Here is a 55850-nt window from a genome sequence, read left to right as displayed (position 1 = left end):
TTGCGAGGCTCGCGGCCGAGGGCATTGGCGTGATCGTCATCTCTTCCGATCTTCTCGAAGTACTTGCCGTGAGCGACCGGATTCTGACGGTGCGTGAAGGCCGCATCAGCGGCGAATTGAGCAGGGCGGAAGCATCGCAGGAAAAGGTGATGGCACTCGCCACCGCCTGAAAATCATTCAACGAAGTAACGGACACGAACATGACCACGATCGTCGTTATACATACCGGCCCAGTCACGGTCGACCCGCTCAAGGCGCAATTCGCCGCGCAACTCGCCGATGCGCGGGTCGTCAATATCGTCGACGACAGCCTGCTCGCCGATGTGCGTTCGGCGGGACACCTGACGCCCGAAGTAACGCGCCGCCTTTATAGCTACATGGCGAACGCGGAAGCGCTCGGCGCGGACATCATTCTTAACGCGTGCTCGTCGGTGGGCGAGGCGACCGATTTGCTGCGCGGCATGATCCGCACGCCAATCGTCAAGGTGGACGAAGCGATGGCTGACGAGGCCTGCGCGCTCGGACCGCGAATCGGCGTGGTCGCTACCGTGTCCACGACGCTGGAGCCCACGGTGCGCCTCATTCGCAGGAAGGCTGTCGAGCGCGGCGTTGAGATCGAGGTGACGGAATGCATCGCGCAAGGCGCATTCGAAGCGCTGCTTGCCGGCGACGCCGCGAAGCACGACGACATCCTCAAACGCGCGATTATCGAGCTTGCCGGACAGGTGGATGTGATCGTGCTCGCGCAAGTCTCGATGGCGCGCCTCGTGCCGTCGCTCGGCTCGCTCCCGGTGCCGGTGCTGTCGAGTCCGCAGAGCGGCGTGGCGTCGGTCAAGCGCGCATTAGCGGCGCTCTGAACTCGCGCGGCGCCTGGCTTGCGCTTGCCGGCACGGCCGTAAAGCTGGGCGCCCTGGTGATGTAGCGCGTGACGAACGCAGGCGTCAGCACGATCTTGCGCTCGTGCATGTCGACGAAGCCTTCCGCCTTCAGGTCGCTGAAGTGCCGGTTGACGGATTCGCGCGACGTGCCGATGAATTCCGCGAGCTTGTCCTGTGCGATCGGCAAGTCGATCAGGATGGTATCGCCGTGCTCCGGGTGCTCGTGGGCCGCACCGACCTGGCCGGCGAACATGACGAGGATGTTGACGAGCCGCTTTCTGACATCGTGCAGCGAGAGATTCTCGATCAACTGCTGTGCTTCCTGCCAGCGCAGATAGTGATTGCGCAGCACGAACTGATTGATGACGTCGTAACGCGCGAGCAGTTCCTTGAAATCGGCCTTGCGGATATAGCAGACCATGCTCGGCGTCAGCGCCTGCGCGTGATGGGAATAGTTCTCTTCGTTGAGCACGTCGCCGTCGCCGAAAATCATGCCGGCCTTCACGAACGCAAGCGTGATTTCCTGGCCGTCCTCGGTCAGACGGTAGAGCCTTACGCTGCCGCTCTTGAGCAGGTACACGTGCTCGCTCGATTCGTCCGGCCGATAGATGACGGCGTTCTTACGCAGCGTGCGATGGTCGCTAAAGGCAGGCATGACCTCGTCGAGGCAATGACATTCGATCAAAGAGAGCAGTTCGCTCTTGCCGACAAACCACATTGTCGTCTCCTTAAATTTGCCTTGCGAATGCAGCGCCCATTCAGGCGTTTGTAATAGCGCGGCGTTGTGCGATTCATTCTACACACCGACCATAAAAACGCGCTCGGCACAGCGCGTTCAGCACTTTGCAAGGCATCGCCGCGCAAGCCCGATTTTGCGCAACGCAGCGCGGCGAGAAGCGTGCATCGACAAGGATGAGCGTCTGGACGTGCTGCGCGTGCGACGCAATTCGCGGCTCGTGAAGGGCGGCAGACGCGAGAAAAAACCAAGGGAAACTCCCTACAAAAACATCAGATGTCTGATGTATATTGGGCGCAGTGACGAGCGAGAGACAACATGCGCCTGAGCGTAGAGCGATCGATGAGCGACAAGATTCAGGAGTCGCTGCTGACCATGATTCGTGAGCGCAAGCTCAAGCCGGGTGACCAGATTCCTACTGAACTGGAGCTCTGCGAACTGCTTGGCGTCGGCCGTTCGAGTTTGCGCGAAGCAGTGGCGCAAATGATCTCGCATGGACTGCTGTCACGGATTCAGGGGCGCGGCACCTTCATCAGACAAATTTCGTTGAAGCTGAAAGGCGGCCTGGATGATCTGATGTCTGTAACTGACATGATCAGGAGCGTGGGCGCCGTACCTTCCACGAGCCGTATTCAGATGGACAGCATTGCCGCATCGGAGAGTCTTGCCGAGAAGCTTGGAATCGCGCCGGGCGACAGTTGCATCCGCATCGAACGGGTGCGCCGCGCCGACGATGCAATTGCCGCTTATTGCATCGACACGATTCCGAAGACGCTTTTCGACGAGGCGCAGGGTGAATTGGGCGAATCGCTATTCGGCATGTTCGCGCGGACTGGCCGGCGTTTGTCGCATACGCACACGTCGATACAGCCCACTATTCTCACGCCGCGCGATCTGCCCGAGTTGGGCGATGGTTTCGGCATGTTTCTGCTGCTGGACGAAGTGGATTTCGATCAGAGCGGCGAGCCGCTTTGCTATAGCAACGACTACTACAACACGAGCATCTTCAAGTTCGACCTGGTGCGCAAGCGTCGCTAAAGACGTCTTTGGTCGATGAGCGCCGGAAGCAACATCGGAGGAGGCACCGATGGAGTTTGAAGCCTTTACCGCAAGCGAGCTCGCAGCGTATCTCGGCGCCATTCCCAAGGTGCGCGCGCTGCTCGGCGAGCCGGACGATCTGGACGTCGCCGAAGTCGGCGACGGCAATCTGAATTATGTGTACTTCGTGACGAATGCGAAGGCGCCGCAGCGCAGCGTCGTGGTCAAGCAGGCTCCGCCCTTTTTGCGGCTGGTCGGCAAGACGTGGCCGCTGTCGTGTCAGCGCATGGAGCACGAAGTTGCGGCCCTGCGCCGCTTCGGCGCGCTTTGCCCGCAGCATGTGCCCAAGGTGTATCACGCCGACAGCCAGCGTTTTCTGATGGTCATGCAACGGCTCGCGTCGCATTGCATTTTGCGGCAAGGGCTGATGAGCGGCATGACCTATCCGAAGCTCGCGGCGCATCTGTCCACCTATCTCGCGCAGACGCTCTTTCATGGCTCGGATCTGTTCCTTGCGCCCGACATCAAAAAGCAGGCGGTGAGCGCAGCCGTCAATGTCGAACTGTGCAGGATCACTGAAGATCTGGTGTTCACGTTTCCTTTCGAAGATCATCCGTCGAATATTTATAGCCCGGCCTTGCCGCTATCCGCGCTTGAACGTTTGAGAACGAACGAAGCGTTGCGCATTGCCGCGGGCGACATGAAGTGGGCATTCATGAACCGCGCGGAGACCTTGCTGCACGGCGATCTGCATACCGGCTCGATCATGGTCAACGAGGACGAGACGTTCGTGATCGACCCGGAGTTCGCTTTCTACGGGCCGATGGGTTTCGACATCGGCGCGGTGCTGGCCAATCTCCTTCTGGCCTATTTCTCGCGCGACTGGCATGGCCGTGCTGACGGAGGCGACCCGGCGGCTTACGAGGAATGGCTGCTGGCTCAGGTGATCGGCATATGGAACGGCTTTAGCGAGCAGTTCGTTGCGCTGTGGCGCGATCACGAAAGCCGCAGCGAGCGCCGCTTCATCGGCGGGCAGGGGCAGACACGCGCGCTCGAAGGCTATTGCGCGCATTTCATGCGCCGCCTGCTTGCCGATACGCTCGGTTTTGCCGGCTGCAAGATGATCCGCCGCATCGTCGGCATGGCGAAGGTCGCCGACATCACACGCATACCGGATGCGCAGGCGCGGGCGCGGATCGAAGTGCGTTGTCTGCGCTGCGCCGAAGCCTTGCTCGTCGAACGCGAGACGCTCACCGACATCGAGCAGGTCGCCATGCTCGCGCGCGAGATTCGCCGCGAGACGCCTGTACACGTTTAACGCACACGGAGCTTTCATGGTTGCGCAGTCCCTGTTCCCCGCGCTGGCCCCTACGATCGAATGGCGCGACGGCGATCTTCTTCTGCTCGATCAGACTCGCCTGCCGCATGAGATCGTCGTGGAGCATGTCGCCGATGCAGCCGCGGTATGGCGAGCCATTCACGAATTGCGGGTGCGCGGCGCGCCGGCCATCGGCGTCGCGGCGGCGTATGGACTGTGCGTCGCCGTTCAGGATGCACGCGCATTGCCTCTCGCGCAGTTTCGGGCGGAACTCGAACGGCGCGCACGCTGGCTCGACACCGCGCGTCCCACTGCCGTCAATCTGAGCTGGAGCCTCAGACGCATGCTGCAACGTGCGCTCACGTGCGGCGCAAGCGATACCGCTGCGCTTTACGATGCGCTCGTCGACGAGGCGCAGCAGATCCACGCGGAGGACCAGGCGCTGTGCGAAGGCATCGGCCGTCATGGCATGCCGCTCATCGGACAGGGCAGCGGCGTGCTCACACATTGCAACGCGGGGGCGCTTGCCACGACTGGCCTCGGCACTGCAACCGCGCCGATTTACGCAGCGCATCGCGAAGGCGTGACCTTCAAGGTATTCGCGGACGAAACGCGGCCGCTGCTGCAAGGCGCGCGTCTCACCGCGTTCGAATTGCAGCAGGCGGGCGTCGACGTGACGCTGATCATGGACAGCGCAGCCGCTTCGATCATGTCGCAGGGACTCGTGGATCTGGTGATCGTCGGCACCGACCGCGTGGCGGCCAACGGCGACTTTGCCAACAAGATCGGCACGCTCGGGGTGGCCATTGCAGCGAAGCATTACGGCATACCGTTCTACGTGGCGTGCCCGTCGTCGACGCTGGACTTTCGCACGCCGAGCGGCGCGCAGATCGAAATCGAGGAGCGTTGCGACGAAGAAGTCACGCATATCGCGGGACAACGCACGGCGGCGCCGGGCATCAAGGTCCGCAATCCCGCATTCGATGTCACGCCGCAAGAACTCGTCACGGGTTTCATTACTGAACGCGGCATCGTGAGGGCGCCGTTCGAACGATCGCTCGGCAGTCTCTTTCCTGCGGCAGGGAACGCGGCATGAGTGCGGCAACGGAGCGCGCGTTGCGCCGGGACATCGTCGAGACCTCGCTCGAGATGGAACGGCTCGGCATCAACCAGGGCACCTCGGGAAACGTGAGCGCGCGCCTCGGCGATGGTTTTCTGATCACACCGAGCGGCGTGCCGGCGCGCGAGCTGCGCGAAGACGGCATCGTGTGGCTATCGCTCGACGTGGCCGACGACGCCGACGTGCTGCGCGAAAAGCGTCCGTCGTCCGAATGGCGCATTCATCGCGACATTCTTCGCGCGCGGCAGGAGATGCATGCGGTCGTGCATACGCATTCGATCGCGGCCACGGCGATGGCAATTCATGGACGCGACATTCCGGCGCTGCATTACATGGTGGCGGCAGCAGGCGGCGATTCGATTCGCTGCGCGCCGTACGCGCTGTTCGGCACACAGTTGCTTTCGGACCATGCGCTCACGGCGTTGCAGAACCGCCGCGCGTGTCTGCTTGCGCATCATGGCGTGGTCGCGCTGGGTGTCGATCTGGCGCGCGCCGTCTGGCTCGCGCACGAAGTGGAAGTGCTGGCAAGGCAGTATCTGCTCGCCTGTCAACTGGGAGCGCCGCCGCTTCTGTCGGGTGAGCAGATGGACGAGGTGCTGGAAAAGTTCAAGACGTATGGCAGGCGCAAGGAAGCCGAGCGTTAGCACGCTTGCTTGAAGGAAGTGGTCGTTCGCATCGCAGTGAAGAAATCCTACAACGGAGACAGCTATGGCCTGGAGTTCAGCAAGATTCGACGGATGGGACGTATTGGGTAAATCGACCTGCGCGGTGTTGCTGTGTGCGGCAGCCGCGCTTGCCGGGTGTTCGAAAAGCGACAACAGTTCGACCAGCAGCAGCTCGACCGGCAGCGCGAGTGAAGCCGCGAGCGCGCCGGCGAGCGCGCCCGTGGCGAACGCAGCGGGCGGCAAGACGAAGATCGGCTTCTCGGTCTCTACGCTCAACAATGCGTTCTTTGTCGGCCTCAAGGCGGGCGTGGAGAAGGGCGCCAAGGAGCAAGGCTTCGATCTCGTGCAGACGAATGCGAACGGCGACGCGCAGCAGCAGGTCAACGACGCCATCAATCTTCTGAGCCAGGGCGTGACAGCACTGGTACTCAATCCGATCGATTCGAAGGCCATCATTCCCGCTGTCGAAAAAGCCAATGCGATGAACATTCCGGTGTTCACGCTGGATCGTGGTTCGGATGGCGGCAAGGTCACGTCTTTTGTTGCATCCGATAACGTTGCGCTAGGGCAGACGGCCGCCAAATGGATCGCCGACCAGTTGACGAAGCGTTACGGCTCGGCGAAAGGCAACGTGGTCGACCTGATCGGGCTCGTCGGCACGACGGCCGCCACCGATCGCGAGAAGGGCTTTAGCGACGAGATCGCGAAGTATCCCGACATCAAGGTGGTCGCGCGTCAGGAAGGCGCATTCGATCAGGAGAAGTCGCTCAACGCGATGACCAATATCCTGCAGAAGTATCCTCAGATCGACGCGGTGTTCGGCGCTAACGACGACAACACGGTCGGCGCGGAAAAGGCCATCGACAATGCGGGCCGCTACAAGCCGCTCGACGACAAGCAGCACATTCTCGTGATCGGCGCGGACGGCACGGCGCAGGCACTGTCGGCGATTCGCGCGGGCAAGCAGGACGCGACCATTTCGCAGAACCCGATTCAGATGGCCGCCAAGTCGCTGCAATTCGTCGAGGATTACACCGCGAAAAAGGACGTGCCGGCGAACTATGCATGGCCGACCCTGCTGATCGACAAGTCCAATATCGATTCGGATGCGACGAAGAAATATGGGCTGTGGTCCGAGGAAGTCAAACAGTAAGACGGGTCGCGGGCTGCGTTGCAGCGGACGGTGCGCGCAGCCCGCAAACGGAATGAGGCGACATGACAGTGCAAGCCGAAGAACGGGAGCGCGTGCCCGTCGAGACACCTGTGCCGCTGCTGCGCATGCAGGGCATCGTCAAAAGTTTTCCGGGCGTGAAGGCGTTACGCGGCGTGAGTCTCGAATTGCAGGCCGGGCATGTGATGGCGATCGTCGGCGAAAACGGCGCGGGCAAGTCGTCACTCGTCAAAACACTGTCGGGCGCGTATGAGCCCGACGAAGGCACGATCGAAATAGACGGCGTGCCGCTGGCGCGCGGCACTCATGCGGCCATCGACGCAGGCGTCGCCGTGATCTATCAGGAACTCTCGCTGATCAACGACATGACGGTGGCGGAAAACCTGTTTCTCGGCCGCATGCCTGCGCGCAAAGGTTTCCTCATGCAGCGCGAAGCCAATCGGCTCGCGCGGGCGGCGCTCGCGCGCGTGGGCCTCGACGATGTGCCGCCGTGGATGCGCCTCGGCGATTTGCCGCTCAACAAGCGCCAACTGGTCGAAGTCGCGAAGGCCATTACGCGCGATGCGCGCATTCTCGTGATGGACGAACCGACCGCCGCGCTGCAAAGTCAGGACATCGTCAATCTGTACGCTGTGGTGCGCAGGCTGCGAGCGGCGGGCATGGGCATCATCTTCATTTCGCATCATCTGGAAGAGGTGTTCGAGCTGGCCGATTCGGCGGTCGTGATGCGCGACGGCGCGACTGTCGGCGCGCGTCCCATGTCGCAATGGACCGAAGCCGAACTCGTGCAGGCGATGGTCGCGCGCAATCTCGAGTCGTTCTATCCGTGGGAGCCGCGCGATTACGGCGATGTCGTGCTCGAGGTGCGTGATCTCGCCAGTGCGCCGCTGCTGCGCAATGCGAGCTTCAAGGTGCGCGCGGGCGAGATTGTCGGCATTGCGGGAATCGCGGGCGCGGGGCGCACCGAACTGCTGAAAACCATCTTCGGCGCGCTGCCTGCGACGGCCGGCGAGATACGCGTCAAGGGCAGGAAGATCTCGAATCATTCGCCGACCGAAGGCGTGCGTCATGGCCTCGTCTATACGTCCGAGGATCGCAAGCTGGAGGGGCTCGTGCTCGATGCCAGCATCGAGGAAAACATCGCACTGTCCAGTCTGAAGGCGCTCGCCACGGGCGGATTCGTCAGCCGCGCCAGAAAGCGGAAACTGGCACGCGACGCCAGCACGCGCTTTAACGTGCGTTCGTCGTCGGTCCTGCAGGTCACGGGCACGCTGTCCGGGGGCAACCAGCAGAAGGTGATTCTCGGGCGCGCTACCGCCACGGAACCCGCCGTGATCATGCTCGACGAGCCGACGCGGGGCATCGACGTAGGGGCGAAGACGGAAATCTACGCGCATATGGTGTCGATGGCGCGCGCGGGCGCTGCGGTCGTCATGGTGAGTTCCGAATTGCCGGAACTGCTCGGCATGTCGGATCGCGTGCTCGTGATGTATCGCGGCAGCATCGTGACGGAAATTGCGCGCGACAACGCGCATTCCGAAGCTGTCATTCAATGGGCTACAACAGGAGCAGGCGCATGACCTCCACGGCAGCCAACCGCGCGGATACGGAGGCGCTGTCGCGCCGCGTGATTCGCCAACTGAGGAGCGGAATCGGGCCACTGTTCGCGGCGCTCGTGCTGATCTGCATCGCGTTGTCGATTGCATCGCCCGAGTTTCTGACGACCAGCACGCTGACCAACATCATGGTGCAGGTGTCGGTGGTCGGCATAGCGGCGGTGGGCGGGACCTTCGTGATCATCACGTCGGGGATCGATCTTTCGGTCGGCTCGCTCGTCGCGTTGACCGGCATGGTCGCCGCGACCGTGATGGCGGGGTCCACGCCGGGCGCGGTCGGCCTCGGCATTGCGGGGCTATGCGTGGCGCTCGCGGTCGGCGCAGCCGCGGGAGCGTTGAACGGCCTCGCGGTGGCGTGGCTGCGGCTCGTGCCTTTCATCGTCACGCTGGCGATGATGGCGATGGCGCGCGGCCTCACGCTCGCCATTTCGGACGGCCGCACCAAGTTCGATTTCCCGAATGCCTTCACCGCGTTCGGCGCGAAGACGGTCGCGGGCCTGCCTATGCCGATGATCGTCATGCTGGTGATCTTCGCCATCGGCCATGTGTTGTTGCGCAAGACGGCATTCGGCCATCAGGTGTTCGCAGTGGGTGGCAATCAGGAAGCCGCGCGTCTTGCGGGCATCCCCGTGCATCGCGTCGTGTTCCTCACTTACATGCTGGCCGGCGTGACGGCCGCGATTGCCGGGATCGTGCTGGCGGGGCGGCTCAATTCCGCGCTGCCTTCCGCGGCCAACGGGCTGGAGTTGCAGGTCATCGCGGCGGTCGTGATCGGCGGGACGTCGCTTGCCGGCGGGCGCGGGTCGATTGTCGGAACGTTTATCGGCGTCGTGCTGATCGGCGTGATCAATGTGGGATTGTCGCTGCTCGGCGTCAATCCGTTCTGGACGCAGTTCATACAGGGCGGCGTCATCTTCGCGGCGGTCCTGCTGGATGCGCTCAGTCAGCGGCGCAAGCAGTAAGCGCCTTATTGCATCTGTGAAAGCACCCCAAAACCGGAGGAGCAGCACGTGAAGAAAATCATCAATGAACCCGATGTCTTCGTCGACGAGATTATCGAAGGGCTGCTTGCCGCCCATCCGGCGTGGATCAAAAGCGCAACGGCCGACAAGCGGGCGCTGGTCCGCAAGGACGCGCCGAAAGAGGGGCGCGTGGGCATCGTGACGGGCGGCGGTTCGGGTCATCTGCCCGGCTTTCTCGGCTACGTGGGCGAGGGTTTGTGCAGCGGCGTCGCGGTGGGCAACGTGTTTTCGTCGCCGTCCGCCGAGCAGATTCTGGAGGCGACCAAGGCCGTGAACGGCGGCGCCGGCGTGCTCTACGTCTATGGAAACTACGGCGGCGACGTGCTGAATTTCGATCTCGCCGCCGATCTCGCCGAGCCGGAGGGCATCGAAATTCAGACAGTGGTGCTGACCGACGACGTCGCTTCCGCACCGAAACAGCGCGCCGCGGACCGCCGCGGCGTGGCGGGCATGCTGTTCGCGTTCAAATGCGCGGGAGCGGCAGCGGAGCGCGGCGATTCGCTCGACGACGTGGCGCGCATCTGCGGCAAGGCGAACGCCAGTTGCCGCACCATGGGCGTCGGCCTGTCGCCGACGATCCTGCCCGCCGCCGGCAAGCCGACCTTCACGCTGCCTGAAGGCGAGATGGAGATCGGTATCGGTATTCATGGCGAGCCCGGCACGCACCGCGGCAAGCTCGAATCCGCGGATGCCATTGCGGAGCGCATCACGCGCGAAATTCTCGACGACCTCGACGCGGAGAAAGGCTCACGCGTGGCATTGCTCGTCAACGGCCTCGGCGCGACGCCACTAGAAGAGCTGTATCTGCTCTATCGGCGTTCGGCGCGCCTGATCGCGGATCGCGGCCTGAAGGTGGCGCGCTCCTATGTCGGCGAATACGTGACGAGTCTCGAGATGGCGGGCGCATCCATTACGGTGATGCTGCTCGACGACGAGCTTCAGGCGCTGCTCGAAGCGCCGGCGAATTCGCCGTTCTTCCGCGACGGCACGGCATCCTGAAGAGGTCCGGCAATGACTGTATCCAGCAAGGAAATGCGTGAGGTTTTGACGCGCGCACTGAATGCGCTGCCGGCCCACGCCGACGAACTGCGCGAACTCGACGCGGCATTGGGCGACGGCGATCTCGGCATCACGGTACGCGCAGGATCGGCAGCGGTGGTGAAGGCGCTTTCCGCACTGCCCGACGAAGCATCGGTTTCGGAACTGCTGCTGGCTGCCGGCAAGGCGTTCTCGACCGCCAACCCGTCAACGTTCGCGGCGCTCGTGGGCGGCGGTCTGCTTGCTGCTGCCAAGGCGACGGCCGGGGTACAGAGCGCCGGGCGCGCCGACGCGCTGACGATCGGGCGCGCGGTGGCGGCTCGCATCGTCGAGCGCGGCAAGAGTCAGGTCGGCGACAAGACCGTGCTCGATGCGCTTGTTCCGAGCCTCGACACTCTGGAGGCATCGGAAGGCAGCGCCGTCGAACTGCTCGACGCGATGATCGCGACGGCGCAGGCGCAAGTCGCCGCCACGGCCTCGATGCAGTCGCGAAAAGGCCGTGCCGCCTGGGTGCAGGAACGGAGCATCGGCCATGCGGACCCCGGTGCGACCGCTTACGTGCGCTTTCTGGAGGCGCTGCGCACGGCGTTTGCCGCGTAGGGCGACAGAGAGCACGTTCATTGACGGTGCGGGCGGGTTCGCAGTCGCGCTGCCCGCGCCGGAAAAAGCATTCGCGGACGCGGCATAAGTGTCGCCTGTCGCCGCGTCCGCAGGTTATCGCCCTCCCTGGTAACCGAAGCTCATGCCCCCGCACGTCCATAGCTAGTCCACGCTGCCTCCCGCGTGTCGACGCTACGCGGAGCATGCGCGCCTGCGCTTTGCTGGCGGCTTGCTCGCGCTCGAACGCGTGCCGCGCATGATTAGCGACACGCCGCCGCCCAGACTCCCTAATTCCCACTCTGCCGTTTTGATCACTTCGATCATAAAAATGAGCGATTTGCGCAAGTCTGCCGACCGCAGTACACTTGGACATGATCGTTTCAATCAAAAAAGTGACCGATCCGATCAAAACCCAATCAGAGCGGAGACTGGCATGGCCCAAATAAACATCAAGCGCGGCATCGAACGCGTACCCGGCGGCATGATGATCGTCCCCCTGCTGTTAGGCGCACTCGTCGCGACCTTTCTGCCGGGCATGCCGAAGTTTTTCGGCTCGTTCACGAATGCGCTTTTCACTGGCGCGCTGCCGATTCTCGCGGTGTTCTACGTCTGCATGGGCGCGAGCATCGATGTGAAGGCGACACCCTATCTGCTCAAAAAGGGCGGGGCGCTGTTCGTCACCAAGGTTGGCGCGGCAATCGTCGTGGGCGTCGTGATGGGCCATTTCCTCGGTGAACAGCCGATTTCGTCCGGGCTGTTCGCCGGCCTGTCGACTCTTGCCGTGGTCGCGGCGATGAACGACACCAATGGCGGCCTCTACATGGCGTTGATGGGCCAGTACGGCCGTTCCGAGGACGTTGGCGCGTACACCATCATGTCGCTCGAATCGGGACCGTTCCTGACGATGGTCACGCTGGGCGTCGCCGGCCTGTCCGCGTTTCCGTGGCCCACGCTCGTCGGCAGCATATTGCCGCTTGTTTTCGGCATGCTGCTCGGCAATCTGGACCGCGAAATGCGGGCGTTTCTCGGCAAAGCTGTCCCGGTCATGATTCCTTTTTTCGCGCTGGCGCTCGGGGCCAGTCTGGACCTGCACAAGGTTTGGCAGGCCGGCGTCCTCGGCATTGGTCTGGGCATCGCCGTCGTGATCGTTACCGGCATTCCCCTCTATCTCGCCGACCGTCTGACGGGCGGCACCGGAGTCGCGGGCACCGCCGCGGCGAATACGGCAGGCAACGCGGCCGCCGTGCCCGCGCTGATCGCCGCGGCGAACCCGGTCTACGCGGAAGCAGCGAAAAGCGCGACGCTGCTGGTGGCCGCCTGTGTGGTGGTGACCGCGATCCTGTCGCCGATCCTGACCGCCGCGGTCGCAAAACGCGTGCAGGTACGGCGCGAATCGAGGGAGCTGGCGCGATGAGCATGCTGATCATCGCCGACGATCTGTCCGGCGCGGCGGATTGCGCGATCGGTTTCGCGAGCGCGGGCTATCGCACGGTCGTCGCGCTCGAGGCGTCGGCGCAAGCGCTCGACGCCCATGCGGCCGACGTGATCGCCGCCGATACCGACACGCGCCGGCTGACGGCCGCCGAGGCCGCGCGGCGCACTGCGGCGGCCTGGCAGGCGTTGCGCGTACCGGGCCGGCGTCTGTACAAGAAGATCGACTCGACGCTGCGCGGCAATTGGGCCGCGGAAGTCGCCGCGCTGCAATCGTTCGCGGGTCTGGCGATCGTTGCGCCGGCATTCCCGGCGACCGGCCGGACATTGCGCAGCGGTCGTGTGTTGGTGCACGGCAAGCCGCTGGAAGGCACCGATACCTGGAAGCTTGAAAACGCCGGCCGCGCCGCTGATCTGCATGCGATGCTGGCGGAGGTCGGTCTGTCGACGGCGCAACTGAACGTGGATGCGTTGCGCGAAGGCGGTCAGGCGCTCAGGGCGCGGATCGCGGCGGTGGCGGCGAGCGGCACGCAGGCGCTGATCGTCGACGCAGAGACCAGCGAAGACCTGCTGACGCTCGCGCAGGCCACCACCCAAATGGATCAGGCGTTGTTCTGGGTCGGCTCGGGTGGCCTTGCTCGCGAGATCGCGAGCCTTGAAGGCTTGTTCGACGCGCGAGCGGCAGAAGAGACCACAAGCGCTTCCGAACGGCAGCGAGAGGAACAGCAGAAACAGCAGAAGCAGCAAGACCATTCGCCGGTGCTGGTGCTGGTAGGCAGCCTGTCGGCGGTATCGGAGCGGCAGTGCGCGATGCTGCGCGATCGCGCCGGCATGGCGGAACTGACGGTGCCGCCAGGCGTGCTGCGTGACGGCGAACGTCACGCGGACTGGGCGGCATGGCAGACGCGCATTGGCGAGGCGCTCGGTACGCGCGCCGATCTCCTGCTGCGCATAGGCCGCGACGATGCGTTCGATCCTGCGGAAGGCGCGTTGCTGTCCGCGGCCCTTGCTGCGCTCGTCAAGCCGTACTTTGCGGCGCTCGGCGGCCTGATCGCCACGGGCGGCGAGACGGCGCGAGCGATGCTGAGCGCAGCCGGCATCGGCAGTATCGAACTGATCGCGGAGATCGAAGCGGGTGTGGCAGTCGGCAAGCCCGTCGCAACGTGCGCTTTGCGGCCGCATTTGCGTATCGTCACGAAGGCGGGCGCCTTCGGCACCGATCATGCGCTGTTCGCCGCCTGGCGCTATCTGCACGAAGCGCCGGCAGCACCGGTAGCGCCCGCAGCACCGGCAGCACCGGCAGCCGCCGGAACCGGATTACACGACTCGGCCTGATCGCCGCGTTGGCGTAATCAGGCAGGCAGGACTGGCAGGACAGCACAGACATCAAGGACCAGGCAAAACACCATGAGCAACTACCTTCCCGTAATCGGCATCACGATGGGCGACGCAGCGGGCGTCGGCCCGGAGATCGTCGTCAAGAGCCTTGCGCACGACATCGTTTACAAGCAGTGCCGTCCGCTCGTGATCGGCGATGCGCGCCGGCTCGAACGCGCGACTCAGATCGTTGGCGGCACGGCGAAAATCCGCCGTATCAAGGAAGCGGCCGAAGCGCGCTATGAGCCGGGCACGATCGACTGCATCGACCTCGATCTGATTCCCGACGATCTGCCGTTCGGCCAGTTGTCGGCAGTCGCGGGCGACGCCGCGTACCGGTTCATCGCGCGCGCGGTCGAGTTCGCGGAGGCGAAGCAGATCGACGCGATCTGCACGGCGCCGTTAAACAAGGAAGCGCTGCACGCGGGCGGGCACAAGTTTCCCGGCCACACTGAAATGCTTGCGTACCTGACGGGCGTCGATGAAGTGTCGATGATGCTGGTAGCGCCGCAACTGCGCGTGATCCACGTGACGACGCACATCGGCATCATCGACGCGATCCGCAAGATCGAGCCGGGCCTCGTGCAACGCACGATCGAGCGCGGCAACGCGACACTGGTCAAGGCCGGCATTGCGAAGCCGCGTATCGGCGTGTGCGGCATCAATCCACACGCGGGCGAGAACGGTCTGTTCGGTTACGGCGAGGAAGAAGAGAAGATCGTTCCGGCAGTGAAAGTGTTGCAGGAGCGCGGCCTGGACGTGACCGGCCCGCTACCCGCGGATACGCTGTTCTTCCGCGCGGGCCGGGGCGACTTCGATCTCGTCGTCGCGATGTATCACGACCAGGGACATGGCCCGGTGAAGGTGCTGGGTCTCGAAGCCGGCGTGAACGTGACGGTGGGTCTCGAAGTCATCCGTACCTCGGTCGATCATGGCACCGCATTTGACATCGCGGGCAAGGGCATCGCCGACGAGCGCAGCCTGCTGGAAGCACTGCGCCAGGGCGCGGAACTCGCGACGCGGCGCGGCTGAACCCGCGCAATTAACGCGGAAGATGGCGTGCGAACCGTGGTGTAACATCGGCAGCCTTGTTACAGCAGAATCACACCCATGAAAGCGTCCGAGCGCCATCGCGCGATTCTCGAACTCGTCCTGACCGGCGACGCCAACGTAGAGCAACTGAGCGCCGCGCTCGGCGTGTCCGAGGCAACCGTCCGGCGTGACCTGACGACGCTCGCCAATCAGCGGCGGCTAGTACGCACCTATGGCGGCGCGACCGCGCTTATCGGCTCGCATGAACCGGAGGCGTCGCTCGAGGAGCGCAAGGCGACGCAGCGCGATCAGAAGGAAGCGATTGCGCGTGCGGCTGCCGCGCACGTGCACGACGGCGATACGGTATTGCTTGACGGCGGCACCACCTGTGCAGCGCTCGCGCGGCATCTTGGCTCGCGTGCTGATCTTCATGTGGTTACCAACAACCTGCTTGCCGTCATGACGCTTGCCAATGCACCGGGCGTGCATCTGACGCTGATCGGCGGCGATCTGCGCAACACGAGCATGAGCACGCTCGGGCCGCTCGCCGAACTTTCGCTGAGCCGTTTGAGCGTGGACAAGGCGTTTCTGGGCGCCGACGGCGTGGTTGCCGGCTTCGGGCTTTGCGAGGCCAGCGCGCAGCAAGCGTATCTGAAGGACTGCATCATCCGGCGCGCGGCGCAGGTCATCGTGCTCGCGGACGCCGACAAGCTTGGCCGCTCGCGGCAGCAGCATTGGACTCCCCTCGAGCGCGACTGGCGGCTTATTACGTCGAGTGTCGCGGACGAGGCGTGTCTTGCGCCGTTCAGGGCGCTTCAGCGCGTCGTGGTGGAGACGGCCGATCTCGAGAACGCGCCGCTTGCTGCCACGCCCCGCGAAGCGGCGGTTCGAGGTACTGGAGTCGCTCGGGATTGAGCAGCGAGGGTTGATTGTCTGTATGGGCCAAGCCGCACAGCAACAAACCCAGCAGGGAACCGGAAGTCGCCGTTGTTTTGCTCAACGATGGCGTGACTCCATACGTCGTGGCCGCGTTACTTCTGCGATTGCATTAGCGCACGACGTGAGCGGATGCCGCGTGGCCTCTCACGCGAAGCACGTTGCCTTCCGGCGTGGTTTGCCGCGGAATCTCGGACATGTCCGGTTCTTCGTTGCGCAAGGTCTTTTGCGCAATACCTTGCTTCGCCACGAGCCGTGGAGCAGTTGCCAGCGCGCGCGGCGAACGCAGCTTTTTCGCGTGCAAGGCCACATGGCGTCGTACTGCGAGCCTGTGTGCGGTGCCGGCCCGGTGCGGGGCAGTCGCGCGCGCCTCAGGCGGATTCCACACCTCCGAATAGGTGCCGGCCCCGAAAGCCATCGGCGCGAACGCCGCGGTCAGTAACGCAAGTCCCAGTTTTCTCACGATTCCCCCTGCCTGCCTGTCATTGCTGCCACTTTTTGCAAGCCATCGGCTGATGCATGCATCAGCCGTGGCAGCCTGCGCAATAGCGGCGGTTCCGTGTGGGATACTGTACATCCATACAGGTTTTATCGCAATGGGATCTGCTTGGGCTGGTCATGTCGGCAGCGCGAGCAGCAATGGCCCTGCGGGCGATATGGCCCGTGACGAAGTCCTCGCACAGTTTCCGCTCCGTGTATGATTCCGGCGGCGAAGCTGTCACAGGCTGATTTGGTGCCTTGCGAGCAGGAACGGGGGCGTCGCCAGCGTCGTGGCGCGTGCGAATGTCTTGCCACTCTCCCAGCTTTTGCCGACGCGTCCGGCCGTCGTTCTAGCTGTTTCGCGGCCTTGGCATCGAACCTCATGGTCGGCGCAGGTTTTCGGCTGGCGAGTGAAAAAAGCTACGCTAACGTCTTGAACTCAGCAACTTGCAGACGACCGACTACTGATACGAAAAGCCCTTATTTCAAGGGCATTTGACAAAGAAGCACCCCGCGCGATACGCCTCTCGCGGGAAGACGAAGGAACCGTCCTGAATGCTGGCAGAACAACGTCATCAATACATCCTGGCGCAAGTCGCCAAAACCGGCGCGCTTTCGGTCGCCGAACTGGTGCGCGAATTGAACGTGTCGCGCGAGACGATCCGCCGCGACCTTAACGCGCTGGCCGGGCGCGGCCTGCTCGTCACCACGCATGGCGGCGCGCTATCGAGCGACCGGCGCGAGCCCGACCTCGACACCCGTGAAGCCGCGAATGCGGGCGCGAAGCGTGCGATCGGCGAGCGCGCCGCGCAGTTCGTTCCTGACGGCGCATCGCTGATCGTCGACTCCGGCAGCACCACGCAGGCCGTCGCGCGAGCCTTGCTCGACCGCCACCGCCTGTCGGTCTATACCAACGACTGGCGCATCGCGCTCTTGCTCGGCCGGCGCAATGACAATCGCGTCACGCTGCTCGGCGGCGAGCTCTCCGACATCGAAGACGCGACCTTCGGGCTCGACACCGTTCACCAGCTCACGCAATATCACGCGGACTTCGCCTTCATCGGCGCGGGCGGCATCTCGCCCGACGGCTATCTGACCGACTACAGCCGCATGGCCGCCGAGGTGCGCAGCCGCATGATCGCCGCCGCCGACACCGTGGTCGTCGTCGCCGATCATTCGAAGTTCGGCCGCGTGACGCCTGTGCGCATCAACGGTATCGAATCGGCGCGCTATCTCGTGACCGAGCTGGCGCCCGAGCGCTCGCTCGGCAAGGCCATCACCGATCATGGTCCGGAAATCGTGATTGCCTGAGCGACGCGCGCAAGCAGGCAGATGCCCAGGCCGCCGCGCCGTACGACGCGCGGCGGTTGCAAAAAGGCGCATGCAACACGCCCACACAACCGCCCGGTCACGCGTCCGCGCAATTCGTTCGCTGATACCCGCCACGCATCCGGCGGCAACGTCGGAATTCCCCAGCATGTTCTCCTGGCACTTCGTTGCAGCTTGGCTATTATTGGCGAATTGTGTCGTTTTTTGGAATTCGACAGAATGGTCATGGCGTTGTCATCGAAACCTGTGATCCTTGCCGTGCCCATGCAGGCGTGGCAGGCAGCGCGAAGGTCGTAAGAAGCTGTATGCCGGGGCAAACATCACGCGTTCGGGTTGTCGGCAATCTGCAATCCACACGGGACAGCGGCGCCGCCGCCGGGCAACATGCAGGCAAACAAGCAGTCAACACGCACGCAACGGTTACGCAAACAGCAAGCAAGCAGCACGCAGGCAACAGATAAAAGCGCAAACGGCGCGGCCCACGCGCCGTTCAATCACAACAGGTATCGGGTTTTCCCGGCCGTCTGGTTTTAAGCCTTTCGGAGAAGCGACATGACAAAGACCAATTCCTCTCAAGCCACGGGCCTCGCACGCAAGCTGTTGCCGGCGCTGCTGGCCGCCACGTTGTTCGGCGGCGCGGCGATACAGGCGCACGCGGCCGACGCCGTCGTGCTCTACACCGCCGACGGCCTCGAAAATCTCTACAAGGACGTGTTGCCGGCCTTCGAAAAGAAGGAAGGCGTGAAGGTGAACATCGTCACCGCGGGCAGCGGGGAAGTGGTGAACCGCGCGACCATCGAGAAAGATCAGCCGAAGGCCGACGTGCTCGTGACCTTGCCGCCGTTCATCCAGCAAGCGGACCAGAACGGTCTGCTGCAGGCTTATCAGAGCGCGAACTACAAGAACGTCCCGGCGATCGCCAAGGCATCCAATGGCGCGTGGGCGACCTTCGTGAACAACTACTTCTCGTTCGCGATCAATCCTGAAGTCACGAAAAACGCGCCGAAGACTTTCGCCGATCTGCTGCATCCCGACTACAGCGGCAAGATCGCGTACTCGAATCCGGCGACGGCCGGCGACGGCATGGCCGTGATCATCCTGACGTCGTCGCTGATGGGCGAGGACAAGGCGTTCGAGTATCTGAAGAAGCTCGAGCAAAGCGCCAAGTTCCACACCAAGGGCACGGGTTATCTGGACGTGCTGCTCTCGCGTAACGAAATCGCGTTCGCGAACGGCGATCTGCAAATGGATCTCGACGACGCGGCCAACGGCGGCTTGTCGCTCAAGCCGGTGTTTCTCGCGGCGGCGCCGGGCGGCCAGCCGACCACGTTCCAGTTGCCTTACGCGATCGGTCTGATCAAGAACGGTCCGAACCAGGCGCAAGGCAAGAAGCTGATCGACTATCTGATGTCGACGGAAGTGCAAGCGAAAGTGCCGGACATCTTCGGCATTCCTGGCCGCACCGACGTGCCGCTCGCCGGCAAGAACGGCGAAACGGTCAAGCAGGCCATCGCGGGCGTGAAGCTGATTCCGGTGGACTGGAATCAGGTCATGGCGAAGAAAGCCGATTGGACCGCGCGCTGGAAGAACGACGTGGTCGGTTCGTCGGGCAAGCAGATCGAAGTCGTCAAGCCGAAGTAAGTTTGCATACGAAGTAAGTCTGGAACATGCAGCGCCTGCGCGATCTTTTTGAGCCGCCACGGCGCTGCACGCGCATCAATCTTGTTGGAGGATGAACTCGGTGAATACCGCCAGTCTTGCTGATCCAGGCGCGCTCGGCGCCTCGCCGGACGCCCTCGGCGCGGCGCGTTCGGACGCGCCCGGCGGCGTGCAGATCGACCATCTGACGGTGCGCTTCGGCTCGCGCACCGTGCTCGACGATCTGTCGCTGACGATCCAGCGCGGCGAGTTGCTGACCGTGCTCGGCCGCAGCGGCTGCGGCAAGACCACGCTGCTGCGCTTCATCGCCGGTTTCATCGAGGCGGACGGGTTGTCGGGCACGCTGACCGTTGCCGGTCACGATCTCACGCACGTATCGCCGCATAAGCGCAATCTCGGGCTGCTGTTCCAGAGCTACGCGCTGTTTCCGCATCTGTCGGTGTTCGAGAACGTCGCGTTCGGCTTGCGCGCGCGGCGCGTATCGGCGAAAGACATCACGCGTCGCGTCGCCGATGCGTTGAAGCTCGTGCAACTCGGCGACGCCGGGCATGTGATGCCCGCGCAGCTTTCTGGCGGCATGCAGCAGCGCGTGGCACTCGCCCGCGCGCTGGTGATCGAGCCGGACGTGCTGCTGCTCGACGAGCCGCTGTCCGCACTCGACGCCAATCTGCGCGCGTCGGTGCGCTCCGAACTCAAGGCACTGCACGAGCGCCTGCCGCATCTGACGATTGTCTGCGTGACGCACGATCAGGACGACGCGCTGGTGCTCTCGGACCGCACGCTGCTGATGCGCGACGGACGCATCGCGCAGCTCGGCACGCCGCAACAGTTATACGACGCGCCGGCCGACGCGTTCGTCGCGCGCTATCTCGGCGCGGCCAATCTGCTGCCGCCGCAAGTCGCTTTCAGCATGGACGACTCGCGCTATAACGAGCGTGAGCGCGTCGCTTGTCTGCGGCCCGAGGCGCTGCGCATCGTGCCGCTCGGCGAAGGGCACTTGCATGGCGCGATTGCGTCGGTGGAATGGTATGGCGCGGTGTTGTCGGTTTCCGTCATGCTCGACGCAATGCCGAACGAACCGGTGCTCGTCACGATGCAGCGCGGCCACGGCATGATGCCGGAGAAAGGCGCGCGTGTTTCCCTGCGTTATGAGGCTGACGATGTCGTCCTTATCAAGCCCTGAGGCGCCGGCTTCGCTGACCGCATCGGCGTCGGCTTCCGCAGCCGCCGACGCTCGCCGCAGCGCGAGCGCCGCTTCGCATCGCGCCGCGGTGAAGCGCCGCCAGCGCGCGGCGCAATGGCATCTGCTGTTCATCGCGGTGGTCGTGCTCGGACCGCTCGTCATCTATCCGCTCGTGCGGCTGGTGGCGCTGAGTTTGAGCGGGCCGCATGGCTTCGGTCTGCAAGCGTATGCGGCGTTCTTCGGCAATCCGGAAACGCGCGGCGTGATCGGCACGACGCTATGGATTCTGTTCGCGAGCGCAGGACTCGCGTCGCTGCTTGGCGTGGCGCTTGCCTCACTGCTGTTCTTCAAGCCGTTTCCCGGCGCGCGCCTCGTCACGCGCTTTCTCGAACTGTTCGTCGCGTTCCCGTCGTTCCTCGTCGCCTTCACGCTGATCTTTTTGTACGGCTCGCAGGGCTCGGTGAGCATCGGCTTGCAGCGGCTCTTTCATCTTCAGGCGCCGCCGCTCGATTTTCTGTTCGGCGTGGGCGGCGTGATTCTCGCCGAAGTCGTGTTCTACGCGCCGTTCGTCGTTCGCCCGACGCTGGCCTCGTTCGCCACGCTCGACATGCGCCTGATCGAAGCCGCCCGCAGCCTCGGCGCGAGCGGCTGGATGGTCGCGTTCAAGGTGATCGTGCCGCTCGCGTGGCCGGGCATCGCGGCGGGCACGATCCTGTGCTTTCTGCTCACGCTCAACGAGTTCGGCATTCTGCTCGTGCTCGGCAGCGCGCATCTGATTACGTTGCCGGTCGCGATCTACAGTTCGGCCACCGTCGATCTCGATCTGCCGACGGCTGCCGCCGGCGCGGTCGTGATGCTCGTCATGTCTTTGTCGCTGTACGCGTTGTACCGCCAGGTCAATCGCCGCAAAGTGAAAGGAGCGGGTCATGGCCGATGAACTCGATCCGACCGTGCTGCCGGTCATGCACATGAAGGCGCGGCCGGTGCGCCGCAGTCTCGTCGTCAGAATGCTCGGCGGATTGTTCCTCGGCTTTGCGGCGCTGTTGTGCTTCTGGCTTTTCGTGTTGCCGGTGATCGTGGTCGCGCTATCGAGCGTGGCGGCTCACTGGTCAGGCACGATCCTGCCCGACGGCTTCAGCACGCGCTGGTTCGAGCGGCTCTCGTCGAGCGATTTCGACGCGCTGACGACGAGCCTCGAAATCGGCATGGGCGTCGCCGTGCTCGGCACGATTCTCGGGCTCTGGCTCGCGCTTGCGCTCGAAGGACGCGACCGGCGCGGCCTCGGCGCTTTCGTCGACACCATCGCGATGATGCCCAACGGCGTGCCGAGCGTCGTGCTCGGGCTCGCGGTGCTGATCGCGTATCACAAGCGGCCGGTGGATTTGTCGAGTTCGGCGGCGATCGTCGTGTTCGTGCAACTCGCGCTGGTCCTGCCGTTCTGCTACCGATGCGCGGCCGCCGCGCTGCGCCCCGAGTTGACCGTTCTGCGCGAAGCGGCCGCGAGCCTCGGCGCGCCTCCGTCGATGGTGCTGCGCCGCGTCGTGCTGCCGCAACTCGTGCCGGCGATCCGCGCGAGTCTCGCGCTCGGCTTCGCGTTGTCGCTCGGCGAACTGGGCGCGACGCTCACGGTTTATCCGCCGGGCTTCGCGACGGTGCCGATCGTGGTCGTCGGTCAGGTGGAGCGTGGTTATTACTTGCCGGCGTCGGCGCTGTCGCTGATCTTGCTGCTCGTTTCGCTTGCCGCGCTGCTCGTCATTGCCGCGCGCGTGCCGCGTCGCCGGATCGACTGAGCCCGTATCCACGATTTCCCTGCTTGCGTTGCGCGTCTGGCTCACGAGACGCCGTCGCGCAAATGTCCTTTTTGATGTGGCGAAATTTGTCAAAATGACCGAATATATGCAAACTGCTTCTGTCGATCCGATTGAGGTTGTGCGCCGGCATTCGCTGACGGCGCTGGTCCGCGACGAAATCGAAAGGCACATCGTCGAGGGCGAGCTTGCGCCGGGCGACAAGCTCAACGAAGCGGAGTGGGCCGCGCGTCTGCGCGTGTCGCGCGGGCCGGTTCGCGAGGCGTTTCGGGCGCTCGAGCAGGCGGGGCTCGTGCGCACTGAGAAGAACCGCGGCGTGTTCGTGCGGACGGTGTCGCTCGCCGAGGCGGACGAAATTTACGCGGTGCGCGCCGTGCTCGAGGAGGCAGCGTGCCGCATGCTGGCCGCGAGCATCGACGCGCAACAACTCGCGGTGCTGCGCGACTGGCTCGACGCGATGCGCGCCGCGCTCGACACGCAGGACGCCGACGCGTATGCGCGCGCCAACGTCGCGTTTCACGATGCGATCGTCGCGGCGGCCGGCAATGTGAAGCTGTATGAGACGTATCGAAGGCTGGTGAGCGAGCTGAGTCTTTTTCGCCGCGCGGCGCTGGTCGTGCATGCCGACGCGATGGAGCGCTCGCTGGCCGAGCATCGCGCGATTCTGACCGCGCTGGCTTCACGCGACGCCGCGCGTGCCGCGGCGCTGATGCAGGCTCATGTGCACGGCGGCTTGCAGCGCGCGCATGCGGCGTGCGAGGAAAGCGGCGCGGCGGCAGGCCAGTTGGATGCGGCGCGATTTACGCCGGCGTCGGACGAGTGAAGCGATGAAGTGGTCATAACCGATTGGCTCGAGCATGCGTGCGCGGCACGCAGGGACGGGAACAATGGCAAGCACGAACGAAGAAACGGTTGGGCGGATGATTGAAGTCAACGGCCGCCGCTACAGGCTGCCGTCGCGACCGACGGTCGTGGTGTGCGTCGACGGCTGTGAGTTCGATTATCTCGAGGCGGCGGTCGCGGCCGGCGTTGCGCCGTTCGTCGGCAAGATGCTGAAGGGTGGCGCGGCCTTCAAGGGCGATTGCGTGATCCCGTCGTTCACCAACCCGAACAATCTGTCGATCGTGTGCGGCGTGCCGCCTTCGGTGCACGGCATCTGCGGCAATTACTTCTGGGACCCGGACGCGAACGATGGTGCGGGCGCCGAAGTGATGATGAACGATCCGGCCTATCTGCGCGCCGGCACGTTGCTGGCTGCCGCGAGCGAAGCCGGCGCGGCGGTCGCCGTCGTCACCGCGAAAGACAAGTTGCGCCGCTTGCTGGGCTGGCAGTTGAACGGCATCTGCTTTTCGGCGGAAAAAGCGGACACGGTGACGCGCGAGGAAAACGGCATCGACGAAGTGCTCGATCTGGTCGGCTTGCCGCTGCCCGACGTGTACAGCGCGGCGCTGTCGGAGTTCGTGTTCGCGGCGGGCGTGCGGCTCGCGCAAACGCGCACGCTCGACCTGATGTATCTGTCCACGACCGATTACATCCAGCACAAATTCGCGCCGGGCACCGAAGGCGCGAACGCGTTCTACGCGATGATGGACGGCTATCTCGCGCAACTCGACGCGCTCGGCTGGGTGATCGGACTGACCGCCGATCACGGCATGAACGCGAAGCACGATCCGCAAACCGGCGAGCCGAACGTGATCTATCTGCAGGACGTGCTGGACGAATGGCTCGGCGCTCGCAGGGCGCGCGTGATTCTGCCGATCACGGACCCGTACGTGGTGCATCACGGCGCGCTCGGTTCGTTCGCGACAATCTATTTGCCACGCGATGTGAGCGCCGCGCAGGTGATCGAGCGTATTCGCGGCCTTGCGGGAGTCGAACTCGCGCTCGATAACCGCGCCGCGTGCGAACGCTTCGAGTTGCCCAACGACCGCGTCGGCGACATCGTTGTGATCGGCACGAAGCATGTCGTGCTCGGCACACGCTGCGACGAGCACGATCTTTCCGGATTGACCGTGCCGTTGCGCTCGCATGGCGGCTTGTCGGAACAGGAAGTGCCGCTGCTTTTCAATCGGCGCGTAGAAGGATCGCCTACCGCGGACAGTGGCCGGCGGCTGCGCAACTTCGATATCTTCGACGTCGCATTGAACCGCGTGTCGGCATCATGAACACGACGCTGCGGGACCATCCGGCCTTCCGGGCGGAAACGCTGCGGCTCGAAGGCGAACGCCCGGCGCGTCCTCGCTCGTTCGACGTGTTCGATCCATACACGGGTACGCGCGTGGGCACGGCCGCGCTTGCAAGCGTCGACGATGTGCGCGCCGCGTTCAACTACGCCGCGGCTTATCAGCCGAAGCTCACGCGCTATGAACGCTCGCAGATTCTCGAGCGCGCGGCCGCTTTGTTGCGCGAGAGAACCGAAGAGGCGTCGGATCTGATCTCGCTGGAATCGGGTCTGTCGAAGCAGGACTCGCGCTATGAAATTGGCCGCGTCGCCGACGTGTTCAAGTTCGCCGCGATGGAAGCATTGCGCGACGACGGGCAGAGTTTTGCCTGCGATCTGACGCCACACGGCAAGCGGCGGCGCGTGTTTTCGCAACGCGAGCCGCTCGCCGGCGTGATCGTCGCCATCACGCCGTTCAACCATCCGATGAACCAGGTCGCGCATAAGATCGCGCCGGCAATCGCGACGAATAATCGCGTCGTGGTGAAGCCGTCGGAGAAGGTGCCGTTATCGGCGCTTTATCTCGCCGACATTCTGTACGAGGCCGGTTTGCCCGCGCCGATGCTGCAAGTGCTGACCGGCGACCCGCGCGAAATCGCCGATGAACTGATCACGCATCCGCTGGCTGAACTCGTCACCTTCACGGGCGGCGTGGCGATCGGCAAATACATCGCGGCGAAGGCGGCGTATCGGCGTGTCGTGCTCGAGTTGGGCGGCAACGATCCGCTGATCGTGCTCGACGACGCCGATCTCGAGCGCGCGGCGACGCTCGCCGTGCAGGGCTCGTACAAGAACTCGGGTCAACGCTGCACGGCGGTCAAGCGGATGCTCGTGCAACAACGCGTCGCGGCGGATTTCGCCGAGCTGGTCGTCGAGAAGACGCGGGCCTGGCGCTTCGGCGATCCATTCGATGCGGCCAATCAGATGGGCACGGTCATCGACGTCGCGGCGGCGCAGCTTTTCGAATCGCGCGTGAACGAGGCGATTGCGGGCGGCGCGCGTTTGCTTGCCGGCAATCGGCGCAATGGCGCGCTGTATTCGCCGACGGTGCTCGACAGAGTTGAGCCCCAAATGAGCGTGGTGCGTGAGGAAACCTTCGGGCCGGTGTCGCCGATCATCACGTTCGACACGCTCGACGACGCTATCCGCATCAGCAACGGCACGCGATTCGGTTTGTCGTCGGGCGTGTGCACGAACCGACAGGACGCGATCACGCGTTTCATCAACGAGTTGCGGGTGGGCACGGTCAACGTGTGGGAAGTGCCGGGCTATCGGATCGAGTTGACGCCGTTCGGCGGAATCAAGGATTCGGGGCTCGGATACAAGGAAGGCGTTCAGGAAGCGATGAAGAGCTTTACCAATCTGAAAACTTTTTCTTTACCGTGGGAGTGACGGCGTGGCACTGAGTGTGAGCGACATCCGTTCGCTGTTCGAGCAATATGGCGGCATCGCTTATAGCGGCGAACCGGTCACGCAACTCCAGCATGCATTGCAAAGCGGCGCACTCGCGGAAGAAGCGGGCGCGAACGACGAACTCGTCGTCGCCGCGTTTTTGCACGACCTCGGACATTTGCTGAATCTCCAAGGCGCGACGCCGACGGAGCGGGGCATCGACGATCTGCACCAGTACTTCGCGTTGCCGTTTCTGCGCGCCGTGCTGCCGGACGCGGTGCTGGAGCCGATTCGCCTGCATGTGGACGCGAAGCGCTGCCTTTGCGCCATCGACGACGCGTATTTCGACCAGCTTTCCGCCGATTCGGTGCGAAGTCTGCAGTTGCAAGGCGGGATCTTCAGCCGCGACGAAGCGGAAGCGTTTCTCGAGAAGCCGTACGCACAGGACGCGCTGCGTCTGCGTAAATGGGACGACCGCGCAAAAGAAGAAAATCGCGCGACGCCGGATATCGATCACTACCTCGCAGTGGTCGAGCGCGTCATGCATAAGCGCACGATTGCGGGAGGTTGAACGGTCCGGTTTTCATTGCTCGTGACAATCGTTTTGGGGCAATTTCCTTATGTGGAAATAACGCTTGCAAGGCGCCGGCCGGCTCGCTAGAATCTCGCTCTTTCGTGCTCCGGACGCCGGGGCACGGGAAGCGGGAGAGCCAATAGCGGCAAGGCTTCCAGCGGTGGCGGCGGGTTCAGTCAGTAGCAAAAACCTGTTGACGGCGCGACGGAAGTTCTTCATAATCTCGCTTCTCTGCTGCTGATGCAGCGACGCAGAACGAAGCAGTGCCAGGGTGGTTGCAGTGGGCGCTGTGAAGTGTGCGAACCGATCTTTAAAAACTAACAGCCGATAAGTGTGGGCGCTTGATGCGCGACGCGCGCCGGGTTGCGGGGTTTTCTCCGGAGCCGGGCGAAAAGCGAAAGTATCAAGTCTCACACAGTAATGAAAGGAAGGTTTGGTCATCGAAAGATGGTTGAACACTTCGTCAGTACGTTGAGTGAGCGACCGGGTTCGAAAGAGCCCGAAAACAGTAACAGGTTTGAACTGAAGAGTTTGATCCTGGCTCAGATTGAACGCTGGCGGCATGCCTTACACATGCAAGTCGAACGGCAGCACGGGAGCAATCCTGGTGGCGAGTGGCGAACGGGTGAGTAATACATCGGAACGTGTCCTGTAGTGGGGGATAGCCCGGCGAAAGCCGGATTAATACCGCATACGCTCTGCGGAGGAAAGCGGGGGATCCTTCGGGACCTCGCGCTACAGGGGCGGCCGATGGCAGATTAGCTAGTTGGTGGGGTAAAGGCCTACCAAGGCGACGATCTGTAGCTGGTCTGAGAGGACGACCAGCCACACTGGGACTGAGACACGGCCCAGACTCCTACGGGAGGCAGCAGTGGGGAATTTTGGACAATGGGCGCAAGCCTGATCCAGCAATGCCGCGTGTGTGAAGAAGGCCTTCGGGTTGTAAAGCACTTTTGTCCGGAAAGAAAACCGCCTGGCTAATATCCGGGCGGGATGACGGTACCGGAAGAATAAGCACCGGCTAACTACGTGCCAGCAGCCGCGGTAATACGTAGGGTGCAAGCGTTAATCGGAATTACTGGGCGTAAAGCGTGCGCAGGCGGTTCGCTAAGACAGATGTGAAATCCCCGGGCTTAACCTGGGAACTGCATTTGTGACTGGCGGGCTAGAGTATGGCAGAGGGGGGTAGAATTCCACGTGTAGCAGTGAAATGCGTAGAGATGTGGAGGAATACCGATGGCGAAGGCAGCCCCCTGGGCCAATACTGACGCTCATGCACGAAAGCGTGGGGAGCAAACAGGATTAGATACCCTGGTAGTCCACGCCCTAAACGATGTCAACTGGTTGTCGGGCCTTCATTGGCTTGGTAACGTAGCTAACGCGTGAAGTTGACCGCCTGGGGAGTACGGTCGCAAGATTAAAACTCAAAGGAATTGACGGGGACCCGCACAAGCGGTGGATGATGTGGATTAATTCGATGCAACGCGAAAAACCTTACCTACCCTTGACATGTACGGAAGTCCGCTGAGAGGTGGATGTGCCCGAAAGGGAGCCGTAACACAGGTGCTGCATGGCTGTCGTCAGCTCGTGTCGTGAGATGTTGGGTTAAGTCCCGCAACGAGCGCAACCCTTGTCCCTAGTTGCTACGCAAGAGCACTCCAGGGAGACTGCCGGTGACAAACCGGAGGAAGGTGGGGATGACGTCAAGTCCTCATGGCCCTTATGGGTAGGGCTTCACACGTCATACAATGGTCGGAACAGAGGGTCGCCAAGCCGCGAGGTGGAGCCAATCCCAGAAAACCGATCGTAGTCCGGATCGCACTCTGCAACTCGAGTGCGTGAAGCTGGAATCGCTAGTAATCGCGGATCAGCATGCCGCGGTGAATACGTTCCCGGGTCTTGTACACACCGCCCGTCACACCATGGGAGTGGGTTTTACCAGAAGTGGCTAGTCTAACCGCAAGGAGGACGGTCACCACGGTAGGATTCATGACTGGGGTGAAGTCGTAACAAGGTAGCCGTATCGGAAGGTGCGGCTGGATCACCTCCTTTCCAGAGCTGAACGTGTCAAACGTTGAGCGCTCACGCTTATCGGCTGTAGTGAAGAAACGCAGACAGACTCAGGGGTCTGTAGCTCAGTCGGTTAGAGCACCGTCTTGATAAGGCGGGGGTCGATGGTTCGAATCCATCCAGACCCACCATGTCATGTCTGGTGAGCTGGTCGGCTGTGACTCCTGCGATCTCTGTATGACCGGGGGGATTAGCTCAGCTGGGAGAGCACCTGCTTTGCAAGCAGGGGGTCGTCGGTTCGATCCCGTCATCCTCCACCAATCCTCAATGCGTAGCGTTCTGTGAAACAGGCAGAGCGTTGTGCATTGGCGATTGAGCCAGTCAGCAAGTGATATGAAGCAGAGCTTTATATCGGCTGTCGTTCTTTAACAATCAGGAAGAAGTAGTAAAGAGATTCACGAAAGCATACTTAGAGATGGGTGTGCGAGTAGGTGAATCAGGGTTGTGATTGTATCGATGTATTTTAAAGGTAATCGAAAGATTGCTCTTGGAATACGGCGCAACACGAATACTCAACCTGTAGCGAGTGTGTGAGACACACCCGTTATAGGGTCAAGCGAACAAGTGCATGTGGTGGATGCCTTGGCGATCACAGGCGATGAAGGACGCGGTAGCCTGCGAAAAGCTACGGGGAGCTGGCAAACGAGCTTTGATCCGTAGATGTCCGAATGGGGAAACCCACCTCTTTTGAGGTATCCGTGGCTGAATACATAGGCCATGCGAAGCGAACGCGGTGAACTGAAACATCTAAGTAACCGCAGGAAAAGAAATCAACCGAGATTCCCAGAGTAGTGGCGAGCGAAATGGGACCAGCCTGTACTCTTTATCTTCATTGTTAGTCGAAGGCTCTGGAAAGTGCCGCCATAGCAGGTGATAGCCCTGTAGACGAAAACAGCGAGGAAGAACTGGGTGTACGACAAGTAGGGCGGGACACGTGAAATCCTGTCTGAAGATGGGGGGACCATCCTCCAAGGCTAAATACTCGTGATCGACCGATAGTGAACCAGTACCGTGAGGGAAAGGCGAAAAGAACCCCGGGAGGGGAGTGAAACAGATCCTGAAACCGCATGCATACAAACAGTCGGAGCCTTCGCAAGAGGGTGACGGCGTACCTTTTGTATAATGGGTCAGCGACTTACATTCAGTGGCAAGCTTAACCGATTAGGGCAGGCGTAGCGAAAGCGAGTCCGAACAGGGCGTTCAGTCGCTGGGTGTAGACCCGAAACCAGGTGATCTATCCATGGCCAGGATGAAGGTGCGGTAACACGTACTGGAGGTCCGAACCCACTAACGTTGAAAAGTTAGGGGATGAGCTGTGGATAGGGGTGAAAGGCTAAACAAACCTGGAAATAGCTGGTTCTCTCCGAAAACTATTTAGGTAGTGCCTCGTGTATCACCTTCGGGGGTAGAGCACTGTCATGGTTGTGGGGTCCATTGCGGATTACTACGCCATAGCAAACTCCGAATACCGAAGAGTGCAATCACGGGAGACAGACATCGGGTGCTAACGTCCGGTGTCAAGAGGGAAACAACCCAGACCGCCAGCTAAGGTCCCCAAATATGGCTAAGTGGGAAACGAAGTGGGAAGGCTAAAACAGTCAGGAGGTTGGCTTAGAAGCAGCCATCCTTTAAAGAAAGCGTAATAGCTCACTGATCGAGTCGTCCTGCGCGGAAGATGTAACGGGGCTAAGCCATATACCGAAGCTGCGGATGCACATTTATGTGCATGGTAGGAGAGCGTTCCGTAAGCCTGCGAAGGTGCACTGGAAAGTGTGCTGGAGGTATCGGAAGTGCGAATGCTGACATGAGTAGCGATAAAGGGGGTGAAAGGCCCCCTCGCCGTAAGCCCAAGGTTTCCTACGCAACGTTCATCGGCGTAGGGTGAGTCGGCCCCTAAGGCGAGGCAGAAATGCGTAGCTGATGGGAAGCAGGTTAATATTCCTGCACCAGTGTTGAATGCGATGGGGGGACGGATCGCGGAAGGTTGTCCGGGTGTTGGAAGTCCCGGTCCTTGCATTGGAGAAGGCGCTTTGGCAAATCCGGGCGCGGAATTCAAGGGTGCGAGGCCAGTCGTTTAGGCGACGAAGCAATCGGAAGTGGTTCCAGGAAAAGCCTCTAAGCTTCAGTTCAACAGTGACCGTACCGCAAACCGACACAGGTGGGCGAGATGAGTATTCTAAGGCGCTTGAGAGAACTCGGGAGAAGGAACTCGGCAAATTGGTACCGTAACTTCGGGATAAGGTACGCCCCTGTAGCCTGACTGGCCTGCGCCAGAAGGGTGAAGGGGTTGCAATAAACTGGTGGCTGCGACTGTTTAATAAAAACACAGCACTCTGCAAACACGAAAGTGGACGTATAGGGTGTGACGCCTGCCCGGTGCCGGAAGATTAAATGATGGGGTGCAAGCTCCTGATTGAAGTCCCGGTAAACGGCGGCCGTAACTATAACGGTCCTAAGGTAGCGAAATTCCTTGTCGGGTAAGTTCCGACCTGCACGAATGGCGTAACGATGGCCACACTGTCTCCTCCCGAGACTCAGCGAAGTTGAAGTGTTTGTGATGATGCAATCTCCCCGCGGCTAGACGGAAAGACCCCATGAACCTTTACTGTAGCTTTGCATTGGACTTTGAACCGGTCTGTGTAGGATAGGTGGGAGGCTGTGAAGCGTGAACGCCAGTTTGCGTGGAGCCATCCTTGAAATACCACCCTGATCTGTTTGAGGTTCTAACCCTGGTCCGTGAATCCGGATCGGGGACAGTGCATGGTAGGCAGTTTGACTGGGGCGGTCTCCTCCCAAAGTGTAACGGAGGAGTACGAAGGTACGCTAGGTACGGTCGGAAATCGTGCTGATAGTGCAATGGCATAAGCGTGCTTAACTGCGAGACCGACAAGTCGAGCAGGTGCGAAAGCAGGTCATAGTGATCCGGTGGTTCTGTATGGAAGGGCCATCGCTCAACGGATAAAAGGTACTCTGGGGATAACAGGCTGATACCGCCCAAGAGTTCATATCGACGGCGGTGTTTGGCACCTCGATGTCGGCTCATCTCATCCTGGGGCTGTAGCCGGTCCCAAGGGTATGGCTGTTCGCCATTTAAAGAGGTACGTGAGCTGGGTTTAAAACGTCGTGAGACAGTTTGGTCCCTATCTGCCGTGGGCGCTGGATATTTGAAGGGGGCTGCTCCTAGTACGAGAGGACCGGAGTGGACGAACCTCTGGTGTACCGGTTGTCACGCCAGTGGCATCGCCGGGTAGCTATGTTCGGAAGAGATAACCGCTGAAAGCATCTAAGCGGGAAACTCGCCTTAAGATGAGATATCCCCGGGGCTTTAAGCCCCTTGAAGGGTCGTTCAAGACCAGGACGTTGATAGGTCAGGTGTGTAAGCGCAGTAATGCGTTCAGCTAACTGATACTAATTGCCCGTAAGGCTTGATCCTATAACAGGTGTGTGTCGGCAGCCGTTAGTGCTTCAGCACTTATGGATGCCCCACCCTGCGCCACGCGCAGGGTCTTATGCAGACCACACACGGTTGAGTGATCGATGTTGTGCCAGAAACAGCACAGCCCGCACGCATAGACGTGCAAAACGAGAGGCATCCTCTCAGCTACTTCTTCCCGATTGGCTGTACTGCTCCCTGAGCGCTACAGCAACCCGTCAAAGCCTGATGACCATAGCGAGTCGGTCCCACCCCTTCCCATCCCGAACAGGACCGTGAAACGACTCCACGCCGATGATAGTGCGGATTACCCGTGTGAAAGTAGGTAATCGTCAGGCTCCCAGCAGTGTCAGAAACCCCACCCCGCAAAGGTGGGGTTTCTGCGTTTACAGGGCGGAATAAAGGCCGGGAAAATGCGGGGCGCCGTCACGGCCCGCCCATGCGCATCGTGCCCGCATAACCGGTCAGTTCCAGTCAACCGAATGCAGCCGTTAGCCGCCCACGAGTCGCCAGTCTTTGTCACTGCCGACCTTGATTTCCCGCGAGTTCATAGCCTAGTTGAATACCGGTTGGATGCCGCATACCACTCAGCATAGCGGTATTGCCGGGAGGCGAATCGCAGGCCTCGGCCAGATAGTCCCAAAGCACTGCAGCCTCGATGAAGCTTCACAAAAGCGGTGATACGGTGCCGCAAGTGACAAATTCAGGACTGCACGTTCGCGCAATTCCACTCGACTTTTGCAGCGATTCCAGTCGGGGATCAGTACGATGCTGGATATAGCATAGGTGCATTGTCTATGTGCGTCTTTGCGCCATCGAAAACTATTGAAGAAGTGTGGCGCGCGTTAGACGCTGAACTCAAGCGTGCCTGCAAGCGTAAAACGCAGCCGAGAAAACTGTATCGACTCCAGATGGCGAGCGTGGTGCCGTCGGTTCATGCTGCGCCACACGAGCTCAACAATCGTCCGCAAGCCATTCAGTGGCTTTTGTCCGGTCGCAATAGAACCGGACGGAAGCCACACGTGCGAGTGGCACGCATAGATGAATGACACCCGCGGGCGACGCGATCTTTAAGGCAATAAGGGACGCGTCATGTTTGCGACGAAGTCATTTGCGAACGCAGTCGCATTCTGAATTTAGTGCTGGAGGCTCTGCATCGTCGACATGACTAACGCGACGTCGACTCAATCGCAACGACGACTGCGAAACCTCGCGCCGCGCAGACGCGTCATGCCCGATATTCAAGACAGAGCGCATCAGCAATATCGGAAGATATGTCGTTAGTGCTGCAAGATGCGCAGAGAGCGGAGGACCACCCGCATCGGCTGCAACTTGCTTTACGCTGGCATAGGCGGCTGCGGCAAGCAGTAATCAATGTTGCCGACGCAGCGAAGGGAAGGTGTAACCGGCCGCAAAGCGGTGCAAGCTCGAGACCGCTACAAAAAGCGCAAGGCCGGTGAAAAGAGCGCGAGACCGACGCCAGCGGCATTGCCGCTGACGCCGGAGAGGCTCACGCTGAACTCAGCTGCCTCGTCGGACGAGCCGGATGATAAACAGCAGAATGACTGCGCCGATTACTGCGGTGATGATCGAACCGATCCAGCCGCTCCCGAGCGAGATGTGCAGCACGCGGGCGAGCCAACCGCCGACGAACGCGCCAACGATCCCGACGATGATGTCGACGATAAGCCCGAACCCACCACCTTTAACGAGCACGCCAGCAAGCCAGCCTGCGATCGCGCCGATGATAAGCCATGCAATGATGCTGTGTTCCATAATCGAGACTCCATAGTTAAGTGAACAATGCGCGGTGACAGAGCTTAGTCGAAGCTTCCTGGGCAGTCCATATTCAGGATACAGAATTAACATTGTCTCAATGTCTTGTAAGCCAGCTGTAGACCAAACGTGTACCGGCGTCTCTGGGAAATTTCCATGGTCGATGCAGACCAATCGACAAGACGATACGGAGTCCAAACGTTGACGTCCGCTATCATTAAAAACACACTATCCGAAACACCCGTATCTGCGCGCGCGGTAACGTTCTAAGCCTCGGCGCACGATACCGGTTGGCACCACGGCGCCGGTTCGAGTCCGTTCACGTCAATGAGGAATGTATGAAACGTAAAGCTCTTGGGATCGTTGCTGGTGCGTTCGTCGCCGCAGCTTCCTTTGCGTCGTTCGCTGCAGGGCTGCCCGCGCCGTTTGAAGGGAGCAGCACGTTGCAGGCCGAGGGCGTGGTGAAATCCGTCGACCACGCAAGGCATTCAGTGACTGTGCGCGACCCGCAGGGTGGCGAGGCGTCGTTCGATATTACGGATACGCGAGATCTTGCGCGAATAGCTCAAGGCGGCAAAGTCCATATCCGCATGATGCGCAATGCCGTGATCAGCGTTACGCGCGGTGCTGATGGACAGGGTGCGGCCGCTGTTGCGGCGTCGATCGGGCAAGCGAAGCCGGAACAGAATGTCAGTGCAGAAGTCCAGGCGATCGACCACGCGTCGGGTGTCATGGCATTGAAAGGGCCGAACGGAGCCGTGTTCCACATTCAGGGCCGCGACCCGGCAAAACTCGTCAATGTAACGCCGGGGATGCAGGTGTTGGTCGCGTTCGCGCCGCAAGTCAGTGTCGCCGTGGCGCCCGTGCAGTAAAGCGCATATTCATGTTGCGCCTATAACGATTGACTGGCGTCCAAGCTAATAAGGCGTAGTCCTTTCAGCGTCACAGTCGCCTTCGCTAGATTCCTGCCTTAGTCTGGCTGGCCGGGCACAAGGCGCAATCGTGTGATTTCTGATGGTGCGCCGAGCCGTTTTGGCGGTCCCCAATAGCCGGTGCCGCGACTCGTGTACACCCACAGCCCGTTCAGGCGAGCGAGGCCGGCGGTGAAGGGTTGCTGAAACCGCACAAAAAAATTCCACGGGAAGAACTGACCACCGTGTGTATGACCTGAGAGCTGCAGTGTAAAGCCCGCTTCAGCGGCTGCTTCGGCGGACCGTGGCTGGTGGGCGAGAAGTACCTTGATCAGCACGTCGCCTGGTGCGTCCGCGATTGCGGCCATTGGGTCACTGCGGTGAAGGGGATCATGATGGCCGGCTGAATAGTCGGTCACGCCGGCAATTATGGCGCGGGCGCCGTCGTGCTCGACCACCACATGCTCGTTCAGTAGCACGTGGAGTCCGAGCCGACGGAACTCGTCGATCCATGCATTGGCTCCCGCGTAGTACTCGTGGTTGCCTGTAACAAGGTATGCGCCGTGACGCGCAGCCAACCGCGAGAGCGGCTGCGTGTGGTGAGTCAACTGCGGCACGCTGCCGTCTACGACATCGCCCGTTATGGCTATGAGGTCAGGCTTCAGACGATTCACTGCGTCGACAATAGCGTCGACATAGCGCCGTTTGATGGTTGGGCCCACATGAATGTCGCTGATCTGAACGATGGTGAAGCCGTCGAGGGCAGCGGGCAAGTCGTCGATCGGGACCTCGATTGTCACGACTCTTGCGCGACGGCGAGCGTTAAAGAGGCCGATCAGCGTCGACAGTAATGCAAGCAATGGCACAGCCGCCGCAGTGCCGGTTCGCCAACGTTCGAGAGGGATCGTGCCAGGCCGCATCGCGTCCACGGTCATGAGTGAGGCGAGGGTCAGGTCGCGCACAAACGTCAGCACGAGCAGCGAGGAGAAGAAACCCATCGCCAGCAAGCCGACCCACGCTAGCCGATCGCCCAGCGGCTGCTGTTTGATGGTGCGCGCGAGCATGCCCAGTGGAATCACAAAGACGGACAGCACAAGCCACAACCCCGATAGCCAGCGGACAGTGATGCTCACCGGCATGTCGGGGATCAGGCGGAAGCCCACATACATGTGCAGCAAAATGCCAATGAAGATGAGGCGTACAAGAAACGATGAGCGGCGCATAGGGAAGGTGAGGGCGGGTAAGAGCCGGAGGGCATGAGCTGAACGGCGGCGGCCAGTTGCCGTAGCGACGCGGCGAGCGACCAAGGCTAGGGCGAAGGCCATTCTACCGGCATGCGCGCTCGTGCGCAGACGGCCGCAAAAACACTGAGCGTGCAAAGCGACGCCAGCTTGTATTGCTGCGCAGCAGTGCTGTTGAGACATGCAAGGGGCGTGCTCAATCCAGGGTCCCAGCGTGTCTAAAAGGTCCGCAAGTTCCCGGATAACCCTAATTAAATGGGCTTTGAATTGCCGATGCGGGTGGAGTATTCTGGAAGTGAGCCGGTCGGCATCAAGAGCCGCTGCCAAATCGACTGACCAAACAGCGGCCCGGCTTGATTGTTGTTATCGCCTGGAACGGCGAGGCGGGAGGCGATCATGAAACTGCTCGGATCAGGCCATCGTTTTCATCACGGGGACTCTGCGCACCGCGCGCATCACGTTGGATATGAGGGCAGCCATGTCATGCTCCCTCTCGTTGGCATATCGGTGATGGCGTTGGGTTTGTATCTCGGCGTGCGCAACGTCGACTTCTCCGAACTAGGCAAGAGCGCGCTCTTCTACATCGTCATGCTATGCGTCGCGCTCGGTATCGCGGGGCTTTTCGGCGTGGTCGGCGCGTGGCTCCGTTCGAATGGCGACGGCACAGAAGAGAATTTCTGCTTTGTCGGCGCAGTGATCGGCGTGGTGGTGTTCTACATCGCGATCTTCAGCTAAAGCGGCGCTTCACTCTATCCGCGCGGCTTCGTCAAAGCTGAAGCGCGGGCTGCGCGGAAACAGAGTCGACGCATCGCCGTAGCCGAGGTTGACCAGGAAGTTCGACCTCACTGTCGTGCCCGCGAAAAACGCCTCGTCCACTTTCGCCGCGTCAAAGCCTGACATTGGGCCAGTGTCGAGGCCGAGCGCGCGGGCCGCCAGAATCAGGTAGCCGCCCTGCAGCGTCGAGTTGCGAAATGCGGTCTCGGCGATCGCCTTGTCGTTACCAGCGAACCAGCTCCGAGCATCGGCGTGCGGGAAAAGCTTAGGCAGATACTCATAGAACGCCATGTCCATTGCGACAATCGCCGTAACCGGTGCCGCCATTGTTTTATCGACATTGCCGGCCGACAATGCCGGCCGCAGCTTCTCCTTGGCCGCCGCGCTTTTCACAAAGACGAAACGGCCCGGGCTCGAGTTGGCTGATGTGGGGCCGAGCAGCGTGAGTTCGAGAAGTTGACCGAGCAGCGCGTCATCGACGGGTTTCGGCTGCCAGGCGTTGTGCGTGCGCGCTTGGCGGAACAGTTGGTCGAGTGCTTGATCCGAAAGAGTCATGATGGTTGTCCACTCAAGGAACCGATACTGGAAGCGCGTTGGCGGGAAGAAGTTTGCGGAATGAAAGCTTCGGCAGGCGGCGCCATAGACGCATCCGCAACGCGCACTAAATAGCGCCAGCAGGCGGGAACCGAAGCCACAGGCGGCCGCAGTCGAGCAGCGACAGTAGCGCGACGAAGCCACAACGAAGCTGCGGTGAAGTGGCAAGAGACCACAACGAAGCTGCAGTAAAGCCGCGACAAGACTACCGTGAAGCCGCCACGATGCCGCGAAACTCCTAACGGCCATTGCAGCGATAATAGCCAACGTTCTACCGCCGCGCTGCGCTCGCACACACAAACATGACGGATCTTTTCGATGATCTTCCGGCTCCCGACGTCGACTGGTATCCCGACTGGCTGGCGCCCGAAACGGCCGAGCAGTTCCTCGCGCGACTCATCGTCGAAGTGGAATGGCGGCAGGACACCATGGGCACGCCCGGCGGTCGCGTCGCGCTGCCGCGGCTGACGGCATGGCAGGGCGACGCCGACGCTGTGTATGTCTATTCCGGTATTCGTAACGAACCCCAGCCGTGGACAGCAGCCGTCGCCGAACTGAAGGCCGATGCTGAGGCGGCTTGCGGAGCCCGATTCAACAGCGTCCTGCTCAACCGCTACCGAAGCGGGGCGGACAGCATGGGCTGGCATGCCGACCGCGAGCCGGAACTGGGACCGGAACCGGTAATTGCATCGGTGAGCTTGGGCGCGGCACGCACATTCGACTTGCGGCACAACAAGACCGGCGCCGTCCAGTCGTTCTCGCTCAAAGGCGGCAGCTTGCTGGTCATGAAGGGCAAGACACAGGCGGAATGGCGGCATCGGGTGCCGAAAGAGCCACGGGTTGTCGGCGAGCGCATTAATTTGACTTTCCGGTGGATTACGCCTCGGGCGCGGACCGGCGGACCGTCGCGCGGCTAAATCCGGCGGCGATGTGCGCCTGCAAAGTTCTTCGCCGGGACCGGACCCGCCGCAGGCAGACCCACGGCAGACCCACGGCAGACCCACGGCAAGACCTACGGCAAGACCTACGGCAGACCCGCCGCAGACCCCCGGCAGACCCCCGGCAGACCCCCGGCAACCCGACTGCAAGCGGACCCAACACAGCCCGCACCCTGACGCATGCCGACGCAAATGCACCGACGCGCCTCGACGCACGGCAGGCACCCGAACCACCCATCTCAACTTCACCCTGCGACCTGCCAACCAGGCGACGCACGGCTCGACTCGCCAATGTAAGCGCATAAAAACCAGCAACGACCAGCCGACCCCCAAGCCGTAACCACCACGTCAACTACCGCACACACCCGCACAGCCCCCACCCCCGTCTATACCAAAATTGATATTGCTCCCGCGAATCATATGATTGGACTGTTAACGCCCGGCACACTACGCTACATCACGATCCACGCTTCGCGGCAGCCGCAACGGCCGGTCGGATTCGATGGATCGCCTACACAACAACGATCAGGAGACAGTCATGGCGAATACACGACGCGCCGCATGTCGTGCGTTGGGTGCGCTCGCGCTGTGCGCGGGTGTCGGCGCGCTGACGCTGGCAACCCCCGGCGCACACGCGCAGGACAAACAGATCACGCTGGGTTTCGCGCAAGTCGGTGCGGAAAGCGCATGGCGGACCGCCAATACGGAGTCGGTGAAATCCGCGGCAACCGACGCCAAGATCAAACTCAAATTCTCCGACGCACAACAAAAGCAGGAAAACCAGATCAAGGCGATCCGCTCGTATATCGCGCAAAAAGTCGATGTGATCGCTTTCTCGCCGGTCGTCGAGTCCGGCTGGGAACCGGTGCTGCGTGAGGCGAAGGCCGCGAAGATTCCGGTGATCCTGACGGACCGCAACATCGACGTCAAAGATACCTCGCTGTATGTGACGATGATCGGCTCCGACTTCCTGGAAGAGGGACGCCGCGGCGGCAAATGGCTCGCCGATCACTATAAGGACGCACAGGGTCCCGTCAACATCGCCGAATTGCAGGGAACGGTCGGCTCGGCGCCCGCGAATGACCGGCACGCCGGCCTGATCGAAGTCATCAAGAGCGATCCGAAGTTCAAGATCATTGCGTCGCAAAGCGGCGACTTCACCTTGGCCGGCGGCAAGCAGGTGATGGAAGCGTTTATCAAGAGCTACGGCAACAAGATCAACGTGGTTTATGCGCATAATGACGACATGGCGCTCGGCGCAATCCAGGCCATGGAAGAGGCGGGCATGCATCCGGGCAAGGACGTCGTGGTCGTTTCGTTCGATGCAACCAAGGGCGGCTTCCAGGCCATGGCCGCAGGCAAGATGAATGTCGACGTGGAGTGCAGCCCGCTGCTCGGACCGCAACTGATGTCGGCGGTCAAGGACGTGGTAGCCGGCAAGCCTTTGCCGAAGCGCATCCTGACGGAAGAGACCGTGTTCCCGATGAGCGTCGCAGCGCAGACCTTGCCGACGCGAAAGTACTAGGAAAAGTTAGTTAGGCATCCTTGCAAACACACTTGCTTGCAAGCTGCGTCAGCGGCAATAACGCAGCAGCAAGCAACGAGCAGCAAGCGAAACAAGCAAGCGCAACCAGCAAACGCAACCGGCAAACGCACACAGCCAAACCAGCACGTAACGTTTCTCCAGCGGTGCCTGACCGTCCGATTGCTTGGGCAGCGGACGGTCTCTTTTCACCCGATGCCGAAACGTGCCGCACAAAGCCACCACGGCACACAGGCACCACGGCACGCAGGCACCAGCCACCCACGCACCGCCGCTCGAGCGAGGTCTATGACGCATCCCGCTTCCGAACCCAAACCGCCGGCCACGAGCACGACAAGATCCGCCGCCGCTGCGTCCGCCGACCACGGCGACGCGCACGAGCCGATTCTCGAAACAACCGGCGTCACCAAGACATTCCCTGGCGTGAAGGCGCTGCAGGGCGTCGATTTCCGGCTTTTCCCCGGCGAAGTCCATACGTTGATGGGACAGAACGGCGCCGGCAAATCGACGCTGATCAATGTGCTGACAGGCGTCCTCGCGCCCGACTCCGGCACGATCCGTCTCGCAGGCGAAGTCGTGGCCTTCGCGTCGCCGCAGGAAGCCGAAGCGGCAGGCGTGCGCACGCTTTACCAGGAAGTGAATCTGTGCCCGAACCTGTCGGTCGCGGAAAACATTTTTGCGGGCCGGCAGCCGCGACGCTACGGCGCGATCGACTGGCCCGACATCAAGCGCCGCGCACAAGCCGCGCTTGCGCGCCTCGACATCACGCTCGACGTCACACGCTCGCTCGACGCTTATCCGATCGCGGTCCAGCAGATGGTGGCGATCGCCAGAGCGCTTTCCGTCGATGCCCGCGTGCTGATCCTCGACGAGCCCACGTCGAGCCTCGACGACAGCGAGGTCGCGCAGCTCTTCAAAATACTTCGGCATCTTAAGCAATCGGGTATTGCCATACTGTTCGTCACGCACTTCATCGAGCAGACGTATGCCATTTCCGATCGCATCACGGTCATGCGCAACGGCGAACGCGAGGGCGAATATCTCGCGCGCGATTTGCCCGCCGATCTGCTCGTCTCGAAGATGGTCGGTCACGAGCGCATGAGCGAGCGTCTGCGCGAAGCCGCTCACGAAGCATGCGACCCCAGCGACGACACGCAAGACGATCACAGCGCGCCGCCGTTTATCGAACTACGCGGCCTCGGCAAACGCGGCACTTTGCAGCCAATCGACCTCGACGTGCAGCGCGGTCAGATACTCGGACTCGCCGGGTTGCTCGGCTCGGGGCGCACGGAAACCGCGCGGCTGCTGTTCGGCGCAGACCGTGCCGACAGCGGCACGATGCTCGTGGATGGCAAGCCGGTGCGCCTGCGATCCCCGCACGATGCGGTGCGCCACGGCATTGCGTACTGCGCCGAAGATCGCAAGAAAGAGGGCATCGTCGCCGACCTGTCGATCCGCGAGAACATCCTTCTCGCGTTGCAGGCGAGGCGTGGCTGGTGGCGCAAGATCAACCGTCAGCGCGCGCGCGAGCTGGCCGATCTGTGGATCGAGCGGCTCGGCATCAAGGCTTCGGACGCGGAGCAGCCTATCGGTCTGCTGTCCGGCGGCAACCAGCAAAAAGCGCTGCTTGCGCGCTGGCTTGCGACCGATCCGAAGCTCCTGATTCTGGACGAGCCCACACGCGGCATCGACGTCGCCGCGAAATTCGACATCATGGATCGCCTGCTCGCACTGTGTGGGAACGGCCTGAGCATTATGTTCATTTCGTCGGAGATCAGTGAAGTGCTGCGCGTCAGTCATCGGGTAGCCGTGCTGCGCGACCGCCGCAAAATTGCGGAAGTCAAAGGCACGGCATCGAACGAAGACAATATCTACCGACTCATCGCGGGGAGCGGCGAATGAAGCTATCGAACTGGCTCGCGCGTGACGGCGTCGAGCGTCCGTTGATCTGGCCATGCGTGACGTTGGCGTTGTTGTGCGCGCTCAACCTCTGGGTCAATCCGCACTTTCTGTCATTGCGCATGCTCGACGGCCATCTGTTCGGCGCGCCAATCGACGTGCTGAATCGTGCGGCTCCGCTCGTGCTCGTCGCAACGGGCATGACGCTCGTCATCGCGACGCGCGGCATCGACATTTCGGTCGGCGCAGTAGTGGCCATCGCAGGCGCGGCGGCCGCGACGATCCTCGCCACGCAACCCGTGCCGACGGGCGGCCTGATCGCTCAGGCGTTGCTCGCGGCGTTGATCGTCGGCGTGCTGAGCGGCATGTGGAACGGCGTGCTCGTGTCGTTTGTCGGTATGCAGCCGATCATCGCAACGTTGATTCTGATGGTCGCGGGACGCGGCATCGCGCAACTACTGACGGCGGGGCAAATCATTCCGATCGGCGCGCCGGGCTATCTGTTTGTCGGCGGCGGATACTGGCTGGGCGTGCCATGCTCGGTGTGGATTGCGACGCTCGCTGTGCTGGCCACCGCGGCGCTCGTCGAGGGAACGGCGCTGGGGCTCTTTATCCGCGCCATCGGTGTGAATCCGGTGGCGACTCGCCTTGTCGGCCTGCGCTCGAAAGCGCTGGTTTTCGCGGTGTATGGATTCTCGGGATTGACGGCGGCGATGGCGGGCATTCTCATCAGCTCGAACGTGCGCAGCGCCGACGGCAACAACGCCGGCCTGCTCCTCGAACTCGACGCGATTCTCGCGGTGACGCTCGGCGGCACGTCGCTGCTCGGGGGCCGCTTTAGTCTCGCGGGCACGGTGCTCGGGGCGCTGATCATTCAGACGCTAACGTACACGACGTATTCGATCGGCGTGCCGCCAGAAGCCACGCTCGTCGTCAAGGCAGCGGTCGTGCTGGCGGTGAGCGTCATTCAGTCGCCGGCTGCGCGAGCGCTCGCGGTTTCGTTCGGGATGCAGATCATCAAGCAACGCGGGGTGGCACGATGAGACGATTGTTCGCAGCGTGGGCGCATATCGTCGATCCGCGCACCTTGCCCATCGCGGTTACGATCCTGCTGTTCTGCGCGCTGTTCGGCTTCGGCTCGGTCATGTACACCGGCTTTTTCTCGTGGCAGGTGCTGCTCGATCTGCTGGTCGACAACGCGTTCCTGCTGATTGTCGCCATCGGCATGACGTTCGTGATCGTGTCCGGCGGGATCGATCTGTCCGTCGGTTCTGTCGTTGCGCTCACTACGATTGTAGAAGCGGTATTGTCCGAGCGGCTGCATCTGTCGGTATGGATCATTCTGCCGATCGTTCTTCTGATGGGCACCGTGTTCGGCGCCGTGCAGGGCGCGCTGATTCACTTCTTTCGTCTGCAGGCGTTTATCGTGACGCTCGCCGGCATGTTCTTCGCGCGCGGCCTGTGTTTTCTGATCACCACGCAGTCGATCACGATCACCGATCCGACCTTCCACGCGATCTCCGCATTCCGTCTGGACATCGGCATCGGCTCCGTGACCGCGAACGTGCTGATCGCGTTCGTCGCGCTCGTCGGCGCCATTTTTATCGCGCACTTCACGCGCTTTGGCCGCAATGTGTACGCGGTGGGCGGCAATGCCCGCTCCGCGCTGTTGATGGGCTTGCCGGTCGCGCACACGCGCATCGGCGTGTATGCGCTGAGCGGCTTCTGCTCGGCGCTCGGTGGCGCGGTGTTCACGTTCTATGTGCTGTCCGGCTACGGCTTGCAAGGGCAGGGCATGGAACTCGACGCGATTGCCGCGACCGTGATCGGCGGAACGCTGCTGACGGGCGGCGTCGGCTATGTGGTCGGATCGCTGTTCGGCGTCGGCATTCTGGGCACCATCCAGACGCTGATTACGTTCGACGGCACGCTCAGTTCCTGGTGGACCCGCATCGTGATCGGCGCGCTGCTGTGCGCTTTCTGCCTGCTGCAGCGGCTGATCGAACGGCATGCGAAGTCGGTGCGGCGTCCCGGCGGCACCGGCGCGGTCGTCACGTCGGGACGCGAACGCGCGCATGGAGAAGCGTCGGCAGCAACCGACTCGCATGTGATAGGCCGCGCGCCCGAACAGGCCTGAGCCTCGCACTAAAGAGGGTGGCAGGGGCGCGCTTTTTTAGTCGTCGAGCGCCCGGCCTCGCGTTTCCGGCAGCGTAAGCGCGGCGAGAATCACGATTCCATAGGCCGCCGCCGCGAATGCGCCGATTGCGTGGCCGAGCGTCATCGTTTGCGACACGTAGCCGATCAGGAACGGGAAGGTCGCACCGACAGCGCGGCCGAAGTTGTAGCAAAAGCCCTGGCCCGAACCGCGAATGCGCGTAGGAAACAGTTCGGTCAGGAACGCACCCATGCCTGAAAAAATACCGGACGCGCAGAACCCGAGCGGGAAGCCGAGCATCAGCATCGAGAAGTTATCTAGCGGAAGCTGCGTGTAGATCGATGCAATCGCGCACGAAGCGAGGGCGAACGCAATGAACGCGCGCTTGCGGCCAATACGGTCGCTCACATACGCACCCGTCAGATACCCGCAATACGATCCGACGATCACGACGCCAAGATAACTGCCGGTGCCGATCACGCTCAGGTGCCGCTCCGTCTTCAGATACGTCGGCAGCCACGTCGTCACCGCGTAGTAGCCGCCTTGCACACCCGTCGCGAGAATGGACGCGCGCAATGTCGTCCAGACGATGTCGCCGCGGAAAATATCAAACAGCGAAGGACGCGCCTGCGCCGCATGCTGCGCCTCTTTCTGCCGCCGATGCACCTCCGGTTCTTCGACGAAGCGGCGAATCCAGATCACGAACGGCGCCGGCGCGATGCCGATCGCGAACAGCACGCGCCACGCGTAGTCGGCGGGAACGAGCGAGAAGACGGCCATGAAGAGCAACGTCGACACGCCCCAGCCAATCGCCCATCCCGCCTGCACGAGCCCCACCGCCTTGCCTCGGTCGCGTGCGCGAATCACTTCGCCGATCAGCACGGCGCCTGCCGTCCATTCGCCGCCGAAGCCGAGTCCCATCAATCCTCGCGCCCACAGCAACTGCGAGAAGTTCTGCGCGAGCGCGCACGCCAGCGTGAAAACGGCGAACCAGAGGATCGTGATCTGCAAGGTCTTCACTCGTCCGACGCGATCGGACAGTACGCCCGCTGCCCATCCGCCCACCGCGGAACTCAGCAGCGTGACGGTGCCGATCAGTCCCGCGTCGCCACGCGTGATGCCCCACGTCGCGATCAGCGTCGGAATCACGAAGCTCAGGAACTGCGTGTCCATTGCGTCGAGCACGTAGCCGATCTTGCAACTCCAGAACGCACGCTTCTCGGCCGCGGAGATCCGCCGATACCATGCGAACGGGCCTTTCCCCGCGTCGGACGCGCCGTAGCGCTCGGCGTCCGCGGTCAACTGCGCTTCGGTTTCCATGCTTGAACTCCGGTCGTCGTGATGGACCGCGTCTTCGCGCGCGGCTTGCGGATGAAAATAGCGCCGCGCTAGATCACGGCGAGCGTGGTGTTGAGAATGTCGGTGACGAGCATGTGCCCCGGCTTGTGCGCAATCGCAAACGGCAAGCGCGCGCTTTCTATCGCGGCTTGCGGTGTGACGCCGCACGCCCAGAACACCGGCAGTTCGTCGTCGTGGATGTCGACCGCATCGCCGAAATCGGGCCGCGACAGATCGCGAATGCCGATCAACGACGGATCGCCGATATGCACCGGCGCGCCGTGGACAGCAGGAAAGCGGCTCGTGATCTGAATCGCGCGGATGGCGTCGGCGGCTTTCATCGGACGCATGGAAACAACGCGATTGCCGCCGAACACGCCGGCGCGCACATTGGGCTCGCGCGTTCGATACATCGGCACATTGACCTGCTGTTCGATATGACGCAGACCGATGCCTTCGCGCCGCAGCATTTCCTCGAAGGAAAACGAGCAGCCGATCGCGAACACGACGAGGTCGTCGCGCCAGAGTTCATCGAGGCTGCGCACTTCCTCCGCGCATTCGCCGTGGCGATACACATAGAACGCCGGCACGTCGTTGCGAATGTCGAGATCCGCGCCGAGTGCGGGCACGCGCCACGCGCCCGGTTCGCCGATGCCGAGCAACGGACACGCCTTCGGATTGAGCGTGCAAAAACGCAGGAAATCGCCAGCGTATTGCTGCGGAAGAATGGCGAGATTGGCTTGCGCATAGTCGCCGCAATAACCCGCGGTGGGACCGGACAGGCGACCGCTGCGCACTTGCTGACGAAACTCGGATGGCGTGTAGGGCATGAACTGCTCGACTGAAGTTGACGGGACTGGCCTTCTGATGCGTTCCAGATTAGTAACGTCAAAAATATCGATCCAGCGAGTTTTTCTTGCGATTCGTTAAATTAAACTTAACGGCGGCGCGACCCGTTTTCCGGCGATGATCGTGGGCCTCATTCGCGTCTCATTCGCGCCTCATTCGTTATCGCGAGACCTCATGCAATGAATACCCGCTTCGTCGAAACGTTTCTCACGCTCGCGCGGCTCGGCAGTTTTCGCGCGACGGCGACCGCGATGCACGCCACCCCCGCCGCGATTTCGTTGCGTATTAAAACGCTGGAATCCGAGCTTGGCGTCGAATTGATCGAGCGCGACGCGCCTGAGTTCAAGCTCACGGCAAACGGCGAGCGTCTGCTCGCGCATGCGCGCTCGGTCGTGCAGGCCACGCGCTCGCTGCAACTCGCCGCGCAGGACGAAACGCAATTGGCGACGCGTCTGCGCCTCGGTGTGATCGAAACGGTCGTGCATAGCTGGCTGCCCGACTACATTCGCATGCTGAACCTCGAGTACCACCGCATCGTCGTGGACTTGACCGTGGATTCAAGCGCGGTGCTCGGCCCTCGTCTGCGCGCGGGCGAACTCGATCTCGTGATTCAGGTGGAAGAAGTGGGAGAGTTGGAGACGTCGATCGTATCCGCGCTGCTTGCGAGTTATCCGGTGCGCTGGATCGCGCGCAGCGACCTCATCCCCGCGACTCGCGCGAAGCATGCCGACACGCTGTTGAGTAAACCGGTGCTGACGTTCGGCCGCGGCACCGCGCCGCAAATCGCCGTCGAGGCTATCGTGCAGACGCTTGCGCGGCGTGCCGGCGTGCCGTTTGCCGAGACGCAGGTGACGTGCATGCCTTCCGTGGCGGTCATCGTGAAGCTGTTGCGCGACGGCTATGGCATCGCGGCGGTGCCCGCGCTTTTCGTCGAGCCGTTTCTCGGGAGCGGAGAACTGGGGCACTTGCAGGTGCGCCCGCTGCCGCCGCCGATCAATGTAGCGATGTACTACCGCGACGATGCCGACGTCGGCGTGCTGGCGGCTGCCCGCGTCGCGCGTAATGCGTGCGATCAGTATGCGAAAGCGATGGGGCGGCAGTTGATCGAAAAGCGCTAGATCAAGCGCTGCATGAAGCGCGGCTCGCTACTCGCGTTCGAGGCGCCGCCGCGCCGTCGCGGCGAGCCGTTCGAACGGAAGCGTGCTCGCTGCAAGCGCGGCCATCTCCGGATAATGCTCGCGCGCGATGTCGGTCAACACCTGGCCAGGCGGCGCCTCGATCGTGACGCGCGCGCCCATTTCCTGCATCACGGTGAGCGCGTCGAACCAGCGCACCGTGTAGCGCATGTTGGTCGCGAGATCGTCGCGAATCGCATCGGCTGTATACAGCGGACGGCCGCCGCGATTGCCGATGTACACGCTTTGCGGCGCGCGAAACGGAATCGTGCGCGCATACGCGCTCAGTTCGTCGCTTGCCTGCGCGAGCAGTTCGCAATGCGAAGGAACGCTGACCGCAAGACGCGTCGCCTTGCGCGCGCCCGCATCCAGAGCGCGGTGGATGAAGCTATCGAGCGCGGTGTTCGCCCCTGCCATCACGATCTGACGCGGCGCGTTCACGTTGCCGATGTAGACGGGCGGCTCGCCTTCGTCGATGTGCCGTGCGGCGAGCGCGGCGAGTTCATGCTCCGTCAGTCCCGACACAGCCGCGAGACCGTAGCCCGATGGATACGCCGCTTCCATCAGTTCCGCGCGGCGGCGGACCATCTTCAAAGCGTCGGGGAAAGGGAGCGCGCCGCAGCTCACCGCCGCCGGGTACGCGCCCACCGACAAACCGGCGCTCAGGTCCGGCGTCAGTCCTTCATCCGCGAGGGCACGCGCGATCGCCACGCCTGCGACGGTCAGTCCGCATTGCACGGCAACAGTCGAGCGCAACGCATCGGGCGTGTCGAGTGTGAGCACGTCGGCGCCTAGCACGCTGGACGCTTCATCGAGTGTTGCGCGCACGGCGGGATGCGACGGCAGCCGATGCAGAAAGCCGTCGCTCTGCGCGCCCTGGCCTGGGAAGATCAGCGCGAGCATCAGAGTTCCGTCCGATGAACGCAGACCCACGGATCGGCAAGCAATTGCGGGCCGCTTGCATGACGCGCCATCACGCGTGGCTTGCCGGCGGCCCACTCGGCGAGCGCGACGCCGCCTGCTGGTGTCTCGAGTTGCGCGTCGATGCGAATGCCGGTTTCGCGCGCGAGCGTTTCCAGATTGCTTAGCAAGTCCACCGCGCATTCACGCGACAATCGTTCCGGTGTCCGAATCAATAGATCGAGATCGCTCGATTGCGTGACTGCTGCCGTTTGCGTGGCGAGTTCGAAACCAACGCTGCCGGTCGGGCCCCAGACAAGCGCGTTGAGTGCGCTTTGTGCATCCCGTTGCAACCGGGCGAACGCGACGAACGCGGGCAACGCGGCGCGCGTTGCATCGGGCTCGTTTCGCACCAACGCCTCGGGCGAAACGGCTTCGACAATATCCGTCGATGCGGCCCACGTGCCGTACCGCTGAGACCGCTGCGCGCCGCGCAAGCCAATCGCGACGAAGCCCGGCGCGGCGAGCGCGCGCCGCACGACCGCATACCGCGCGCGCTCGAACGCATCGCGCACCCAGTCGGGTTCGCCGTCGAATGCAGCGAGGCGCCGCAAGCGCAGCAAGTCATGCGCGCGCCAGCGTTCGTCGCACGACGCAGCGGCCTCGCTTGCAAACGGCGGCGCGGCGCAGACCGGCATTACACGGCATCCCATTGTTCGGCGAGACGCCGCCGCACTTCGATGGACGCCGCGCGGTTCTTCTGCGCCGCCGCCGATTCCAGCCGACGCGCAAGCGTGCGGCTGCCGGCGCGCGCACTGCCGATCTGTTCGCACAACACCTGCTGCACGCGCGCGATCTGCGCGGCGTCCGGCGCGTCGGCGTCGATACCTTCGATCAGTTGATCGAGCAGCCCGAGCTTCGCGAACGAGGCCATCGAGTAGGACATCGGCACAATGGTTTCGCCGAGCGCGTCGAGCGCCTCGACGGTGCGGCGCGTGACGCGCGCGGCGGCTTCCTTGCCCATCGCGTGAACCATCGTGCCGGGCGCGTCGAGCGCGACGATGCGATTGGCCTGATAACCGTGCGCGAGGAACGCGCCCGACATCGCCGGTCCGACGATCAGCGCGATCACCGGATGTCCCGCATCGCGGGCCGACGCATACGCGTCGACCGCGGCGGCGCACGCGAGATGAATGCCGAGCATTTCCTCGCGATAGCCGTACGCCTGGCTCTTCACATCGACGATCGCGACGATCGGACGACGCGTGGCGCTTGCCGCATCGTCGGCGATCACTTCGCGAACGGCTCGCGCGAGCAGCCAGCCCTGTTCGAGTCCGACGACGTTGTCGGTCGCGCGCGGAAAGCGGTTGGCGGCGTCGGGCACGACGGTGATGAAGCGGGCGGTTTCGCCGCCGAGCGGCGCGTCGGCGCTCCACACGGGCGCCGCGTTGCGGGATTCGCCGGCGAGCGCATGGAACCAGCGCGCGCCGCGGCTCAGTGAGGTGTCGCTCATGCTTGCTCCTTGCGTGACTGGGATTGTGGCGCTTGAGTCGCTTCGGCTGCATAGACCTCGCGCATGCTCTCCGGCGTGACGCTCGCCGGATCGATCCGCGCGAGCCGCTGCAAGAACGTGTCGACCTGTTCGCTGCGATGCGCGGCCGGCACGCCTTGCACGAACGCGGCATGCACGGCGGCGCGCACGTCCGCGGCGTCGTCGTCCACGAGCTGGTCTGCGAGCGAACTCGCCACGCGCTGCTCGCCGCCGATCAACTGCCACACGCGGCGCCGGTCGGACGCATCCAGTTCGTCGATGCCCGCTTCCTGCTCGATCACTTCGGGCCCGTTCATGCCGAGCCGCCCCTGCTTCGTCACGACCAGATACGAGCACAACGCCGCGGCCAGCGACATGCCGCCGAAGCAGCCCACCATGCCCGCGATCACGCCGACCACCGGCACGTGCCGGCGCAGCGCGACGATGGCCGCCTGCATCTCGGCGATTACGGCGAGGCCCAGGTTGGCTTCCTGAAGCCGCACGCCGCCGGTTTCGAACAGCACGACCGGCCGTACGATCTTGCCGCGCTCGCAATCGCGCAACGCCATCTCGAGCGCGGCGGCGATCTTGCTGCCCGACACTTCGCCGATGCTGCCACCCTGGAACGCGGACTCGATCGCGGCAATCACGGCGGGCTCGCCGTCGATCGTGCCGCGCGCGATCACGCAGCCGTCATCGGCCTGGCACACGACGCCTTGCAGCGGCAGCCACGGCGATTCGATCCTGTCGAACGGGCCGAGCAGTTCGCGGAAGCTGCCTGGGTCGAGCAGCGCGCGGGCGCGCTCACGCGCGGGCAACTCGATGAAGCTCTCGCGCAGCAGCGGCGCGGCATGCACAGTCGCGGGCGTGCTCATGCGTCGTCTCCCTGTTCGGCGGCCTCGACCGCTTCCGCGAGCCGCAATGCGACGACACCGGGCGTCGCGCCGAAGTCGTTGATTTCGACTTGCGCGGCGCCGTCGTAGCGGGTGAAAAAGCGGTCCAGCACGCTTTTCCAGATATGGCTGTAGCCGTCGACGCTCGTTCGCACCACGACATGTGCAGCGAGCGCGTTGGGATTATCGGTGGGCGAGAGCAACACTTCCAGATCGCCCGAACCCACCACGCCGACGTGCGCGCGGGCCGTGACGGCGCGTTGCGCCGGATAGTCGAAGGTCAGATGTTCCATGAGGCTCAGCTCCCGCTGACGTTGTGATGCGCCAGCATGTCGAGGAAAAGGGTGGCGGCGAGCAGATCGGCTGCGCCGCCGGGCGATGCGTTGAGCGACAGCAAGTCGTGTTCGAGCGCGGCGAGTGCGTCACGGCCTGCGCGTGTCGAACTGCCGCCGGCTTGCAGCACGCGCCGCGCGCCGTGCTGGCCTGCATGCAAGCCTGCGAGGCCTGCGCGGTGCAGCAGGCAGGTGTCGTCGAGCGAGGCCATGATGGAGAGCAGGGCGTCAACGCGCGCGGCGTCTTCGGCAATGCCGCGCTCGCGTGCCGCGATCAGCGCCGGCAAGCCGACGGCGATCACATGCGGGAAGCCTTCCTGCGCCTCGCGGCGCGCGCCGCCGACCTGATAGCGTTGACGCGCGCGTTCGCCGTGACTGTCGGTGGCGGCTGCGAAGCGATCGGGGAAGCAGGCGATCTGCGCGGCTCGCCGGCAGATCGCCGAGGGGTCGAGCCGGAGCGCGGCATCCGCGAACGACGCGCCCGCGACCAGCAGCCCGACGATCCATATCGCGCCGCGATGCGCGTTGCTGCCGCCGGTCGCGCGCAGCATGTCCTGCTCGCCCGCGCGGCCGATTTGCGCGAGTTCGGCGCGCAATAGCGCTGACGGCTCGCCGCGCCGCCGCGCCGTGCGCGCGAGCGCGGCGAAGGTCGGCTCGAGCGCGTGCGCCGAGCGTCGCATGATGGCGAGGTCGAGATCGCGATGCGCGCCGCTGCCGCGCCGGTCGACGAGCGCGGGCTTCGGCGTGAGTTCGGCTTCGTCGATCAGCGCGGTCACGGCGTAATGGGCAAGTTGCGAGTCAGGGCATAAGTCTTGTGCGCGCTTCGCGACACGTTCGTCAGAAGCAGCGGCCGCTGTCGTGACCGGATGCAGAGCTTGCGTGGCTCGGCCATACGGCGCGTCCCCGCGCTTGGTCCAGGCACACGCTCGCGCGAGCGGCTCGGGCATCTCTATCGCGGACGCGCATGGCGCCTCTTCGCGCTCCAACAAAGCAGCGGCTCTCATCACCAGCTCCTGAAGCGCGCCGGCGGCGCGTACAAACCGCCCGACCAGGTGACGAGATCGTCGATGCTGCGTGCCGCGAGCAGCGAACGCTTCGCTTCGCCGCGTCGAATGCCGAGATCTTCCGGATACGCGACGATGCCGCGCCGGCGCAACTCCGCCGTCTTTTCCGGCTTCGCGCGCAGGCCGATCGGCGTCACGCCGGCGACCGCGGCAATCGCCGCGCGCCGTTCGTCGATGCCCTCGGCCTTGTGCAGATGCGCGATGCCTTCCTCGGTGACGACGTGGCTCACGTCGTCGCCATAGATCATGACGGGCGCGATCGGCATGCCGTTTTTCGCGCCGACCGCGACCGCGTCGAGTTCATCGACGAAAGTCGGTTCGCCGCCTTTCTTGTACGTCTCGGCCAGTTGCACGACGAGCTTCTGACCGCGCGACACGGGCCCCTGATCTTTCAGCAGCTTGAGCCACGCTTCGCTCGAATGACGCCGGCCGCGTGGATCGTGACCCATGTTCGGCGCACCGCCAAAGCCGGCAAGACGGCCGCGCGTGACCGTCGACGAATTGGCGTCCGCGTCGATCTGCAGCGTCGAGCCGATGAAGAGATCCACGCCATATTGCCCGGCCAATTGGCACAGCACGCGGTTCGAGCGCAGCGTGCCGTCGCTGCCGGTGAAGAACACGTCGGGGCGCGCCTCGATATACGCCTCCATGCCGACCTCGCTGCCGAAGCAATGGATGCTGTCGACCCAGCCCGATTCGATCGCGGGAATCATCGTGGGATGCGGATTGAGCGTCCAGTTGCGGCAGATCTTGCCCTTCAGGCCGAGCGACTCGCCGTAAGTGGGCAGCAGCAGTTCGATGGCCGCAGTGTCGAACCCGATGCCGTGGTTCAGCGACGTCACGCCGTACGGCGCGTAGATGCCGCGTATCACCATCATCGCGGTCAGCACCTGGAGGTCGCCGATATGGCGCGGATCGCGCGTGAACAGCGGTTCGACGGCAAAGGGGCGGTCTGCCTCCACGACCACGTCGACCCACGAGCCGGGAATATCGACGCGCGGCAGTTCATCGACGATCTCATTGACCTGCACGATCACGATGCCATGACGAAACGCGGCGGCCTCGGCGATGGTGGGCGTGTCCTCGGTATTCGGACCGGTGTAGAGATTGCCGTGACGGTCGGCTTTTTCCGCGCACAGCAGCGCGACATGCGGCGTCAGGTCGACGAACATGCGCGCATACAGTTCGACGTACGTATAAATCGCGCCGATCTCCAGTTGCCCGTCTTCGAGCAGTTGCGCGACGCGCAGGCTTTGCGGGCCGGCAAACGCAAAATCCACTTTATGTGCGATGCCGCGCTCGAACAGCGTCAGATGCTCAGGACGACTGATGCTCGAGATGAGCAGATGCAGATCGTGAAGCTTCTGCGGATCGACCTTGGCCAGCGAGCGCGACAGGAAGTCGGCCTGCTTCTGGTTGTCGCCTTCGAGCGCGACGCGGTCGCCGGGCTGGATCAGCGTCTCGAGCGCATCGACGATGCGCGTCGACGGCAGCACGCCGTCTTCGAGCCACGGTGCGATGGCCGCGAGGCGGCGCTTTTTTTCGTCGCGGCGCGTGGTCCACGAACGTGCGGCGGATGGTGCTTCGGCGGGTGCGTTCATCGGCTCAATCAACTCCCGGTAGTAGCGCGCGGCGGACGGCCGCGCGGCTTGGGTTGGCTTGCGAGCGCGGCTTCCGCCTGCGCGCGTTCGGTCAGGAAACGGTGCAGCAGTTCGCCCGTGCCGAGCAGATGCGCGACGACGAGCGCCTGGGCGGCCGGCACGTCGCGGCGCCGCACGGCGTCGAGCAATTCGGTGTGTTCATCGTCGGATTCGCCCTTGTAGGACGGCAAGCCGAACTTCAGGCGCAAGTAACGCTCGCCCCGCCGATGCAGCACGCGAATCAGATCTTCGAGCTGGGGGCGCGCGGCCGGCGCATACAGGCTCATGTGAAACGCCGCATTGCGCGCGACGTAGAGCGACGGATCCGCCTCGCGCTCCGCGGCCCGGCCGAGCGCGGCGCATTCGCGCAACGTGGCGGCCGTGTGCTTCGGAATGGCGAGTCCGATTGCAAGGCTCTCGAGCGCCGAACGGATCTCGTAGATTTCGCGCGCTTCATCCGCCGACAACGGCGCGACCGTCGCGCCTTTGTGCACCGCGACCTTCGCCCAGCCTTCGGTTTCGAGCAGGCGCAAAGCCTCGCGCACCGGGATCGCGCTGACCGAGAAGTGCCGCGCGATCGCGTCCTGACGCAGCGGCGCGCCGGGCGCCAGCGTGCCGTCGATAATCGCTTCGCGCAACGCGTCGGCGATCACGCGGGACGTGCTTTCGCGCGGTGCGGCCGCCCGCAGCAGCGGGGCGCGCGCGGGGGTGTCCAAGGGAAGAAGGTCGGTGGTTGTGTCGCTCATGGTTCAAATATTATATACAAAAACGAGGTATTTAAACGCGGGCAAACCCGGAGATTTTTTGCGTGGGCGGCGTGGGCGGCGCGGGCGTTTCGTGGGCGGCATCGTTCGGACCGCTCAGCGGTGAGTGCGTGAATTTTCTGATTGTCGCGGCGTCTTTTCGCGTGCATGCGTTGGGTTTGCTGCTCGCTCTGACAGCGCTCGCGCTAGTCGCTCGTCTGTTTGTGATTTCGTTCGCGCCACAGACAAGCGCAAAGCACCGTCCAGCAAGGCGAAAGGGCCGCTCGGCGTGGCCCCTGGCCATTCGGCCGACTGGCGCAGGCGGTCGTGGAGAGGCATGCTGCTGTTCGTTAGAAGGTGCGTTCGTCCGCGGTTCGATGTTTGCCGAGCTGTACAGCGGTCTGTACAATGGTCGCCGTGGCCCCAAGTCTTTTCTTTTGCGCCACGCTTCGACCGGCAGCCGCAAATCGCCAGCCCGACCCGCAACCGCAAGGGCAGGCAAACCGCACGGCGGCGGAAGCGTTTTCTAACTTTTGACAGGAGTGGCCGGAGGGCAACCTCGCAGGCCGGATAACCCATGAACGTCCTTACTTACAGCGAGGCCCGAGCCGGCTTTAAGCAGGCAATGGATGAAGTCTGCCGCGACCACGCACCGATGCTCATCACGAGACAGAGTGGCGAAAACGTGGTGATGGTGTCGCTGGAAGACTTCAACGCGATGCAGGAGACCTTGTACCTGCTGAGTTCGTCGAAGAATGCCCAGCGGCTCGCGCGATCCATTGCCCAGTTGAATGCCGGCGGTGCGGCCCCGCGCGAACTGCTGACCGATGAACCGACACAAAAGCCGCAACGAACACGCCGCAAAGGCTGACAGCATCTTTATGTTTACCGACGACGCCTGGGACGACTACGTGTATTGGCAGGAGACAGATCGCAAGGTCGTCCGCAAGATCAATGCGTTGCTGGAGGAGTGCCGGCGCGATCCGTTTATCGGCACGGGAAAACCGGAGCCGCTCGTCGGCAGCCTGAGCGGTTTCTGGTCGCGCCGCATCACGTTTGCCGATCGGCTCGTGTATCTGCCGAAAGATGGAAAGATCTATGTGATCGCATGCCGGTTTCACTATGACCAGTGAGTGAGTACCGAGCGAGTACTGCGCGAGTACCGAACGACCGCTGCGCGACCAGCGACATCGCCAGCCCCGCGCGTGCCACTCACTCGGCCTGTCGCCGCGCGCGCCCGCCCGAACCCAGCAACGAAAAGAGCGGCCAGCCGAGATTCACGCCGAGGCTCGCGATCACGATCAGCGCCATGCCGGCCCACTGCGCCAATGAAAGCGCGCGGCCGTACACGATCGCATCGACGGCAATAGCGGTGAGCGGATAGACGAACAGCAGCACCGCGATGATCGGCGTGGTCAGTTTCGGCA

Annotated in this window: 51 protein-coding genes, 2 tRNA genes and 3 rRNA genes (2 of these 56 cut by a window edge); 39 read left to right on the top strand and 17 right to left on the bottom strand. The window is 62.8% G+C overall.

Annotated features, from left to right (window positions below; all coding sequences use genetic code 11):
• Positions 1–170, top strand: the end of a protein-coding gene (locus CUJ91_RS26305) for a sugar ABC transporter ATP-binding protein (RefSeq protein ID WP_114157526.1). Its footprint begins 1348 nt before the window's first position; 170 of the gene's 1518 nt are visible here — the last part of the coding sequence; its start codon lies off the left edge, out of view; its stop codon occupies positions 168–170.
• Positions 171–200: 30 nt separating this feature from the next.
• A complete protein-coding gene (locus tag CUJ91_RS26300) occupies positions 201–857 on the top strand; it encodes an aspartate/glutamate racemase family protein (protein ID WP_029970302.1) in 657 nt (218 codons plus the stop codon).
• Here the strand turns inward: CUJ91_RS26300 and CUJ91_RS26295 are convergent.
• Positions 832–1596 carry a Crp/Fnr family transcriptional regulator gene (locus CUJ91_RS26295; RefSeq protein ID WP_006049731.1) on the bottom strand — a complete coding sequence of 255 codons (765 nt, stop codon included), beginning with the start codon at positions 1594–1596 and terminating at the stop codon, positions 832–834. The two genes, CUJ91_RS26300 and CUJ91_RS26295, sit on opposite strands and share 26 nt — an antisense overlap.
• Before the next feature lie 360 nt (positions 1597–1956).
• Here CUJ91_RS26295 and CUJ91_RS26290 point away from each other — a divergent pair, with 360 nt between their 5' ends.
• The 13 genes from CUJ91_RS26290 to CUJ91_RS26230 all read left to right on the top strand — a co-directional run bounded on the left by CUJ91_RS26290 (position 1957) and on the right by CUJ91_RS26230 (position 15957).
• Positions 1957–2652, top strand: coding sequence for a GntR family transcriptional regulator (locus CUJ91_RS26290; protein WP_244231027.1), 696 nt, complete (start codon positions 1957–1959; stop codon positions 2650–2652).
• A 49-nt stretch (positions 2653–2701) separates the two neighbouring features.
• The gene (gene mtnK / locus CUJ91_RS26285) at positions 2702–3970 is read left to right on the top strand and encodes an S-methyl-5-thioribose kinase (protein WP_114157524.1); all 1269 of its coding nucleotides are present in this window, start codon (positions 2702–2704) and stop codon (positions 3968–3970) included.
• Positions 3971–3986: 16 nt separating this feature from the next.
• Positions 3987–5066: an S-methyl-5-thioribose-1-phosphate isomerase gene (mtnA, locus tag CUJ91_RS26280; protein WP_114157523.1), complete on the top strand. Its 1080-nt coding sequence runs from the start codon at positions 3987–3989 to the stop codon at positions 5064–5066.
• Positions 5063–5734 carry an L-fuculose-phosphate aldolase gene (locus tag CUJ91_RS26275; RefSeq protein ID WP_114157522.1) on the top strand — a complete coding sequence of 224 codons (672 nt, stop codon included), beginning with the start codon at positions 5063–5065 and terminating at the stop codon, positions 5732–5734. Before mtnA ends, CUJ91_RS26275 begins: the two co-directional genes overlap by 4 nt.
• Positions 5735–5798: 64 nt before the next feature.
• Positions 5799–6908 carry a sugar ABC transporter substrate-binding protein gene (locus tag CUJ91_RS26270; RefSeq protein WP_114157521.1) on the top strand — a complete coding sequence of 370 codons (1110 nt, stop codon included), beginning with the start codon at positions 5799–5801 and terminating at the stop codon, positions 6906–6908.
• 62 nt (positions 6909–6970) lie between these two features.
• Entirely contained in the window at positions 6971–8506 is a 1536-nt protein-coding gene (locus CUJ91_RS26265; RefSeq protein WP_053860207.1) for a sugar ABC transporter ATP-binding protein, read from the top strand.
• The gene (locus CUJ91_RS26260; RefSeq protein ID WP_114157520.1) at positions 8503–9504 is read left to right on the top strand and encodes an ABC transporter permease; all 1002 of its coding nucleotides are present in this window, start codon (positions 8503–8505) and stop codon (positions 9502–9504) included. Before CUJ91_RS26265 ends, CUJ91_RS26260 begins: the two co-directional genes overlap by 4 nt.
• A gap of 48 nt (positions 9505–9552) precedes the next feature.
• The gene (locus CUJ91_RS26255; protein WP_114157519.1) at positions 9553–10563 is read left to right on the top strand and encodes a dihydroxyacetone kinase subunit DhaK; all 1011 of its coding nucleotides are present in this window, start codon (positions 9553–9555) and stop codon (positions 10561–10563) included.
• A gap of 12 nt (positions 10564–10575) precedes the next feature.
• A complete protein-coding gene (locus CUJ91_RS26250; protein WP_114157518.1) occupies positions 10576–11202 on the top strand; it encodes a DAK2 domain-containing protein in 627 nt (208 codons plus the stop codon).
• Positions 11203–11635: 433 nt separating this feature from the next.
• Complete coding sequence (locus tag CUJ91_RS26245) at positions 11636–12616, top strand: 2-keto-3-deoxygluconate permease (RefSeq protein ID WP_029970314.1); 981 nt, start codon at positions 11636–11638, stop codon at positions 12614–12616.
• Entirely contained in the window at positions 12613–13968 is a 1356-nt protein-coding gene (locus tag CUJ91_RS26240) for a four-carbon acid sugar kinase family protein (protein WP_114157517.1), read from the top strand. The genes CUJ91_RS26245 and CUJ91_RS26240 overlap by 4 nt, the downstream gene beginning before the upstream one ends.
• 72 nt (positions 13969–14040) lie before the next feature.
• On the top strand, positions 14041–15042 hold the full coding sequence (pdxA, locus tag CUJ91_RS26235) for a 4-hydroxythreonine-4-phosphate dehydrogenase PdxA (RefSeq protein ID WP_114157516.1): 1002 nt from the start codon (positions 14041–14043) through the stop codon (positions 15040–15042).
• Between the two features lie 78 nt (positions 15043–15120).
• Positions 15121–15957: a DeoR/GlpR family DNA-binding transcription regulator gene (locus CUJ91_RS26230; protein ID WP_035570305.1), complete on the top strand. Its 837-nt coding sequence runs from the start codon at positions 15121–15123 to the stop codon at positions 15955–15957.
• A 133-nt stretch (positions 15958–16090) separates the two neighbouring features.
• Here the strand turns inward: CUJ91_RS26230 and CUJ91_RS26225 are convergent, their stop codons facing one another.
• Positions 16091–16441, bottom strand: a complete 351-nt coding sequence (locus CUJ91_RS26225) for a hypothetical protein (protein ID WP_114157515.1) — start codon at positions 16439–16441, stop codon at positions 16091–16093.
• Between the two features lie 572 nt (positions 16442–17013).
• On the opposite strand from CUJ91_RS26225, the gene CUJ91_RS26220 reads away from it, so the two are divergent.
• The 14 genes from CUJ91_RS26220 to rrf all read left to right on the top strand — a co-directional run bounded on the left by CUJ91_RS26220 (position 17014) and on the right by rrf (position 32465).
• Positions 17014–17769, top strand: a complete 756-nt coding sequence (locus CUJ91_RS26220; RefSeq protein ID WP_006053235.1) for a DeoR/GlpR family DNA-binding transcription regulator — start codon at positions 17014–17016, stop codon at positions 17767–17769.
• A gap of 570 nt (positions 17770–18339) precedes the next feature.
• Positions 18340–19428: a 2-aminoethylphosphonate ABC transporter substrate-binding protein gene (gene phnS / locus CUJ91_RS26215; RefSeq protein ID WP_029970318.1), complete on the top strand. Its 1089-nt coding sequence runs from the start codon at positions 18340–18342 to the stop codon at positions 19426–19428.
• A 100-nt stretch (positions 19429–19528) separates the two neighbouring features.
• Positions 19529–20629, top strand: a complete 1101-nt coding sequence (phnT, locus tag CUJ91_RS26210; RefSeq protein ID WP_114158064.1) for a 2-aminoethylphosphonate ABC transport system ATP-binding subunit PhnT — start codon at positions 19529–19531, stop codon at positions 20627–20629.
• Complete coding sequence (locus CUJ91_RS26205) at positions 20607–21566, top strand: 2-aminoethylphosphonate ABC transporter permease subunit (RefSeq protein ID WP_114157514.1); 960 nt, start codon at positions 20607–20609, stop codon at positions 21564–21566. Before phnT ends, CUJ91_RS26205 begins: the two co-directional genes overlap by 23 nt.
• Positions 21556–22419, top strand: coding sequence for a 2-aminoethylphosphonate ABC transport system, membrane component PhnV (gene phnV / locus CUJ91_RS26200; RefSeq protein WP_006053231.1), 864 nt, complete (start codon positions 21556–21558; stop codon positions 22417–22419). The genes CUJ91_RS26205 and phnV overlap by 11 nt, the downstream gene beginning before the upstream one ends.
• A gap of 94 nt (positions 22420–22513) precedes the next feature.
• Positions 22514–23260 (top strand): phosphonate utilization associated transcriptional regulator, encoded by a 747-nt coding sequence (locus CUJ91_RS26195; protein WP_114158063.1) that lies wholly within the window; start codon positions 22514–22516, stop codon positions 23258–23260.
• A gap of 64 nt (positions 23261–23324) precedes the next feature.
• Positions 23325–24602, top strand: coding sequence for a phosphonoacetate hydrolase (phnA, locus tag CUJ91_RS26190; protein ID WP_114157513.1), 1278 nt, complete (start codon positions 23325–23327; stop codon positions 24600–24602).
• On the top strand, positions 24599–26050 hold the full coding sequence (phnY, locus tag CUJ91_RS26185) for a phosphonoacetaldehyde dehydrogenase (protein ID WP_114157512.1): 1452 nt from the start codon (positions 24599–24601) through the stop codon (positions 26048–26050). Before phnA ends, phnY begins: the two co-directional genes overlap by 4 nt.
• A 4-nt stretch (positions 26051–26054) precedes the next feature.
• A complete protein-coding gene (locus tag CUJ91_RS26180; RefSeq protein WP_114157511.1) occupies positions 26055–26621 on the top strand; it encodes a phosphonate degradation HD-domain oxygenase in 567 nt (188 codons plus the stop codon).
• Positions 26622–27143: 522 nt separating this feature from the next.
• Positions 27144–28676: ribosomal RNA gene (locus tag CUJ91_RS26175) — 16S ribosomal RNA — on the top strand.
• 72 nt (positions 28677–28748) lie between these two features.
• Positions 28749–28825: transfer RNA gene (locus tag CUJ91_RS26170), tRNA-Ile, on the top strand.
• 53 nt (positions 28826–28878) lie between these two features.
• Positions 28879–28954, top strand: a tRNA-Ala gene (locus CUJ91_RS26165).
• A gap of 290 nt (positions 28955–29244) precedes the next feature.
• Positions 29245–32127, top strand: a 23S ribosomal RNA gene (locus tag CUJ91_RS26160).
• A gap of 224 nt (positions 32128–32351) precedes the next feature.
• A 5S ribosomal RNA gene (gene rrf / locus CUJ91_RS26155) occupies positions 32352–32465 on the top strand.
• Together the 16S, 23S and 5S rRNA genes with 2 tRNA genes alongside form the textbook arrangement of a ribosomal RNA operon.
• A 1183-nt stretch (positions 32466–33648) precedes the next feature.
• On the opposite strand, the gene CUJ91_RS26150 is transcribed toward rrf, so the two are convergent.
• Positions 33649–33903 carry a GlsB/YeaQ/YmgE family stress response membrane protein gene (locus CUJ91_RS26150; RefSeq protein WP_006053258.1) on the bottom strand — a complete coding sequence of 85 codons (255 nt, stop codon included), beginning with the start codon at positions 33901–33903 and terminating at the stop codon, positions 33649–33651.
• 338 nt (positions 33904–34241) lie between these two features.
• On the opposite strand from CUJ91_RS26150, the gene CUJ91_RS26145 reads away from it, so the two are divergent.
• The gene (locus CUJ91_RS26145; protein ID WP_029971822.1) at positions 34242–34775 is read left to right on the top strand and encodes a hypothetical protein; all 534 of its coding nucleotides are present in this window, start codon (positions 34242–34244) and stop codon (positions 34773–34775) included.
• Positions 34776–34873: 98 nt separating this feature from the next.
• Here the strand turns inward: CUJ91_RS26145 and CUJ91_RS26140 are convergent, their stop codons facing one another.
• Positions 34874–36037, bottom strand: a complete 1164-nt coding sequence (locus tag CUJ91_RS26140; protein ID WP_114158062.1) for a metallophosphoesterase — start codon at positions 36035–36037, stop codon at positions 34874–34876.
• 269 nt (positions 36038–36306) lie between these two features.
• Positions 36307–36453 (bottom strand): hypothetical protein, encoded by a 147-nt coding sequence (locus CUJ91_RS34210; protein WP_157140707.1) that lies wholly within the window; start codon positions 36451–36453, stop codon positions 36307–36309.
• On the opposite strand from CUJ91_RS34210, the gene CUJ91_RS26135 reads away from it, so the two are divergent.
• Positions 36452–36790 carry a hypothetical protein gene (locus CUJ91_RS26135; protein ID WP_006053255.1) on the top strand — a complete coding sequence of 113 codons (339 nt, stop codon included), beginning with the start codon at positions 36452–36454 and terminating at the stop codon, positions 36788–36790. The two genes, CUJ91_RS34210 and CUJ91_RS26135, sit on opposite strands and share 2 nt — an antisense overlap.
• Before the next feature lie 9 nt (positions 36791–36799).
• On the opposite strand, the gene CUJ91_RS26130 is transcribed toward CUJ91_RS26135, so the two are convergent.
• Positions 36800–37384 carry a malonic semialdehyde reductase gene (locus CUJ91_RS26130; protein WP_006053254.1) on the bottom strand — a complete coding sequence of 195 codons (585 nt, stop codon included), beginning with the start codon at positions 37382–37384 and terminating at the stop codon, positions 36800–36802.
• A 341-nt stretch (positions 37385–37725) separates the two neighbouring features.
• Between CUJ91_RS26130 and CUJ91_RS26125 the strand changes: the two genes are divergently transcribed.
• The 5 genes from CUJ91_RS26125 (at position 37726) to yjfF (ending at position 43940) form a co-directional block, all read left to right on the top strand.
• Positions 37726–38340 carry an alpha-ketoglutarate-dependent dioxygenase AlkB family protein gene (locus CUJ91_RS26125; RefSeq protein ID WP_114157510.1) on the top strand — a complete coding sequence of 205 codons (615 nt, stop codon included), beginning with the start codon at positions 37726–37728 and terminating at the stop codon, positions 38338–38340.
• A gap of 559 nt (positions 38341–38899) precedes the next feature.
• Positions 38900–39886 carry an ABC transporter substrate-binding protein gene (locus CUJ91_RS26120; RefSeq protein WP_006053251.1) on the top strand — a complete coding sequence of 329 codons (987 nt, stop codon included), beginning with the start codon at positions 38900–38902 and terminating at the stop codon, positions 39884–39886.
• 306 nt (positions 39887–40192) lie between these two features.
• On the top strand, positions 40193–41806 hold the full coding sequence (locus tag CUJ91_RS26115; protein WP_114157509.1) for a sugar ABC transporter ATP-binding protein: 1614 nt from the start codon (positions 40193–40195) through the stop codon (positions 41804–41806).
• Entirely contained in the window at positions 41803–42846 is a 1044-nt protein-coding gene (locus CUJ91_RS26110) for an ABC transporter permease (RefSeq protein ID WP_029971816.1), read from the top strand. The genes CUJ91_RS26115 and CUJ91_RS26110 overlap by 4 nt, the downstream gene beginning before the upstream one ends.
• Complete coding sequence (gene yjfF / locus CUJ91_RS26105) at positions 42843–43940, top strand: galactofuranose ABC transporter, permease protein YjfF (RefSeq protein ID WP_114157508.1); 1098 nt, start codon at positions 42843–42845, stop codon at positions 43938–43940. Before CUJ91_RS26110 ends, yjfF begins: the two co-directional genes overlap by 4 nt.
• Before the next feature lie 36 nt (positions 43941–43976).
• Here yjfF and CUJ91_RS26100 read toward each other — a convergent pair whose 3' ends face one another.
• Together CUJ91_RS26100 and CUJ91_RS26095 are read right to left on the bottom strand one after the other, a co-directional pair.
• On the bottom strand, positions 43977–45278 hold the full coding sequence (locus tag CUJ91_RS26100; protein ID WP_114157507.1) for an MFS transporter: 1302 nt from the start codon (positions 45276–45278) through the stop codon (positions 43977–43979).
• A gap of 68 nt (positions 45279–45346) precedes the next feature.
• Positions 45347–46126: a putative hydro-lyase gene (locus tag CUJ91_RS26095; RefSeq protein WP_029971813.1), complete on the bottom strand. Its 780-nt coding sequence runs from the start codon at positions 46124–46126 to the stop codon at positions 45347–45349.
• A 198-nt stretch (positions 46127–46324) separates the two neighbouring features.
• Between CUJ91_RS26095 and CUJ91_RS26090 the strand changes: the two genes are divergently transcribed.
• Positions 46325–47263 carry a LysR family transcriptional regulator gene (locus CUJ91_RS26090; protein ID WP_006052385.1) on the top strand — a complete coding sequence of 313 codons (939 nt, stop codon included), beginning with the start codon at positions 46325–46327 and terminating at the stop codon, positions 47261–47263.
• Between the two features lie 27 nt (positions 47264–47290).
• On the opposite strand, the gene mdcH is transcribed toward CUJ91_RS26090, so the two are convergent.
• Genes mdcH through CUJ91_RS26050 form a run of 8 tightly spaced genes read right to left on the bottom strand, consistent with a single transcriptional unit; the run spans position 47291 to position 54426 of the window.
• Complete coding sequence (gene mdcH / locus CUJ91_RS26085; protein ID WP_053860224.1) at positions 47291–48223, bottom strand: malonate decarboxylase subunit epsilon; 933 nt, start codon at positions 48221–48223, stop codon at positions 47291–47293.
• Complete coding sequence (locus CUJ91_RS26080; RefSeq protein ID WP_114157506.1) at positions 48223–48918, bottom strand: malonate decarboxylase holo-ACP synthase; 696 nt, start codon at positions 48916–48918, stop codon at positions 48223–48225. The genes mdcH and CUJ91_RS26080 overlap by 1 nt, the downstream gene beginning before the upstream one ends.
• On the bottom strand, positions 48918–49733 hold the full coding sequence (mdcE, locus tag CUJ91_RS26075; RefSeq protein ID WP_107710413.1) for a biotin-independent malonate decarboxylase subunit gamma: 816 nt from the start codon (positions 49731–49733) through the stop codon (positions 48918–48920). The genes CUJ91_RS26080 and mdcE overlap by 1 nt, the downstream gene beginning before the upstream one ends.
• Positions 49730–50626 (bottom strand): biotin-independent malonate decarboxylase subunit beta, encoded by an 897-nt coding sequence (locus CUJ91_RS26070; RefSeq protein WP_114157505.1) that lies wholly within the window; start codon positions 50624–50626, stop codon positions 49730–49732. Before CUJ91_RS26070 ends, mdcE begins: the two co-directional genes overlap by 4 nt.
• A complete protein-coding gene (locus CUJ91_RS26065; RefSeq protein ID WP_114157504.1) occupies positions 50623–50937 on the bottom strand; it encodes a malonate decarboxylase subunit delta in 315 nt (104 codons plus the stop codon). The genes CUJ91_RS26070 and CUJ91_RS26065 overlap by 4 nt, the downstream gene beginning before the upstream one ends.
• A gap of 5 nt (positions 50938–50942) precedes the next feature.
• Complete coding sequence (locus tag CUJ91_RS26060) at positions 50943–51980, bottom strand: triphosphoribosyl-dephospho-CoA synthase (protein WP_114157503.1); 1038 nt, start codon at positions 51978–51980, stop codon at positions 50943–50945.
• Positions 51980–53641: a malonate decarboxylase subunit alpha gene (gene mdcA / locus CUJ91_RS26055; protein WP_006052378.1), complete on the bottom strand. Its 1662-nt coding sequence runs from the start codon at positions 53639–53641 to the stop codon at positions 51980–51982. The genes CUJ91_RS26060 and mdcA overlap by 1 nt, the downstream gene beginning before the upstream one ends.
• 8 nt (positions 53642–53649) lie before the next feature.
• Positions 53650–54426 (bottom strand): GntR family transcriptional regulator, encoded by a 777-nt coding sequence (locus tag CUJ91_RS26050; RefSeq protein WP_006052377.1) that lies wholly within the window; start codon positions 54424–54426, stop codon positions 53650–53652.
• A gap of 574 nt (positions 54427–55000) precedes the next feature.
• Between CUJ91_RS26050 and CUJ91_RS26040 the strand changes: the two genes are divergently transcribed.
• Together CUJ91_RS26040 and CUJ91_RS26035 are read left to right on the top strand one after the other, a co-directional pair.
• Complete coding sequence (locus CUJ91_RS26040; RefSeq protein WP_029971804.1) at positions 55001–55294, top strand: type II toxin-antitoxin system Phd/YefM family antitoxin; 294 nt, start codon at positions 55001–55003, stop codon at positions 55292–55294.
• Between the two features lie 10 nt (positions 55295–55304).
• Complete coding sequence (locus tag CUJ91_RS26035) at positions 55305–55556, top strand: Txe/YoeB family addiction module toxin (protein ID WP_006052375.1); 252 nt, start codon at positions 55305–55307, stop codon at positions 55554–55556.
• A gap of 79 nt (positions 55557–55635) precedes the next feature.
• Here CUJ91_RS26035 and CUJ91_RS26030 read toward each other — a convergent pair whose 3' ends face one another.
• On the bottom strand, positions 55636–55850 hold the 3' end of the coding sequence (locus CUJ91_RS26030) for a DMT family transporter (RefSeq protein ID WP_114157501.1). Its footprint extends 718 nt past the window's final position; only the last 215 of its 933 coding nucleotides appear in the window; its start codon lies beyond the right edge, outside the window; the stop codon is at positions 55636–55638.

Origin of the sequence: Paraburkholderia graminis, from assembly GCF_003330785.1 — a bacterium.
Classification (GTDB): domain Bacteria; phylum Pseudomonadota; class Gammaproteobacteria; order Burkholderiales; family Burkholderiaceae; genus Paraburkholderia; species Paraburkholderia graminis.
This window is presented reverse-complemented; position numbering and strand designations above follow the sequence as displayed.

Excerpts from the sequence above, each read along its gene's own strand:
- CUJ91_RS26300 (WP_029970302.1), top strand. The coding sequence starts at position 201 with ATGACCACGATCGTCGTTATACATACCGGCCCAGTCACGGTCGACCCG.
- CUJ91_RS26295 (WP_006049731.1), bottom strand. The coding sequence starts at position 1,596 with ATGTGGTTTGTCGGCAAGAGCGAACTGCTCTCTTTGATCGAATGTCAT.
- CUJ91_RS26290 (WP_244231027.1), top strand. The coding sequence starts at position 1,957 with ATGAGCGACAAGATTCAGGAGTCGCTGCTGACCATGATTCGTGAGCGC.
- mtnK (WP_114157524.1), top strand. The coding sequence starts at position 2,702 with ATGGAGTTTGAAGCCTTTACCGCAAGCGAGCTCGCAGCGTATCTCGGC.
- mtnA (WP_114157523.1), top strand. The coding sequence starts at position 3,987 with ATGGTTGCGCAGTCCCTGTTCCCCGCGCTGGCCCCTACGATCGAATGG.
- CUJ91_RS26275 (WP_114157522.1), top strand. The coding sequence starts at position 5,063 with ATGAGTGCGGCAACGGAGCGCGCGTTGCGCCGGGACATCGTCGAGACC.
- CUJ91_RS26270 (WP_114157521.1), top strand. The coding sequence starts at position 5,799 with ATGGCCTGGAGTTCAGCAAGATTCGACGGATGGGACGTATTGGGTAAA.
- CUJ91_RS26265 (WP_053860207.1), top strand. The coding sequence starts at position 6,971 with ATGACAGTGCAAGCCGAAGAACGGGAGCGCGTGCCCGTCGAGACACCT.
- CUJ91_RS26260 (WP_114157520.1), top strand. The coding sequence starts at position 8,503 with ATGACCTCCACGGCAGCCAACCGCGCGGATACGGAGGCGCTGTCGCGC.
- CUJ91_RS26250 (WP_114157518.1), top strand. The coding sequence starts at position 10,576 with ATGACTGTATCCAGCAAGGAAATGCGTGAGGTTTTGACGCGCGCACTG.
- CUJ91_RS26245 (WP_029970314.1), top strand. The coding sequence starts at position 11,636 with ATGGCCCAAATAAACATCAAGCGCGGCATCGAACGCGTACCCGGCGGC.
- CUJ91_RS26240 (WP_114157517.1), top strand. The coding sequence starts at position 12,613 with ATGAGCATGCTGATCATCGCCGACGATCTGTCCGGCGCGGCGGATTGC.
- pdxA (WP_114157516.1), top strand. The coding sequence starts at position 14,041 with ATGAGCAACTACCTTCCCGTAATCGGCATCACGATGGGCGACGCAGCG.
- CUJ91_RS26230 (WP_035570305.1), top strand. The coding sequence starts at position 15,121 with ATGAAAGCGTCCGAGCGCCATCGCGCGATTCTCGAACTCGTCCTGACC.
- CUJ91_RS26220 (WP_006053235.1), top strand. The coding sequence starts at position 17,014 with ATGCTGGCAGAACAACGTCATCAATACATCCTGGCGCAAGTCGCCAAA.
- phnS (WP_029970318.1), top strand. The coding sequence starts at position 18,340 with ATGACAAAGACCAATTCCTCTCAAGCCACGGGCCTCGCACGCAAGCTG.
- CUJ91_RS26205 (WP_114157514.1), top strand. The coding sequence starts at position 20,607 with ATGTCGTCCTTATCAAGCCCTGAGGCGCCGGCTTCGCTGACCGCATCG.
- phnV (WP_006053231.1), top strand. The coding sequence starts at position 21,556 with ATGGCCGATGAACTCGATCCGACCGTGCTGCCGGTCATGCACATGAAG.
- CUJ91_RS26195 (WP_114158063.1), top strand. The coding sequence starts at position 22,514 with ATGACCGAATATATGCAAACTGCTTCTGTCGATCCGATTGAGGTTGTG.
- phnA (WP_114157513.1), top strand. The coding sequence starts at position 23,325 with ATGGCAAGCACGAACGAAGAAACGGTTGGGCGGATGATTGAAGTCAAC.
- phnY (WP_114157512.1), top strand. The coding sequence starts at position 24,599 with ATGAACACGACGCTGCGGGACCATCCGGCCTTCCGGGCGGAAACGCTG.
- CUJ91_RS26150 (WP_006053258.1), bottom strand. The coding sequence starts at position 33,903 with ATGGAACACAGCATCATTGCATGGCTTATCATCGGCGCGATCGCAGGC.
- CUJ91_RS26145 (WP_029971822.1), top strand. The coding sequence starts at position 34,242 with ATGAAACGTAAAGCTCTTGGGATCGTTGCTGGTGCGTTCGTCGCCGCA.
- CUJ91_RS26140 (WP_114158062.1), bottom strand. The coding sequence starts at position 36,037 with ATGCGCCGCTCATCGTTTCTTGTACGCCTCATCTTCATTGGCATTTTG.
- CUJ91_RS26135 (WP_006053255.1), top strand. The coding sequence starts at position 36,452 with ATGAAACTGCTCGGATCAGGCCATCGTTTTCATCACGGGGACTCTGCG.
- CUJ91_RS34210 (WP_157140707.1), bottom strand. The coding sequence starts at position 36,453 with ATGATCGCCTCCCGCCTCGCCGTTCCAGGCGATAACAACAATCAAGCC.
- CUJ91_RS26130 (WP_006053254.1), bottom strand. The coding sequence starts at position 37,384 with ATGACTCTTTCGGATCAAGCACTCGACCAACTGTTCCGCCAAGCGCGC.
- CUJ91_RS26125 (WP_114157510.1), top strand. The coding sequence starts at position 37,726 with ATGACGGATCTTTTCGATGATCTTCCGGCTCCCGACGTCGACTGGTAT.
- CUJ91_RS26120 (WP_006053251.1), top strand. The coding sequence starts at position 38,900 with ATGGCGAATACACGACGCGCCGCATGTCGTGCGTTGGGTGCGCTCGCG.
- CUJ91_RS26115 (WP_114157509.1), top strand. The coding sequence starts at position 40,193 with ATGACGCATCCCGCTTCCGAACCCAAACCGCCGGCCACGAGCACGACA.
- CUJ91_RS26110 (WP_029971816.1), top strand. The coding sequence starts at position 41,803 with ATGAAGCTATCGAACTGGCTCGCGCGTGACGGCGTCGAGCGTCCGTTG.
- yjfF (WP_114157508.1), top strand. The coding sequence starts at position 42,843 with ATGAGACGATTGTTCGCAGCGTGGGCGCATATCGTCGATCCGCGCACC.
- CUJ91_RS26100 (WP_114157507.1), bottom strand. The coding sequence starts at position 45,278 with ATGGAAACCGAAGCGCAGTTGACCGCGGACGCCGAGCGCTACGGCGCG.
- CUJ91_RS26095 (WP_029971813.1), bottom strand. The coding sequence starts at position 46,126 with ATGCCCTACACGCCATCCGAGTTTCGTCAGCAAGTGCGCAGCGGTCGC.
- CUJ91_RS26090 (WP_006052385.1), top strand. The coding sequence starts at position 46,325 with ATGAATACCCGCTTCGTCGAAACGTTTCTCACGCTCGCGCGGCTCGGC.
- mdcH (WP_053860224.1), bottom strand. The coding sequence starts at position 48,223 with ATGCTCGCGCTGATCTTCCCAGGCCAGGGCGCGCAGAGCGACGGCTTT.
- CUJ91_RS26080 (WP_114157506.1), bottom strand. The coding sequence starts at position 48,918 with ATGCCGGTCTGCGCCGCGCCGCCGTTTGCAAGCGAGGCCGCTGCGTCG.
- mdcE (WP_107710413.1), bottom strand. The coding sequence starts at position 49,733 with ATGAGCGACACCTCACTGAGCCGCGGCGCGCGCTGGTTCCATGCGCTC.
- CUJ91_RS26070 (WP_114157505.1), bottom strand. The coding sequence starts at position 50,626 with ATGAGCACGCCCGCGACTGTGCATGCCGCGCCGCTGCTGCGCGAGAGC.
- CUJ91_RS26065 (WP_114157504.1), bottom strand. The coding sequence starts at position 50,937 with ATGGAACATCTGACCTTCGACTATCCGGCGCAACGCGCCGTCACGGCC.
- CUJ91_RS26060 (WP_114157503.1), bottom strand. The coding sequence starts at position 51,980 with ATGAGAGCCGCTGCTTTGTTGGAGCGCGAAGAGGCGCCATGCGCGTCC.
- mdcA (WP_006052378.1), bottom strand. The coding sequence starts at position 53,641 with ATGAACGCACCCGCCGAAGCACCATCCGCCGCACGTTCGTGGACCACG.
- CUJ91_RS26050 (WP_006052377.1), bottom strand. The coding sequence starts at position 54,426 with ATGAGCGACACAACCACCGACCTTCTTCCCTTGGACACCCCCGCGCGC.
- CUJ91_RS26040 (WP_029971804.1), top strand. The coding sequence starts at position 55,001 with ATGAACGTCCTTACTTACAGCGAGGCCCGAGCCGGCTTTAAGCAGGCA.
- CUJ91_RS26035 (WP_006052375.1), top strand. The coding sequence starts at position 55,305 with ATGTTTACCGACGACGCCTGGGACGACTACGTGTATTGGCAGGAGACA.